This is a genomic window from Porphyrobacter sp. HT-58-2 (assembly GCF_002952215.1).
Classification (GTDB): Bacteria; Pseudomonadota; Alphaproteobacteria; order Sphingomonadales; family Sphingomonadaceae; genus Erythrobacter.
Map to the genome: position 1 here is coordinate 3,102,434 of NZ_CP022600.1, position 55,890 is coordinate 3,158,323.

52 protein-coding genes, 1 other RNA gene and 1 pseudogene (2 of these 54 only partly in view) are annotated in these 55,890 nt (G+C 64.6%); 24 read left to right on the forward strand and 30 right to left on the reverse strand.

Annotated elements, in window-relative coordinates:
* The 4 genes in view from CHX26_RS14670 to CHX26_RS14685 are tightly spaced (at most 6 nt apart) and all read left to right on the forward strand, a layout consistent with a single transcriptional unit that may run on beyond the window.
* Window positions 1–100 carry the end of an alpha-amylase family glycosyl hydrolase gene (locus CHX26_RS14670; protein ID WP_104943016.1) on the forward strand. The gene continues 1,745 nt to the left of window position 1, outside the view, so only the last 100 of its 1,845 coding nucleotides appear in the window; the start codon falls outside the window, past its left edge; the stop codon is at window positions 98–100.
* Complete coding sequence (locus CHX26_RS14675) at window positions 100–1,764, forward strand: alpha-glucosidase family protein (protein WP_104943017.1); 1,665 nt, start codon at window positions 100–102, stop codon at window positions 1,762–1,764. The genes CHX26_RS14670 and CHX26_RS14675 overlap by 1 nt, the downstream gene beginning before the upstream one ends.
* A gap of 6 nt (window positions 1,765–1,770) precedes the next feature.
* Window positions 1,771–2,802, forward strand: a complete 1,032-nt coding sequence (locus CHX26_RS14680) for a LacI family DNA-binding transcriptional regulator (protein ID WP_104943018.1) — start codon at window positions 1,771–1,773, stop codon at window positions 2,800–2,802.
* 4 nt (window positions 2,803–2,806) lie between these two features.
* The gene (locus CHX26_RS14685; protein ID WP_104943019.1) at window positions 2,807–4,330 is read left to right on the forward strand and encodes a tryptophan halogenase family protein; all 1,524 of its coding nucleotides are present in this window, start codon (window positions 2,807–2,809) and stop codon (window positions 4,328–4,330) included.
* 181 nt (window positions 4,331–4,511) lie between these two features.
* Here CHX26_RS14685 and CHX26_RS14690 read toward each other — a convergent pair whose 3' ends face one another.
* Window positions 4,512–7,325, reverse strand: coding sequence for a TonB-dependent receptor (locus CHX26_RS14690; protein WP_104943020.1), 2,814 nt, complete (start codon window positions 7,323–7,325; stop codon window positions 4,512–4,514).
* Between the two features lie 477 nt (window positions 7,326–7,802).
* Between CHX26_RS14690 and CHX26_RS14695 the strand changes: the two genes are divergently transcribed.
* Entirely contained in the window at window positions 7,803–8,435 is a 633-nt protein-coding gene (locus CHX26_RS14695; RefSeq protein WP_233997187.1) for a DUF6445 family protein, read from the forward strand.
* 19 nt (window positions 8,436–8,454) lie between these two features.
* On the forward strand, window positions 8,455–9,978 hold the full coding sequence (locus tag CHX26_RS14700) for a tryptophan halogenase family protein (protein ID WP_104943021.1): 1,524 nt from the start codon (window positions 8,455–8,457) through the stop codon (window positions 9,976–9,978).
* 108 nt (window positions 9,979–10,086) lie between these two features.
* Here the strand turns inward: CHX26_RS14700 and CHX26_RS14705 are convergent, their stop codons facing one another.
* Window positions 10,087–10,602 carry a c-type cytochrome gene (locus CHX26_RS14705; protein ID WP_233997189.1) on the reverse strand — a complete coding sequence of 172 codons (516 nt, stop codon included), beginning with the start codon at window positions 10,600–10,602 and terminating at the stop codon, window positions 10,087–10,089.
* A 236-nt stretch (window positions 10,603–10,838) separates the two neighbouring features.
* Between CHX26_RS14705 and CHX26_RS14710 the strand changes: the two genes are divergently transcribed.
* Window positions 10,839–11,651, forward strand: coding sequence for a DUF1499 domain-containing protein (locus CHX26_RS14710; protein WP_104943469.1), 813 nt, complete (start codon window positions 10,839–10,841; stop codon window positions 11,649–11,651).
* Here the strand turns inward: CHX26_RS14710 and CHX26_RS14715 are convergent.
* From CHX26_RS14715 to CHX26_RS14730, 4 genes are read right to left on the reverse strand one after another with little or no spacing between them, the layout of a single operon-like run.
* On the reverse strand, window positions 11,641–12,246 hold the full coding sequence (locus CHX26_RS14715; protein WP_104943022.1) for a CDP-alcohol phosphatidyltransferase family protein: 606 nt from the start codon (window positions 12,244–12,246) through the stop codon (window positions 11,641–11,643). The two genes, CHX26_RS14710 and CHX26_RS14715, sit on opposite strands and share 11 nt — an antisense overlap.
* Window positions 12,239–13,513 (reverse strand): NupC/NupG family nucleoside CNT transporter, encoded by a 1,275-nt coding sequence (locus CHX26_RS14720; protein WP_104943023.1) that lies wholly within the window; start codon window positions 13,511–13,513, stop codon window positions 12,239–12,241. Before CHX26_RS14720 ends, CHX26_RS14715 begins: the two co-directional genes overlap by 8 nt.
* A gap of 6 nt (window positions 13,514–13,519) precedes the next feature.
* Window positions 13,520–15,661, reverse strand: coding sequence for an FAD-dependent oxidoreductase (locus CHX26_RS14725; RefSeq protein WP_104943470.1), 2,142 nt, complete (start codon window positions 15,659–15,661; stop codon window positions 13,520–13,522).
* Between the two features lie 54 nt (window positions 15,662–15,715).
* Entirely contained in the window at window positions 15,716–16,825 is a 1,110-nt protein-coding gene (locus CHX26_RS14730) for an FAD-dependent oxidoreductase (RefSeq protein WP_233997190.1), read from the reverse strand.
* Between the two features lie 296 nt (window positions 16,826–17,121).
* On the opposite strand from CHX26_RS14730, the gene CHX26_RS14735 reads away from it, so the two are divergent.
* Genes CHX26_RS14735 through CHX26_RS14745 form a run of 3 tightly spaced genes read left to right on the forward strand, consistent with a single transcriptional unit; the run spans window position 17,122 to window position 21,403 of the window.
* Entirely contained in the window at window positions 17,122–18,867 is a 1,746-nt protein-coding gene (locus CHX26_RS14735) for an ABC transporter transmembrane domain-containing protein (RefSeq protein WP_104943025.1), read from the forward strand.
* 2 nt (window positions 18,868–18,869) lie between these two features.
* The gene (locus tag CHX26_RS14740; protein ID WP_233997192.1) at window positions 18,870–19,901 is read left to right on the forward strand and encodes an HlyD family secretion protein; all 1,032 of its coding nucleotides are present in this window, start codon (window positions 18,870–18,872) and stop codon (window positions 19,899–19,901) included.
* Window positions 19,902–19,903: 2 nt separating this feature from the next.
* Entirely contained in the window at window positions 19,904–21,403 is a 1,500-nt protein-coding gene (locus CHX26_RS14745; protein ID WP_104943026.1) for a TolC family protein, read from the forward strand.
* 6 nt (window positions 21,404–21,409) lie between these two features.
* Here the strand turns inward: CHX26_RS14745 and CHX26_RS14750 are convergent, their stop codons facing one another.
* The 9 genes from CHX26_RS14750 to rpsU form a co-directional block, all read right to left on the reverse strand.
* Window positions 21,410–21,868 (reverse strand): tRNA (cytidine(34)-2'-O)-methyltransferase, encoded by a 459-nt coding sequence (locus CHX26_RS14750; protein ID WP_104943027.1) that lies wholly within the window; start codon window positions 21,866–21,868, stop codon window positions 21,410–21,412.
* Window positions 21,869–21,881: 13 nt separating this feature from the next.
* Complete coding sequence (gatB, locus tag CHX26_RS14755; protein ID WP_104943028.1) at window positions 21,882–23,378, reverse strand: Asp-tRNA(Asn)/Glu-tRNA(Gln) amidotransferase subunit GatB; 1,497 nt, start codon at window positions 23,376–23,378, stop codon at window positions 21,882–21,884.
* A 30-nt stretch (window positions 23,379–23,408) separates the two neighbouring features.
* The gene (locus CHX26_RS14760) at window positions 23,409–24,386 is read right to left on the reverse strand and encodes a class I SAM-dependent methyltransferase (RefSeq protein WP_104943029.1); all 978 of its coding nucleotides are present in this window, start codon (window positions 24,384–24,386) and stop codon (window positions 23,409–23,411) included.
* Window positions 24,387–24,421: 35 nt separating this feature from the next.
* Window positions 24,422–24,619: a hypothetical protein gene (locus tag CHX26_RS14765; RefSeq protein ID WP_104943030.1), complete on the reverse strand. Its 198-nt coding sequence runs from the start codon at window positions 24,617–24,619 to the stop codon at window positions 24,422–24,424.
* Complete coding sequence (locus CHX26_RS14770; RefSeq protein ID WP_172449858.1) at window positions 24,619–25,569, reverse strand: class I SAM-dependent methyltransferase; 951 nt, start codon at window positions 25,567–25,569, stop codon at window positions 24,619–24,621. Before CHX26_RS14770 ends, CHX26_RS14765 begins: the two co-directional genes overlap by 1 nt.
* Window positions 25,570–25,579: 10 nt before the next feature.
* Window positions 25,580–27,061, reverse strand: coding sequence for an Asp-tRNA(Asn)/Glu-tRNA(Gln) amidotransferase subunit GatA (gene gatA, locus CHX26_RS14775; protein WP_104943032.1), 1,482 nt, complete (start codon window positions 27,059–27,061; stop codon window positions 25,580–25,582).
* Window positions 27,062–27,188: 127 nt separating this feature from the next.
* Window positions 27,189–27,491, reverse strand: coding sequence for an Asp-tRNA(Asn)/Glu-tRNA(Gln) amidotransferase subunit GatC (gatC, locus tag CHX26_RS14780; protein WP_104943033.1), 303 nt, complete (start codon window positions 27,489–27,491; stop codon window positions 27,189–27,191).
* Between the two features lie 13 nt (window positions 27,492–27,504).
* The gene (locus CHX26_RS14785; protein ID WP_104943472.1) at window positions 27,505–28,092 is read right to left on the reverse strand and encodes an FKBP-type peptidyl-prolyl cis-trans isomerase; all 588 of its coding nucleotides are present in this window, start codon (window positions 28,090–28,092) and stop codon (window positions 27,505–27,507) included.
* 137 nt (window positions 28,093–28,229) lie between these two features.
* The gene (gene rpsU / locus CHX26_RS14790) at window positions 28,230–28,436 is read right to left on the reverse strand and encodes a 30S ribosomal protein S21 (protein WP_017664771.1); all 207 of its coding nucleotides are present in this window, start codon (window positions 28,434–28,436) and stop codon (window positions 28,230–28,232) included.
* A 229-nt stretch (window positions 28,437–28,665) separates the two neighbouring features.
* Between rpsU and crcB the strand changes: the two genes are divergently transcribed.
* From crcB to CHX26_RS14820, 6 genes are read left to right on the forward strand one after another with little or no spacing between them, the layout of a single operon-like run.
* Window positions 28,666–29,079, forward strand: a complete 414-nt coding sequence (gene crcB, locus CHX26_RS14795) for a fluoride efflux transporter CrcB (RefSeq protein WP_104943034.1) — start codon at window positions 28,666–28,668, stop codon at window positions 29,077–29,079.
* Complete coding sequence (locus CHX26_RS14800; protein WP_104943035.1) at window positions 29,076–30,284, forward strand: RluA family pseudouridine synthase; 1,209 nt, start codon at window positions 29,076–29,078, stop codon at window positions 30,282–30,284. Before crcB ends, CHX26_RS14800 begins: the two co-directional genes overlap by 4 nt.
* Window positions 30,284–30,886 (forward strand): FMN-binding negative transcriptional regulator, encoded by a 603-nt coding sequence (locus CHX26_RS14805; protein WP_104943036.1) that lies wholly within the window; start codon window positions 30,284–30,286, stop codon window positions 30,884–30,886. The genes CHX26_RS14800 and CHX26_RS14805 overlap by 1 nt, the downstream gene beginning before the upstream one ends.
* On the forward strand, window positions 30,883–31,545 hold the full coding sequence (locus CHX26_RS14810) for an HAD-IA family hydrolase (RefSeq protein WP_104943037.1): 663 nt from the start codon (window positions 30,883–30,885) through the stop codon (window positions 31,543–31,545). Before CHX26_RS14805 ends, CHX26_RS14810 begins: the two co-directional genes overlap by 4 nt.
* The gene (locus tag CHX26_RS14815) at window positions 31,542–31,781 is read left to right on the forward strand and encodes a hypothetical protein (protein ID WP_104943038.1); all 240 of its coding nucleotides are present in this window, start codon (window positions 31,542–31,544) and stop codon (window positions 31,779–31,781) included. Before CHX26_RS14810 ends, CHX26_RS14815 begins: the two co-directional genes overlap by 4 nt.
* A complete protein-coding gene (locus CHX26_RS14820; RefSeq protein ID WP_442956912.1) occupies window positions 31,778–32,482 on the forward strand; it encodes an ATP12 family chaperone protein in 705 nt (234 codons plus the stop codon). The genes CHX26_RS14815 and CHX26_RS14820 overlap by 4 nt, the downstream gene beginning before the upstream one ends.
* 3 nt (window positions 32,483–32,485) lie before the next feature.
* On the opposite strand, the gene CHX26_RS14825 is transcribed toward CHX26_RS14820, so the two are convergent.
* The 4 genes from CHX26_RS14825 to CHX26_RS14840 are packed head-to-tail and all read right to left on the reverse strand — an operon-like array spanning window position 32,486 to window position 36,022.
* Window positions 32,486–33,088: an ABC-type transport auxiliary lipoprotein family protein gene (locus CHX26_RS14825; RefSeq protein WP_104943039.1), complete on the reverse strand. Its 603-nt coding sequence runs from the start codon at window positions 33,086–33,088 to the stop codon at window positions 32,486–32,488.
* Between the two features lie 14 nt (window positions 33,089–33,102).
* On the reverse strand, window positions 33,103–34,053 hold the full coding sequence (locus CHX26_RS14830; protein WP_104943040.1) for an MlaD family protein: 951 nt from the start codon (window positions 34,051–34,053) through the stop codon (window positions 33,103–33,105).
* A 50-nt stretch (window positions 34,054–34,103) separates the two neighbouring features.
* Window positions 34,104–34,910 (reverse strand): ABC transporter ATP-binding protein, encoded by an 807-nt coding sequence (locus CHX26_RS14835; protein ID WP_104943041.1) that lies wholly within the window; start codon window positions 34,908–34,910, stop codon window positions 34,104–34,106.
* On the reverse strand, window positions 34,910–36,022 hold the full coding sequence (locus CHX26_RS14840; protein WP_104943042.1) for an ABC transporter permease: 1,113 nt from the start codon (window positions 36,020–36,022) through the stop codon (window positions 34,910–34,912). The genes CHX26_RS14835 and CHX26_RS14840 overlap by 1 nt, the downstream gene beginning before the upstream one ends.
* Window positions 36,023–36,144: 122 nt before the next feature.
* Between CHX26_RS14840 and CHX26_RS14845 the strand changes: the two are divergent.
* The 4 genes and pseudogenes from CHX26_RS14845 to CHX26_RS14860 all read left to right on the forward strand — a co-directional run bounded on the left by CHX26_RS14845 (window position 36,145) and on the right by CHX26_RS14860 (window position 41,423).
* Window positions 36,145–38,942, forward strand: a pseudogene (locus CHX26_RS14845) (valine--tRNA ligase).
* Window positions 38,943–39,057: 115 nt separating this feature from the next.
* Window positions 39,058–39,708, forward strand: a complete 651-nt coding sequence (locus tag CHX26_RS15765; RefSeq protein WP_146107751.1) for a hypothetical protein — start codon at window positions 39,058–39,060, stop codon at window positions 39,706–39,708.
* A gap of 103 nt (window positions 39,709–39,811) precedes the next feature.
* On the forward strand, window positions 39,812–40,261 hold the full coding sequence (locus CHX26_RS14855) for a hypothetical protein (protein WP_146107752.1): 450 nt from the start codon (window positions 39,812–39,814) through the stop codon (window positions 40,259–40,261).
* 427 nt (window positions 40,262–40,688) lie between these two features.
* Window positions 40,689–41,423 carry a 7-carboxy-7-deazaguanine synthase QueE gene (locus CHX26_RS14860; RefSeq protein ID WP_104943045.1) on the forward strand — a complete coding sequence of 245 codons (735 nt, stop codon included), beginning with the start codon at window positions 40,689–40,691 and terminating at the stop codon, window positions 41,421–41,423.
* 132 nt (window positions 41,424–41,555) lie between these two features.
* Here the strand turns inward: CHX26_RS14860 and CHX26_RS14865 are convergent, their stop codons facing one another.
* From CHX26_RS14865 to CHX26_RS14890, 6 genes are all read right to left on the reverse strand, one after another.
* A complete protein-coding gene (locus tag CHX26_RS14865; RefSeq protein WP_104943046.1) occupies window positions 41,556–43,253 on the reverse strand; it encodes an ATP-binding protein in 1,698 nt (565 codons plus the stop codon).
* Between the two features lie 92 nt (window positions 43,254–43,345).
* On the reverse strand, window positions 43,346–44,062 hold the full coding sequence (locus tag CHX26_RS14870; protein ID WP_104943474.1) for a TIGR02186 family protein: 717 nt from the start codon (window positions 44,060–44,062) through the stop codon (window positions 43,346–43,348).
* Window positions 44,063–44,124: 62 nt separating this feature from the next.
* Entirely contained in the window at window positions 44,125–45,042 is a 918-nt protein-coding gene (locus CHX26_RS14875) for a sulfite exporter TauE/SafE family protein (RefSeq protein WP_104943047.1), read from the reverse strand.
* An 84-nt stretch (window positions 45,043–45,126) separates the two neighbouring features.
* The gene (locus CHX26_RS14880) at window positions 45,127–46,305 is read right to left on the reverse strand and encodes a hypothetical protein (RefSeq protein ID WP_146107753.1); all 1,179 of its coding nucleotides are present in this window, start codon (window positions 46,303–46,305) and stop codon (window positions 45,127–45,129) included.
* 11 nt (window positions 46,306–46,316) lie between these two features.
* A complete protein-coding gene (locus CHX26_RS14885; RefSeq protein WP_335682326.1) occupies window positions 46,317–47,732 on the reverse strand; it encodes a glycosyl transferase family protein in 1,416 nt (471 codons plus the stop codon).
* Between the two features lie 130 nt (window positions 47,733–47,862).
* The gene (locus tag CHX26_RS14890) at window positions 47,863–48,300 is read right to left on the reverse strand and encodes a VOC family protein (RefSeq protein ID WP_104943050.1); all 438 of its coding nucleotides are present in this window, start codon (window positions 48,298–48,300) and stop codon (window positions 47,863–47,865) included.
* Window positions 48,301–48,377: 77 nt separating this feature from the next.
* Here CHX26_RS14890 and CHX26_RS14895 point away from each other — a divergent pair, with 77 nt between their 5' ends.
* Entirely contained in the window at window positions 48,378–49,130 is a 753-nt protein-coding gene (locus CHX26_RS14895; protein ID WP_104943475.1) for an SIMPL domain-containing protein, read from the forward strand.
* Between the two features lie 41 nt (window positions 49,131–49,171).
* Here the strand turns inward: CHX26_RS14895 and CHX26_RS14900 are convergent, their stop codons facing one another.
* Window positions 49,172–50,092, reverse strand: coding sequence for a TorF family putative porin (locus CHX26_RS14900; protein WP_104943051.1), 921 nt, complete (start codon window positions 50,090–50,092; stop codon window positions 49,172–49,174).
* A 298-nt stretch (window positions 50,093–50,390) separates the two neighbouring features.
* On the opposite strand from CHX26_RS14900, the gene CHX26_RS14905 reads away from it, so the two are divergent.
* Window positions 50,391–51,194 (forward strand): metallophosphoesterase, encoded by an 804-nt coding sequence (locus CHX26_RS14905; RefSeq protein WP_104943476.1) that lies wholly within the window; start codon window positions 50,391–50,393, stop codon window positions 51,192–51,194.
* A gap of 57 nt (window positions 51,195–51,251) precedes the next feature.
* Window positions 51,252–52,562 (forward strand): UDP-glucose dehydrogenase family protein, encoded by a 1,311-nt coding sequence (locus CHX26_RS14910; protein ID WP_104943052.1) that lies wholly within the window; start codon window positions 51,252–51,254, stop codon window positions 52,560–52,562.
* A gap of 255 nt (window positions 52,563–52,817) precedes the next feature.
* On the opposite strand, the gene rnpB is transcribed toward CHX26_RS14910, so the two are convergent.
* From rnpB to CHX26_RS14930, 4 genes are all read right to left on the reverse strand, one after another.
* An RNA gene (gene rnpB, locus CHX26_RS14915) (RNase P RNA component class A) lies at window positions 52,818–53,239 on the reverse strand.
* Between the two features lie 36 nt (window positions 53,240–53,275).
* Window positions 53,276–53,998: an N-acetylmuramoyl-L-alanine amidase gene (locus CHX26_RS14920; protein WP_104943053.1), complete on the reverse strand. Its 723-nt coding sequence runs from the start codon at window positions 53,996–53,998 to the stop codon at window positions 53,276–53,278.
* Window positions 53,999–54,004: 6 nt separating this feature from the next.
* Window positions 54,005–54,658, reverse strand: a complete 654-nt coding sequence (locus CHX26_RS14925) for a histidine phosphotransferase family protein (protein ID WP_104943054.1) — start codon at window positions 54,656–54,658, stop codon at window positions 54,005–54,007.
* A 9-nt stretch (window positions 54,659–54,667) separates the two neighbouring features.
* Entirely contained in the window at window positions 54,668–55,081 is a 414-nt protein-coding gene (locus CHX26_RS14930) for a Mov34/MPN/PAD-1 family protein (protein ID WP_442956913.1), read from the reverse strand.
* Between CHX26_RS14930 and CHX26_RS14935 the strand changes: the two genes are divergently transcribed.
* A protein-coding gene (locus tag CHX26_RS14935) for an RluA family pseudouridine synthase (RefSeq protein WP_104943056.1) crosses the window boundary here: on the forward strand, window positions 55,069–55,890 show its 5' portion. Its footprint extends 153 nt past the window's final position; only the first 822 of its 975 coding nucleotides appear in the window; it begins with the start codon at window positions 55,069–55,071; its stop codon lies off the right edge, out of view. The two genes, CHX26_RS14930 and CHX26_RS14935, sit on opposite strands and share 13 nt — an antisense overlap.

Consider the following 55,890-nt stretch of genomic DNA (forward strand, 5'->3'; position numbering starts at 1 on the left):
ATCGCTTTCGGGCGCTTGTCCCGCTAACAGCCCCGCGCCGGGGACGTACCGGCTGACCATTCCCGCAACCGGCCATGTCGTGTGCAAGGCGGAGTATTGATGCCTGTGAGTAGCTCGCCTGTCCTGACCCGGCCCGATGCCCTTGCCACTCCGGCGCTTGCATGGTGGCGCGGCGCGGTCATCTACCAGATCTATCCACGCTCGTTCAGCGATACCAATGGCGACGGGATCGGCGACCTTGCGGGCATTGCCGCGCGGCTCGACTATATCGACGATCTCGGCGTGGACGGGATCTGGATCAGCCCCTTCTTCACCTCGCCGATGAAGGATTTCGGCTATGACGTGGCCGATTACTGCGGGATCGACCCGAGCTTCGGCACCTTCGACGATTTCGACTGCATCATCGAAAAGGCCCATAGGCTCGGGCTGAAGGTGATCATTGATCAGGTCTATTCGCACACCTCGGATGAACACGCCTGGTTTCAGGAGAGCCGGCAGGATCGCACCAATCCCAAGGCCGACTGGTATGTCTGGGCCGATCCCAAGCCCGACGGCTCGCCCCCGTCGAACTGGCAGTCGGTGTTCGGCGGTTCGGCGTGGCAGTGGGACGGGCCGCGCAAGCAGTATTACCTGCACAATTTCCTGACCTCGCAGCCTGACCTCAACGTCCATAACCGCGACGTGCAGGACGCGCTGCTGGAGGTCGCACGGTTCTGGCTGGGGCGGGGTGTGGACGGGTTCCGCCTCGATGCGCTCAACTTTGCGATGCATGATCCCGAATTGCGCGATAACCCGCCGAGCGGCGTGCCGATGGAGCAGGTCACGCGCCCGTTCGACATGCAGGTCAAGCAGTTCAACCAGTCGCACCCCGATATCACAGGCTTCCTCGAACGCATTCGGCAGACCATCGACGAGTTTCCGGGCCGCTTCACCGTCGCCGAAGTCGGCGGGCCGGAGCCACTGGCAGAGATGAAGGCCTTTACCGAAGGCAGCAAACGGCTCGATTCAGCCTATAATTTCGATTTCCTCTATGCTCCGCGCCTCACCGCACCGCTGGTGCGCGCCAGCCTTGCCCAGTGGAGCGGCGAGGAGGGCGAAGGCTGGCCATCGTGGGCCTTTTCGAACCACGATGCGCCCCGCGCCGTCACCCGCTGGACGCTGGACGGCAACATGGCCCGTGCCGCGCGATTGAACCTGCTGCTGCTGCTGGCCCTGCGTGGCAATCCGATCATCTATCAGGGCGAGGAACTGGGCCTGCCACAGGGCGAAGTCGCTTTCGAGGATCTGCAGGACCCTGAAGCCATCGCCAACTGGCCGCACACGCTGGGCCGTGATGGCGCACGCACACCGATGCCATGGCAACAGGGCGCGCCGCAGGCCGGTTTCTCCAGCGCCAACCGCACCTGGCTCAAGCTTGACCCGGCTCACACCAGCTTTGCGGTTGACCGGCAGGCGGCAGATCCGGCGTCTACCCTTGCCTATGCCCGCAATCTGCTGACAGCGCGGCGCAAACATCCAGCGCTGGTGCAAGGCGGGATCACGCTGCTGGACAGCCCGGAGCACATCCTTGCCTTTCTGCGCCATGATGATGACGAGCGCGTGCTGTGCGTCTTCAATCTCGGCGATGTGCCTGCCAGTTGGAACGCCCCGGCGGAGCTCGGCACGCTGCACCTGATCGCGACCGAAAGCATGGTCGGCAGCGGTGCATTGCCTGTGGCACTGCACCCCGGGACAGGCTATTGGGCTAGCCTTGAAGTCAGCTAGGCGCGAATGGACGACACTTCATCTTTCATTTCCCGGCGCAGTGCCACGCTGGAGGACATCGCGCGCGAGGCGGGGGTCTCGATCTCGACTGTCAGCCGTGCGCTGAACGATAGTCCCTCGGTCAAGCGGCGCACCAAGCAGCAAATCTGGCAGATTGCTCGCGCCCATGATTACGAGTTCCGCGCCTCGATGCCGAGCGGACCGATCGGTGCGGATGCCACCATCGCAGTGGTCGTCCCTGCTCCGCAGGCGCGGGACACCAGAGTGTCCGACCCGTTCTTCCTCGAACTGCTGGCGGGAATTGCCGAGGCCGCGCGGGAGCGCAACGCCGATCTGATCATCAGCCACCTTTCCCCGCGTGCTGGCGGCGATCTCGATTACGCCATGAGCACGAGCCGCGCCACCGGCGTGATCTTCATCGGCCAGAGCTCCTTGCATCACGAATTCAATGCCCTGGCTGCACGGGACAACCGTTTCGTGGTGTGGGGAGCCGAATTCCCGGATTCGCAGTACTGCACCATCGGTTCGGACAATCTGGCGGGCGGACGACGAGCAACCGCGCATCTCGCCCGGCTGGGTCGCCGCCGCATCCTGTTCCTTGGCGACACCGAAGCGCCCGAGGCCGAACAGCGTTTCCGTGGCTACCGCCAGGCGCTCGATCAGGCAGGGCTGGCGCTGGACGACAGCCTCATCCTGCCCGCCCATTTCGAAGTGCATTCCGCCGAGGCGGCCATGCGCAGCGCAATTGCCGGCGGGCTCAAGTTCGATGCGGTGTTCGCCGCCAGCGATCTTATCGCGATCGGCGCGATCCGGGCGCTCAGCCGATCGGGGATCAGCATTCCGTGTGATGTTTCGGTGGTGGGCTATGACAATATCCCCGCTGCCCGGCTGGTCACGCCGCAGCTCACCACCATCGACCAGGACGCCAATCTGGCCGGACGGATGCTGGTGTCGAAGCTGATCGACAAGGGCGATGGCCCGGCCATGCCCGAACGGCTGGAAACCAGCCTGTTGATCAGGGAAAGCTGCGGCGGGTAGGGGCATGGCAGACGGCTTGCCCGCCCCGCTCAGGCACATCGTCATCGTCGGCGGCGGCAGCGCGGGCTGGATGACGGCGGCGGCGCTGGCGGATGCTGTCGGCCAGTCCTGCGCCATCACGCTGATCGAAAGCGAGGCCATCGGCACCGTCGGCGTGGGCGAGGCAACCATCCCGCCGATCCGCCACTTCAACCAGCGCCTGCGCATCGACGAGGCAACCTTCGTGCGCGAGACGCAAGGGAGCTACAAGCTCGGGATCGAGTTCGTCGATTGGGGGCGCAAGGGCCATCGCTATTTCCACCCCTTCGGTCAGTATGGCGCTGAATTCGATAGTGTTCCTTTCTATCACCATTGGATGCGCGAGCATCTGGCGGGGCGGGTGGACGGCCCGATCGACGATTTCTCGATGTGCTGGGCGATGGCCAAAGCGGGCAGGTTCACTCACCCATCGCCCGACCGGCGGATGATCCAGTCGACCTTCGACTATGCCTATCACTTCGACGCTGGGCTCTATGCGGCCTTCCTCAGGCGCTTTGCGGAAAGCCGCGGGGTAAGGCGCCTCGAAGGCAAGGTCGTCGACGTGTCCCTGCGGGGTGAGAATGGCTTCATCGAGGCTGTGACGCTTGACGACGGCACCCGGGTCGCAGGCGAATTCTTCATTGATTGCAGCGGCTTCCGGGGCCTTCTTATCGAAGAGGCACTGGCGGCAGGCTACGATAACTGGCAGCACTGGCTCCCCTGCGACCGCGCGGTGGCGGTGCCGTGTGAGAGGGGCGAGTTCACCCCCTACACCCGTTCGACCGCGCGCGAGGCCGGGTGGCAGTGGCGCATCCCGCTCCAGCACCGCACCGGCAACGGCTATGTCCATTGCAGCGAATTCATCTCCGAAGATCAGGCCACCGCGACCCTGCTGGCGAATCTCGATGGCCAACCGCTGGCTGATCCCCGTCCCTTGCGGTTCGTCACCGGCAGGCGGCGTGAGTTCTGGAAGAGGAATTGCGTCGCGATCGGGCTTTCCGCAGGCTTCATGGAACCGCTGGAATCGACCTCGCTCCACCTGATCCAATACGCCATCCTGCGTCTTATCGCGCTCTTTCCGGACAGTGCGATGTCGCCCCTTTTATCAAGGGAGTACAACGCACAAACCGCGCGGGAATATGAGCTTATCCGCGACTTCCTGATCCTCCATTACAAGGCCAGCGAGCGGCAGGATTCCGAACTCTGGCGCTATTGCAGCGCCATGCCGATCCCCGACAGCCTGCAATACAAGATCGACCATTTCAAAGAGCACGGGATGCTGGTGGCAGACGGTCAGGAGTTGTTCGCCAACCCCAGCTGGATCGCGGTCTATCTTGGCCAGGGCATCGTGCCGCAGCGCGCTCCGGCGTTGGCGCACATGCGCGGTGCGGTGCCGGTGGCCGAACGGATGGCGCAGGTTCGCGCTGCGATGAGCGAGGCCGTCGCCGCCATGCCATCCCACAGCGAATTCATCGCCCGCCACTGCGCCGCGCCGCAAGTGGCCGCCTGACCTGTTTCACGTGAAACGCCTCTGCAAAGAGGGGGCAAGAGGGGGTCTGACCGGGGTCTGACCCGTCGCAAGCCCGCGCAAGGCCCGCACAAACCCGCTGCAAGCACCCCGCGAAAACCGAAAGGGCCCGCCATCGCTGGCGAGCCCTTCCTGCAACCCGGTGCGACCCGAGGTCTGGTCGTCAGAAATTCTTGCGCAGCGTGAAGTTGAACGTCCGGCCGTAAAGCTCGTGACGGCTCGGGAAGCTCCCGATCGCCGCGGTGCCGGCCACGTTCAGCAGATCATTCTGCGTTACGAAGGGTTCGTTGGTCAGGTTGAACACTTCCGCCAGGATCTGCACCCCGTTGAGGAAGCTGCCTTCCTTTTCGAAGGTATAGCCGATCTGCGCATCAAGGATCGTTTCCGGCTGCGCGCGCTGGCCCGAAAGCGAACCGTCGAAGTTCTGGATTTCCGACTGGAAGGCGCCGCGATAGCGGGCATTCAGACGGGCGCGGAAGCCGTTCTTTTCATAGAAGATGTCGCCCGACCAGGTAACATCCGAATAGCCCGGGATCGACACCGGCACGCCGACCTGGTTGAGCACCTCGGCATCGACATAGGTGACGCTGGCAAAGCCGCCGAACCCGTCAAGCACATCGGCGAAATCGCCGAAGTTGAGGCGCACCGTGCCTTCGACGCCGGTGATGCTGCCGTCCGAGAAGTTCACGGGGCCGCTGAAGATCCCCGTCGCTACCTGCGGATTGGCCTGCAGGAAATCACCCGAACCGAAGTTCTGGATCGACTGGGTGAGGTCGGTCACCTCGCGGAAGTCGATGATCCAGTCCGACAGGTCCTTGTGGAAACCGGCAATGATGATCGCGGTGCCGGGGGTGAAATAGCGTTCGAACGAGATGTCGAACGAGGTCGAACGATAGGGCTGCAGCGTCGGGTTGCCGCCGCCCAGCGTGAAGCACACCTGCGCCGGCGGGTTGAAGCCGGGCAGCACGGCATCGGGCCGCTGATCGCCATTATTGTCGGCGCAGGCCAGCGGGTTGAAGTTGACGTTCTGGTTCGCCGTCATCTGGTCAAGCCGCGCACGGGTCACGGTCTTGGCGGCAGCGATGCGGATGAAGGTGTCGGGCATGATCTCGAAGCTGAGGTTCATGCTCGGCAGCCAGTTGCCATAGCTTGCGCCGACCGTGTTGAGCGTCCCGTTGGGGAAGGTGCCGGTCGATTGCTGATCGGTGTCGGCATAGCGCAGACCGATATTGCCGCGCACCGGCACCGATCCCAGATCGCCGTCGATATCGGCCTGGATGTAGAAATTGTGGATCTTTTCCGACACCACCCACTGCGTGTCGAAAGTGGCCTTTTCGACCAGATAGGTGCCATCGGTGCGGAAGCGCGCCGGGTTGTAGGCGAGGATATCGTTGTTCAGGCTCTTGGTGTTGGTCGAACCCACGATCGCCCCGGTCGGGACAGCCAGCCCGTCACCGAAGGCCGCGGTCGGCCGCAGGAAGCTTTCGTTGGAATCGAAGCTCTTTTCGCGGTCGGTGTAGAGCCAGCCCGCGGTGATGCGGCTGAGGATGCCGCCATCGAATTCCCAATAGGTCTCGGCACGCAGCTGGTGCAGTTCGTCCTGGATGATCGGCTGCTTGATGAAGCCGACCTGCCCCCAGCCGCCCGGATCGGTCAGCAACACGTTGGCGGGGTTGGTGTAATCGAGCAAGCCGTCGATCGAATACTGACCATCGGGGCGGAAATTGAAGGTCATCGTGTCCTGCGCACCCGAGCGCGCACGACCGGTGCCGGCATAGCTTTCGAAGTCGATGTCGTTACGATCGAGCGTCGAATAGCCGTAATCGAGCACGAAGCCGAGATTGTCGGTCGCCTTCCATTCGGCATTCCCGCCGATGGCGAAGATTTCCGACTGGCTTCCTTCGGTGTCGGTGCGCAGGATCGGCACCACGCCCGAATAGGTCGCGCTGTCGGCGAACACGCCCGAACCGGTGACATTTTCGAGATTCGCGCCGCTCCACGAGGCGATCGGGGTTTCGGTGCCGCGGAAGATGCCCGAATCCTTGGTGTCGGTGTAGAAGCCGTCGACATTGAGGGAGAAGCTGTCCGAGGGCTCGAACTGCAGGGTGCCGGCAAGCGAGAAACGTTCGAAATTGCGGCTGACCACGCCCTGACGCGGGTTGTCCGCCGGATAGAACACGCCCTGCGGCGTGCGGCGCACCTGACCTTCAAGGACGGTGCGATCATCGCGGTTGCGGTTGTCCTGCGTCTTGAGTTCGCGGCTGATGAACTGGGTCGGGATCGATTGCAGCGTCGCACCCAGCGACCAGCCGAGTGTGCCATCGGCGTTCTGATCAATGTAGGAGGCGAAGAAGCGATAGCCGTCGCTGGCGAAATCGGGGTTCAGCGAGCCGCTGTCATTGACCGTATAGGTCGCCTGAACGGTGAGCTGGCGCTCCTTGTAATCGAGCGGCCGGATGGTGCGCAGATCGACGGCACCGGCGATGCCGATCGCGGCAAGCTGGGCATCACCGGTCTTGTAGACCACGCCGGAGCCGATCAGTTCGGAGGGGAACTGGTCGAATTCGATCCCGCGATTGTTGCCCGCCGACACGATCTCGCGGCCATTGAGCAGCGAGAGCGAGAAGTCCGGGCCAAGGCCGCGAATCGAGATCTGCTGCGAACGGCCGCGCACGCGCTGAGCGGTGACACCGGGCAGGCGGGCGAGCGTATCGGCAATCGACACGTCGGGCAGCAGGCCGATGTCTTCGGCCGAGATGACTTCGACGATCGAGGTCGCGTTGCGCTTGGCATCGAGCGACGACTGGATCGAGCTGCGGATCCCGGTGACGATGATCGCGTCACCTTCTTCGCTTTCGACGGTGGCAGGCTCCTCTGTCTCCTGCGCCATGACAGGCGCGCCGGTGACAGTCAGCGCCAGAAAGGTAGCGGCCCCGCACAGCAGACGCGCGCTTGCATTGATCCCGTAGGTTTTCATCAGAACTCCCCTCCCGCAAGCACAGTTCATGCTGCGCTTTTGCAGATTTTTTCATAGACCAACATGAACCTCAGGTAAATCGCCAATCGCCCTCCATGCCGCAGATGTGTGGTTTTATAGTTATCTTGTTGTTTTTCCGTATTTTGATGTGACGAAAGGCAGCTGATTCCGGGCGCAGGCAAGTCGGTTCTGGCGAAAATGTTGCCAGATAGTCACAGTTTTAAGCAATGCCGCAGCGCATCACCTCCCAGCCGAACGAGGCAAATCCGGGGCGCGCTTTCAGCCCGCCGAGAAATTCCATTTTTAATGTTCTATTACAATTGTTTAAGCATTTCCCTTGGACTGCCGGAAGGGATTTGATAGGCTCCCCACATGGCCACAAGCCCCGGATCGCTGCCCCATACCGCACCGCAAGGATGGGCTTTGTCCCTTGATCGGACGGAAATTGCTTCGTTTTCAGCGGATAATCATCGACTTGTGACGATCCAGCAGTTGCTGGCGAGTCCCGATGCGGTCGTTTCGATGGCCACTTTGCAAAAATTTGCAAAGATCACCCCGCAATATCCGGGGGTGCGCGCCCCGCTTGCGCCGCAGGTCTGTACGGCATGGCTGGCGCAACTCTCGCCGCTGCTCGATCAATGGTTCGGGACGGCGCCGCACGGGTGGGAGATGCAGGCCTGGTACTCGCTCGTCACCACACCGCCAGCACAGCTCGCGCCGATCCAGCGCCTGCCGCACGTCGATGGCACAGATCCTCAGCAGGTGGCGATGATGCTCTACCTGCATAGCACGGGGCATGGCGGCACTGCCTTCTTCCGCCACCGCGCCACCGGGCTGTCGTCGCTCACCGCCGAAACCTGGCCCGGTTATGCCGCTGCGGTGCAGGCCGAAGTCGCCCGCACCGGCCTGCCGCCTGCGGCCTATACCACCGACGGCGCCCCGCATTTCGAGCGCATCCATGCCGTTGATGGCGCCTTCAACTCGGCAGTGTTCTATCGCGGCAACATCCTTCACAGCGGGGTGATCGACAATGCCGCGCCGCTCGATGTCGACCCGCGCAGAGGCCGGCTGACGATCAACGCCTTCTTCCGCCCCTCGGTGGCGGACTGACATTCGCAAGGGATCCGACATGGACAGGCCTGAGGTAAGGAAGCTGGTGATCGTGGGCGGTGGCACGGCCGGTTGGATCACGGCGGCGGCCTTTGCCCGGCTGCTGGGCGAACGCCTCAGCATCGAGCTGGTCGAAAGCGAAGCGATCGGAACCGTCGGCGTCGGCGAGGCGACGATCCCGCAAATCATCCGGTTGAACGCCATTCTTGGCCTTGATGAGCACGCCTTCCTGCGCGCCACCTCCGGCACCTTCAAGCTGGGGATCGAATTCGTCGACTGGGGGAGCAAGGGCAGCCGCTATCTCCACACCTTCGGCGATACGGGGATGAACCTCGGCAATGTTGCGTTCCATCATTACTGGCGGCGCAGCGCTGGCGAGGCGCCCGACCCCAAGGGCTTGTGGCATTGGTCGCTGCATCAGCTCGCCGCCGATCAGGCGCGCTTCGGCAAGCTGGAGCGCGTGGGCAACACGGCGATGACGGGGCTGGCTTATGCCTACCACTTCGATGCCAGCCGCTATGCCCTGTTCCTGCGCGCCTATGCCGAGGGGCGCGGCGTCAAGCGCAGCGAGGGGATCGTCGAAAGCGTCCAGCGCGATGGGGAGAGCGGCGATATCACCGCGATCACCTTGAAGGACGGAAAGCAAGTCTCCGGCGATTTCTTCATCGACTGCACCGGCTTCCGTGCGTTGCTGCTGGGCGAGACGCTGGGGGTGGGATATCAGGACTGGTCAAAATGGCTCCCCTGCGACCGCGCGCTGGCGGTGCCGTCCGAACGCCTGCCCACCATCGTCCCCTATACCCGCGCCACCGCGAAGGACGCTGGCTGGCAGTGGCGCATCCCGCTCCAGCACCGCACCGGCAATGGCCATGTCTATTCGAGCGGGTTCAAATCCGACGATGACGCCGCCGACACGCTGCTGGCAGGGCTGGATACCAAGCCGCTCGGCGATCCGCGCCCGATTCGCTTCACCACTGGCCGGCGCGCGGCATTCTGGGCGCATAATTGCGCAGCGATCGGCCTGTCGAGCGGGTTTCTCGAACCGCTCGAATCGACCTCGATCCACCTGATCCAGTCGCATGTCAGCCGCCTGATCCAGCTGTTCCCGCGCACAGGCGACGCAGCGGCGGAGCGGGCCGAATACAACCGGCGCTGCGCAGCCGAATTCGCGCAGATCCGCGATTTCCTGATCCTCCACTACCACCAGACCACGCGCGAGGATTCGGAATTCTGGCGCTATTGCAAGCATATGGAGGTACCGGACAGCCTCACTCACAAGCGCGAACTGTTCGCCGCCTCGGGCCGCGTGGGGCGCGATGTCGATGACCTGTTCCGCGATGCCAGCTGGGTGCAGGTGATGCTGGGTCAAGGGATTACCCCTGCCAGCTATGATCCCATGGCCGATCAGATCGCTCCGGCACAGCTCGCCGAATTCCTTGCCAATCTGCGCACGCTCATCGCCCGCGCGGTGGCCAGCCTGCCGAACCACGAGGAGTACCTGCGCCAGCATTGCCCGGTCGATCCGGCGCTGCTGGCCGCCTGAGCGCCTCTCCTTCGGACCGAAGCCCAGCCACAGCACTTTCCGGCAAAAGAAAAGGGCGGCGCAGCAACCTGCACCGCCCTTTCATGTCCGCCCGAAGGCGAAATCCGCTTACGACTGGCTGGCGAGATAGGCCACCAGGTTCGCACGATCCTGGTCGTTCTTGATGCCCGGGAACGCCATCTTGGTGCCCGGCATGAAGCCCTTGGGATCCTTGAGGTATTCGAACAGGACGTCTTCGCTCCAGGTCACGCCGCTGTTCTTGTTGGCGTCCGAATAGGCAAAGCCGGCGACCGAACCCGACTTGCGGCCGACGATCTTGTGGAGCGACGGACCGACGCGGTTCACGCCTTCGTCGAGCACGTGGCACGAACGGCACAGCGCGAAGACCTTTTCGCCCGCCTTGGCGTCGGTCGTCATGCTGGCGAATTCCAGAGTGCCGCCAGCCGCAGCAGCAGCCGCTTCGGTGGCTTCGGCAGGGGCTTCTTCAGTCGCAGCCGGCGCTTCTGCCGGAGCAGCTGCTTCGGTGGTTTCAGCCGGAGCTTCTTCAGCCTGCTTGCCACCGCAAGCCGAAAGGGTGACGAGGCTCGCCAGCGCAGCCGCGCCCATCAGGAAATTACGCTTCATGGTGTCTTGTCCTCTGAACAACTTGTTCCTCCCGCATCCCAGCGGGCCATAAACCAGATTTTCGGGCATGGAAAGCGGGACTTCACATGAGCAAACGCCCTCCCCCTCCTGTCCGTAAATGGCTCAACGCGCCACCTGCAAAAGGGTTTCCGCGCGTGCGCGAAAGATTGGCACAGTGCCTGCGCCAGGGCAGAGCCAATATTGCCACGTGCGGCGCGCACGCTATGGTTGCGCGCATGAATACCATGCCCCGTCACACGAAGATCGTGCTCGCCCTGCTGGCCTTCCTGCCGCTCTATTTTGCCGTCGCTGCGCTCGGCACGAAATTCGGCATCTGGGGATGGCAGCTGGGGTTGATGACGCTGACCTTCTTTGGCGGGATGATCGTGCTGGCGGTCACGGCGCTTGCCGCGCTGGTATCGCTGATCATTGCCGTCAGAGCCAAGCCGCGCCGCAATGGACCGCTGGCCGCGGCGATCATCGGGCTGCTGGTGCCGGGCGCTGCGCTCGCGCTGTTCATGGCGGCGGGCAGCAAGGCGGGCGACAATCCGATCCACGATATCGCGACCGATACCGGCAATCCCCCCACCTTCTCCGAAGCGACAATGGCCGCGCGCGAGAAGGCCGGGGCCAACCCCTTGAGCGATTACCAGACCCCGCTCGGCCAGCTCGAATTCTATGGCGATCGGGTACCGCCCGAACTGGCGGTGAAATCCCACGCGCAGATCATCACTGCCCGCAGCGATCGTCCCGCCCCGCTGCCGCTGGGCGGTGCGAGCAAGGCCGAGGGCGTAGCCGCGGTCGCGGCGGCGATGGGAGCGATGGGTTTCAGCCCTGTCACCACCAATGTCGATGCCGGGACGGTCGAAGGCGTGGCGGAAACCTTCTGGTTCGGGTTCAAGGACGATGTCGTGGCGCGCGTGGGCGAACAGCAGATCGACTTCCGCTCGGTCAGCCGGGTGGGGATGAGCGATCTGGGCGCCAACACCGCGCGGATCATCGAACTGCGCAGCCGCACCGAGGCATTGCTGGGCTCGGCTAGCCGGTAAAGGCGCGGACGGCCATCGCGCTGCGCTGGATAACGGTCAGCGCGCACAGCGCGGCGTAGCCATAGGCGAGCGGGACGAACCACGCCGGGAACAGGCACATGGCGATGAACACGGCGATAGTCTCGGCCCCTTCGGCGAGGCCGGTGGAATAGAAGAAGCTTTTTTTCCCGTGGGCCTGCGTTTCCTCGCCGCGCTTGGCTGCGATCACCGCGAAAGCGAGGAAGCTCACCCCGGTCAGCACAAAGCTCGCCACCAGCACCAGCGCGGGCAGTGCGTTGGCGGGCGCGGCGATGCCGAAGCCGAGCGGCACGCTGACATAGAAGGCGAAATCCGCGACGATATCGAAATAGCCGCCAAGGTCGGAAGGCCCGCGCACTCGCGCGACCGCCCCGTCGAGCCCGTCGAGCAGCCGGTTGGCGACGATCAGCGCCAGCCCCCAGCCGATGTGGCCAAGGGCAATCGCGGCCGCCCCGGCAAGGCCGAGCGCGAGGCCGGTGAAAGTCAGAGCATTGGCGGTTACGCCCGCGCCTGCCAGCGCACGGCCCACGCGGTTGAGCGGCGGGTCGATCAGCGGGCGGAGTTTGGCGTCAAGCAAGGGTCACCAGCCCGATCCATGCGCCGGTCATGGCACTGGCTAGGTTGCCCGCGATCCAGCTTTTCATCCCCAGCCCCGCCGCCTCCGCCCGGCGTTCGGGGCAGAGCGTCCCGATAGTCGAGACCAGCAGGCCAACACTCGCAAGGTTCGCAACGCCGCACAGCGCATAGGTGACGATCAGCAAGCTGCGCGGCCCCAGCGTGCCGGGGGCCAGCGCGGCGAGCTCGAGATAGGCGACATATTCGTTGAGCACCGCCTTGGTCCCCATCAGCGCGCCTGCCGCCTGCGCCTCGCCCCACGGCACGCCGATCAACCACATCAGCGGCGCCAGCACCCAGCCGAGCAGGCGCTTCAAGGTCAGCGGCTCCCCTTCGATCAGGGGCAGCAGCGCCAGCGCCATGTCGGCCAGCGCCACCAGCGCGAACACCACGATGATCACCGCGATCACGCTGAGGAACAGCTGCATCCCGTCCATCGTGCCTTTGACGATGGCATCGATGCTGGATTCGTAGCGCAACCCCGGCTCACCCTGCTCCACCTCGGTCGCCGCGTGCGTGTCGGTTCCCGGCACCATCAGCCGCGCCACCAGCAGTGCAGCGGGGAGCGATATCAGCGAGGCGGCGATCATATGACCGACCGCATCCGGGACAGTTGCGCGCAGGGTGGTGGCATAGAGGACGAGGATCGCGCCGCTGATGGTCGCCATCGTCAGTGCCATGATCTGGAACAGCTCGCTGCGGCTGACACGGGCGAAATAGGCGCGCGTCACCAGCGGCGCCTCGACCACGCCGAGGAAGATGCTCGCCCCGCCCGACAACCCGACCACGCCCGACACGCCAAGGCTGCGGCGCAAGAGGAAGCTGAGGCCGTTCACCATCCATCGCAGCACGCCCCAGTGCCACAGCAAGGCGGCGAGCGCGGAAAAGACGATCACCAGCGGCAGGATCTGGAAGGCGATGATGAGCGGCGGCTGCGCGCCCTCCTTCAGGGCGAAAGGCAGCTCCGCCCCGCCCAGGTATCCGAACATATAGGCCGATCCCTTGAGCGTCGCCGTCTCGACTGCGCTGACCGCATCATTGACAAGGCCCACCGCCGCCCAGACGGCAGGCACCCGCAGGATCAGCACCGCCAGCACCCCCTGAAGCACCAGCGCGCCCGCGATCCAGCGCCAACCGGGATGACCGGCGCGGTTCTCGCTGATCGCCCATGCGATGCCGAGCAGCACCGCAATCCCGATCACGCCCCGCAGCTGGTCGAACAGCTCCACCGCTCCTTAACCCCGCATCCAGTCGTGATAGCGCTCGACCCATTTGAGCAGGCCTTCGGGCTTGTGCGCCTTCTTCCAGTTGCCGGCCGCGAACTTGTTGGCCTCGGCCATCGTCGGATAGGCGTGGATCGTGCCGAGGATTGTGTTGAGGCCGATGCCGTGCTTCATCGCCAGCACATATTCGGCCAGCAATTCCCCCGCCTGCGCGCCGACGATGGTCGCGCCCAACACCGTGTCCTTGCCGCCTGCGGGGGTCAGCACCTTGACGAAGCCCTTGGTCTCGCTCTCGGCAATCGCGCGGTCGAGATCGTCGAGATCGTACCGGGTGACTTCGACCGCGATGCCCTGTTCCGCCGCCTCGCGCTCGTTAAGGCCGACGCGGGCGACTTCGGGATCAAGGAAGGTGACGGCAGGAATCACGCGGTAATCCGCCCTGAACTTGCGGAACGTCCCGAACAGCGCGTTGACGCTGGCATACCATGCCTGATGGCTGGCGGTATGGGTGAACTGGAACGGCCCCGCGACGTCACCTGCGGCGAAGATATTGGGGAACTTGGTGGCGAGGAATTCGTCGGTGACGACGGTCTTGCCCACGTCAACGCCGATATCCTCCAGCCCGAAGCCGGTCAGCCGCGCCTTGCGCCCCACGGCGACGATCAGCGCATCAAACGGCACGCACACCTCCTGCCCGCCGCTTGCCGCTATCACAGCCCCACTCTCGATCCGCACAGCCGTATGACCGGTCAGCACCCGCACCCCGTCCGCCTCCAGCACCGCCTTGGCGAGCGCCGCAACATCCGCATCCTCGCGCCCCAGCAGCGTCTCGGCCATTTCGACCTGCGTCACGCCGGACCCGATCCGCGCCAATGCCTGCGACAATTCGCACCCGATCGGCCCGCCGCCAAGCACCACGACCCGAGCCGGGGCTGAGTCCATCTGCGCGAAGGCCTGCCACATCGTCTCGCTGGTGAGATAGCCGCTGCCTTCGATCCCCGGAATGGGAGGCACCACCGGCTCTGCCCCGCTGGCGATGATGATGCTGCGGGTGGTGAGGCGCTGGGTGCCGCCATCGGTCCGGGCAATCTCGACTGTCCACGGGTCGATAATCCGGGCATAGCCCTGCACCACATCAACCCCGAGGCCGGTGTAACGCTCCACGCTGTCGTGCGGCTCGATGGTCTTGATCGCCTCCATCACCCGCGCGATCACTGATTTGAACGGCACCTGCGGTTCGACGGGCGTGAGGCCGTACTTGTCGGCATGGCGCATTGTTGCTGCGACCTTGGCGCTCTTGATCAGCGCCTTTGACGGCACGCAGCCAGTGTTCAGGCAGTCGCCGCCCATGTCCTTGGCCTCGACCAGCGTCACCTTCGCCTTCACCGTCGCGGCGATATAGGCCGACACCAGCCCCGCCGCACCCGCGCCGATCACCACCATGTTGCGATCGAACGTCTTGGGCCGAGAGAACCCGGCATAGGCCTTGCGGCGCTTGACGAAGCCGATCAGCAGCTTGGCGAGCCACGGGACGATGCCGAGGAACACGAAGCTGCCGATCAACGTCGGCGAGATCAGCCCGCTTGTATCCTCGATCCGCGCCAGCTGCGTGCCGGCATTCACATAGGCAATCGTGCCAAGCAGCATCCCCAGCTGGCTCACCCAGACATAGGTGAACGTGCGGATGCGGGTGAGGCCCATCACCAGATTGACCACAAAGAACGGGAAGGCGGGGATCATCCGCAGACTGAAGAGATAGAACGCCCCGTCACGCTCAAGCCCGGCATTGATTGCCTTCAGCCGCTCGCCGAAGCGCGCCTCGATGGTGTCGCGCAGCACATAGCGCGAGGACAGGAACGCCAGTGTCGCCCCAAGCGTCGAGGCGAAGGAGACAAGGATCGTCCCCGTCACCACCCCGAACAGCGCGCCCGCCGCCAGCGTCATGATCGCAGCACCCGGCAGCGAGGCCGCCGTCACCGCGACATAGGCGAGGAAGAACCCCGCCAGCACGACGACCGGATTTTCGGCGTAGAACGCCTCCCACTCGCCCACCGCCCGCTTGATCCCGTCAAGCGTGAGATATTGCCCCAGATCGAAGAGGAAATAGGCCGCTACGACAGCGGTCAGCGCGGCAAGGATAACGAGTTTCTTCAAGGGGCCTCCCGGATTGGCTTGCGCGACCTGCTTTCGGTCAAAGCGCACCGGCGGTTACGCCGTTCCCGCCAGCTTCGCGTATTGCCTGATCCAGCGCTTGTCGATCCAGTGCTTCAGCGCCAGCACCAAAGCCCCTTCGGCAGAAAGCCGCCCATAGCTGGCAATCGCGCGCCCGTCGCCGGTGTTGATCAGATAGAGGCTGTGCCGTCGCGGATGATAGGTCGCGCGCGGTGCCTCATCAGCCAGCACGCTGCGCAGATTGGCGGCGAGCACCGGCCCTGCAAACACCGCATGAACCCCGGAATGGACAAGCGGACGGTCAGCCCGCGCACTGACATCACCTGCGGCGAAGATATGGCCGTGCGAAACGGAGCGGTGATGTTCATCGACCAGCGCGAAGCCCGTATCATCGACCGCAAGGCCGCTCTCGCGCACCCAATCGGGCGCCGCACTGCCGAGCGCGGCGATGATCAGATCGGCCGGTTCGAGCGTGGACGCGCCCGTCATCATCCTGCCGCTTTCGAGCCGCGCATCGGCAAGGTGGAGCGCGATTCCCTGCCGAACCAACGCCGTAGCGACCTGGCTACGCACCGCTTCGGCAAAGCCAGGAAGCAGCCCGGCCGCGCCCGTTGCCAGCGTCACTTCGGGGCGGGGATCGGCTCCGGCCAGATTGCGCAGGGCAAAGGCCAGCTCCACGCCCCCCGCCCCGCCGCCCGCGACCACCACGCGGCGTGGGGGCGGCATCGCGGCGATCCGTTTCACAAAGCCCTCGATCGGCCGAACGTCGAGCAGGCGCGGGTCATTGCCGAGCAGCGCCGCCCCCTGCCCCACACCGCCGCTGTCGAGCGAGGCGCAGTCGAAGGAAAGAATTGCGCCGCTGTCGGTGGTGACACTCCGGCCCACAGGATCGAGCGCGATGCAGCGCCCCTGCACCCAGTCCACCCCGGCGCGGGCCGCGAGCGCCGCCAGATCGACCAGCCCTTCGCCCTGCGCGTGCTGTCCGGCGAGCCAGCCGGGAACCATGCCGGAATAGCGCAGGTGCCGTTCTGGCGTGAGCAGCACGGTGCGCACGCCTGCGCCTGGCGGACCGCGCCTGATCCAGTCGGCCAGCACCGCGACATGGGCATGACCGCCGCCCACCAGCAACAGCACCTTGCCGCTCATGCGGTTTCCTGCGCCATGATCCCACATTCCTGTCGCTTCTTTGCCTCTGGTTCAGCTATCCGCAAGCTTTGAACGTTAACGGAGCAGCTACATGACATTGCCTCTCAATAACATCTCATAGCTTCGTATCTACAGGAAGTTGCAGCATTCTTCTCTCTGCCGGAACCGTCAGGGGGTTGAATGATTGATCGTTTGCGGAGCGACAATGTTGCAATAGATGCATTGACGTTTTCGCACGCGCCATTTCGGCCGGGCGACGGGTCGCTTGAACACAGGTTTCGCACGGAAAGGCTGCCATGGCAGGTGAAGGCCAGAGTTACGGCTCGAAAATCTCGCTGGTCAAATTCTTCAGGATCTTCTTCGATATCCTGAAACCTGAAGCGAATTTCTACTGGCTGGCCGTGGTCTACGGCATAGGCATCGGCCTGCTTTCGCTCGCCACGCCGATTTCGGTGCAGATGCTGATCAACACCATCGCCAACACAGCGATGCGCGCACCGCTGGTGATGCTGTCGCTGACGCTGTTCGGCCTGCTGCTGATTTCGAGCTTGCTCTATGCCCTGCGCATCCACCTGATGGAGATCTTCGCGCGCCGGTTCTACGCCCGGATGGTGGCGGAAATCTCTCTGATTTCAGTCTATGCCCAGAACCCCTTTTTCGGCGACGTGAAGAAAAGCTCGCTGTTCAATCGCTATTTCGATGTGATCTACGTCCAGTCGCTCGTCCCCAACCTGTTCATCGGCGGCTTTACAGTTCTGCTGCAGATCGCGGTCGGCTTTGTCCTGGTATCGCTGTATCACCCCTATTTCCTTGGTTTCACGCTGGTGATGGCCGCGCTGGTATGGATCGTCTGGGTCGTTTGGGGAAGCCGGGCGCTGCGCACTGCGATCGACGTCAGCCATGCCAAGCACACCACCGCCTACTGGCTGGAGACGATCGGCAGCTCCAACGGCTTTTTCAAGTCACAGCGCCGGATCGACTACGCGCTCGACAAGACGGATGACCACACGCGCATCTACATCAACGAGCGCAAGCGTCATTTCCGGCATCTGTTTTCCCAGACTGTGACCCTGCTCGTCACCTATGCCGGGGCCAGCGCTGCACTGCTGGGACTGGGCGGCTTTCTGGTGATCGAGAACGAGCTGACGCTTGGCCAGCTGGTTGCGGCGGAACTGGTGCTGTCGGCAGCGTTCATCGGGATCGCCCAGCTGGGCACCTATCTCGCCTATTTCTACGATCTGTTCGCTGCGGTCGAGGAAATCTCGCAGTTCTATGATGTCGAACAGGAACAGCCCAAGGGTGAAGACCCCTTCGACAGCCCGGATCACACCATCATTCTGCATGGCGTGCGCGGCATGGCCCGCCATGAGGAAGTGCGGTTCGATCTGGAAATTCCCTCGGGCGCGATCATCATGGCCTCATCAAGCCAGCACGGCGTGCAGCGTCTGTTTTCCAACCTGCTAAAACTGCACGAGCTCCCGCAAGCCGGGATCGCGACGCTCGGCGGGGTCGACATGAAGGCAATCGAAGCGCACCACCTGCGCAAGAACGTCCATGTGCTCGACCGTCCGACCATCGTCGAGATGACGATCCGCGAATATCTCGCCCTGTCCTGCCCCGATACTGCCCCGCAGCGGATGCTCGGTGCGCTTGAAACAGTGGGACTGGCCGACACCATTGCCATGCTCGAAAAGGGTCTCGACACCCCGCTTGCATCGACCGGCTACCCGCTGTCGTCGGTCGAACTGCAGCAGCTCAAGCTGGCCAACGCTCTGCTGGAGCGGCCGCGCATTCTGGTGCTGAGCCGCCTGTTCGACCTGCTCGACCCCGAACCGATCGAACGCGCCGTCGCAGAGTTGCGCCAGCAGGCCTATTCGACCGTGATCTATTTCTCCAACCGCAACACTGATCTGGGCTTCGACCGCTTCCTGTATCTCGAGCCTCGGCAGCAACGCTATTTCGACAATTTCGAAGATTTCAGGCGCGCCATGAAACAATCCGTCCCCACCCCGGGTACCCCGCTTGGCAAGGGAGGCGCATAAGCATGGCGACGCTCAAGGAAGACATGGCCCATTTCACCACGCTGGCCTCGATCAAGACGCCGCGGGTGATGAGCGCGGTGTTCATCATGCTGTTGGCCGCCATGGTCATCTCGGTCGCGTTCCTGATCTATGTGCCGTGGGTGCAAACCACCACCGGCCGCGGGGTCGTGACCACGCTCAGTCCGAACGAACGCAAGCAGGACATCAACGCACTGGTGCCAGGCCGGATCGAGGAATGGTACGTGCGTGACGGTTCTTCGGTGAAGAAGGGCGATCCCATCGTCCGCATCGCCGATATCGATCCGCAGCTGCTCGACCGTCTGCGTGCCGAACGCGGCCAGATCGAACTGCAGTTGCAGGCCGCCCAGTCGGCCCTGGCCACCGCCCAGATCGACGAACGCCGCAGCCGCGAACTGTTCGAGGCCGGCCTTGCCGCAAGGCGCGATTACGAACTGGCGCAGATCAAGGTTGCCGACATGCAGGCGCGCGTCGCAGCCAACCAGGCCGATCTCAACCGCGCCGATGTCAACATCTCGCGCCAGTCGGTGCAGATCGTGCGCGCGCCGCGCGACGGCTTCATCCAGAGCCTCAACGCAGGGGACGCCGCCACCTTCATCCGGGCCGGTGATGTGCTCGCCACCTTCGTCCCTGACGGGGCCGAGCGCGTGATCGAAATCTTCATCGACGGGCGCGATGTTGCGCTGGTGAAAAAGGGCGACAAGGCCCGTATCCAGTTCGAAGGCTGGCCTGCGGTGCAGTTTTCCGGCTGGCCCTCGGTCGCGATCGGCACCTTCGGGGGCCGGGTTATCGCGGTGGATCAGTCGGCGCAGGTCAATGGCCGGTTCCGCGTCCTGATTGCCGAGGACACCACCGAAGAATACCGCTGGCCCGAAGAACGCTATGTCCGCTTCGGCGCAGCAGTGCAGGCCTGGGTGCTGCTTGAGACGGTGCCGGTCGGCTACGAGATCTGGCGTCAGCTCAACAACTTCCCGCCTGAACTCACACCAGCCGAGAGCAGCAGGCAGACGAACTGACGATGACACGCGCATGGGCCTTGCTGCGGCAGACCGCGCTGCTCGGCACCGGCATGGCCGGGGCAATGGCGCTGGCGCTGGCTCCTGCACCGGCCTTGGCGCAGGACATTGCGCCGGTCGGCGATCCGCTTGACGTGGCACTGACCACCGGGCCGCTGCTGCCCGATGAAGTGCTGCGATCTTCGGCGCTGACCTTTCCCGCCATCCTCGAAGCCTTCGAGCGCGAGGCTGCTGCACGATCGGATCAGCTGTCGGCTGACGGGGCGTTCGACCTGATGCTGAAGGGCGAGTATTATGACCGCCTGACCGGCTTTTATTCGGGCGGGTTCGGCAAGGTCGAAGCCCGCCAGCCGCTGCGCCCCTATGGCGCGGAGGTGTTCGGCAGCTACCGCGTCTCGGACGGCATCTTTCCGACCTACGAGAACATCAACTACACCAATGCGCTGGGCGAAGCGAAGGTCGGCGCGCTGTTTTCGCTGCTCCGCAATCGCGATATCGATGCGCGCCGCTTCGCAATCGAGGATACCCGGCTGGCCGCCAGTCAGGCGCGACTTGATGTCTTGCTGGTGCAATTGAACGTCCAGCACGAGGCGCTGCGCGCCTATTGGCGCTGGGTCGGCGCGGGCGAGGAAATCCGGGTATTCGAGGAACTGCTCGAAATCGCGGAGGCACGCCAGGTCGGGCTCACCCGTGAAGTCCGGGAAGGCGCCCGCGCAAGGATCGCGCTGACCGAAAACGAACAGAACCTGCTGCGCCGCCGATCGCTGCTGGAAGAGGCAAAACGCAATTTTGCCACTGCCGCCAATTCGCTCGGGTTCTACCTGCGCAATTCGGCGGGCGAGATGATCGTGCCGACCCGCGAGATGCTGCCTGATCTCGACAAGCTCAGGGGCGTTGCGCCGATGGAAGCGCTGGTAACAGAGCCGCTGAACGAAGTGATCCGCAGTCGCCCCGAGCTTGAGACTTTCCGGCTGGCGATTGAACGCGCCAACAACCGGGTGGAACTGCGGCGCAACGATCTGCAGCCCTCGCTCAATGCCAGTGTCGAATTGTCGCGCGATTTCGGTGCGCTGGGGCCGGGCGGCCCGGGATTCGATTCGACCGATGCGGTGGTCGGCCTGACGTTCACTGTCCCGCTCCAGCGTCGCGAAGCGCGCGGACGGCTGCAACGCGCCGAGGCCGAACTGCGCGAGACCGAACTGCGTCAGCGCCGTATCGCCGATCAGATCACCACCGAAGTCGGCAATATTCTCGCCAATCTGTCGGCGGCGCTGAAACTCGCCGATCTCGCCGATGCCGAAGTCAAGCAGGCCAATCAGATGGTGCAGGCCGAACGCACCCGTTTCCGGCTGGGCGCGGGCGACTTTTTCCTCGTCAACGTGCGGGAAGAAACCGCCGCCAACGCCCAGATCAGCGCCATCCGGGCCGATGTTGCCGGACGGCTGGCCGAAGCCAGCTACAACGCAGCGACGATGAACCTTCCCGCGCTGGGGCTGGAATAAGCGGGTTCAAATCTTCCCCCGCAGCGCCTGATAGGCGGCCGCTGATACCGTGTTGGCGAGGTTCAGCGAGCGGATCAACTCAGATCGCATCGGCAGGTTGAAGAGGCGGTCTTCATGCTGCGCAATAATGCTGCGCGGTATACCTTTGGTTTCCTGACCGAATACAAGAAATGCGTCTTCGGGATAGTCCGGCTCATAGAACGAGCGCGCACCGAATTCCTCGAACAGGAACAGCTGCTCCGGCCGGGGGCTGCGCGCATCCAGAAACGCACCCCAGCTGGCATATTCGGTCAGGCGCACGTGCGGCCAGTAATCGAGGCCGGAGCGCTTCACCCGCTTGTCGCTGATCTCGAAGCCCAGCGGGTGGATCAGGATCAGCTCCATATCCAGCGCCACACAGGTGCGCCCCACCGCCCCGGTATTGCCGGGGATCTCGGGCTGGACGAGGATGATGGCGAGGCCCATCAGGCCGCTCGCATCACCCCAGCTTGTCCTTCAGCAGCTGGTTCACCACCTGCGGGTTGGCCTTGCCCTGCATCGCCTTCATCGTCTGGCCGACGAAGAAGCCGAACAGGGCCTCCTTGCCGGCGCGGTATTGTTCGACCTTGTCGGCATTGGCGGCGATGATCGCATCGACCGCGGCCTCGATGGCGCCGGTGTCGGAGACCTGCTTCAGCCCCTCGGCCTCCGCGATTTCTTGCGGATCGCGGCCGGTCTTGAGGACGATCTCGAAGATCTCCTTGGCCTGCCCGCCGCTGATCTCGCCCTTGTCGGCCATCGCGAGGATGGCGGCTTGCGCGGCCGCCGTGGCGTTGGCGGGGTCGGCGTCATCGCCCAAGGCCTTCAGCACCCCCGGCGCGACCGAGAGCGACCAGTTGGCGACCTGCGTGGCAACCTTGGCTTCATCCTTGGCCGTAGCCTTGGCGGTTTCGGCCAGCAGCGTCTCGAAGCGGGCGAAGGTCTCGACCTCGGCGGTCAATTCGCGGGCGTTGTAGGGGGTGAGGCCCAGCACCTCGACATAACGCTTTCGCTTGGCATCCGGCAGTTCGGGCAGCGAGGCGCGGCATTCGGCGAGGAAGTCGTCTTCCAGCACCAGCGGCAACAGGTCGGGATCGGGGAAGTAGCGGTAATCGTGCGCATCTTCCTTGCTGCGCATCGTGCGCGTGGTGCCGGTGCCGGGGTCGAACAGGCGGGTTTCCTGATCGACCTTGCCGCCCGCTTCCAGCACATCGACCTGCCGCATCGCCTCATGCTCGATTGCCTGCATGACGAAGCGCACCGAGTTGACGTTTTTGGTTTCGGTGCGGGTGCCGAAGGGCTCGCCCGGACGACGCACCGAGACGTTCACGTCGGCGCGCATCGAGCCTTCTTCCATGTTGCCATCGCACGAGCCGACATAGCGCAGGATCGCCCGCAGCTTCCTGAGGTAAGCCCCTGCTTCGGAAGGCGAACGCATGTCGGGCTTGGAGACGATCTCCATCAGCGCCACGCCCGAGCGGTTGAGGTCGACATAGGACATGGTCGGGTGCTGATCGTGCATCAGCTTGCCTGCGTCCTGCTCGACGTGAATGCGCTCGATGCCGATGATCTTGTCTTCGAGGATGCCAGCCTTCTCGTCCGCCTCGATCAGCAGCGAGCCTTCGCCCACAAGCGGATGATAAAGCTGGCTGATCTGGTAGCCCTGCGGCAGATCGGCGTAGAAGTAGTTCTTGCGGTCAAAACGCGACCACGCGTTGATCTGCGCTTCAATCGCCATGCCGGTGCGCACCGCCTGACGGATGCACTCGCGGTTGGGCACGGGCAGCATCCCCGGCATCGCGGCATCGACGAGGGAGACCTGCGAGTTCGGCTCCGCGCCAAACGCGGTCGCCGCGCCGGAGAACAGCTTGGCGTTGCTCGTGACCTGCGCATGGACTTCAAGGCCGATCACGACCTCCCATTCGCCCGTGGCACCCTGGATGCGATAGTTGCTCATGGAGCCGATCTAGATTGGCCTGCGCCCCAGTCAAGCTGGCTGAAGCACGAAGTAGCCCTGGTCACCCTTGTCCGCAGCATTGAGTGCCTCAGCCTCGGCCTCGAACCGGGCCATTTCCTCGGCGGTGAATGGCAAGGGGTTGGGCTTGCCGCCCACGCCGACCATAGGGATGCCCTTGCGGTAGGCCTCGCTCCAGGCGAGCGACCAGCCCATGGTGTCCGTGCCTGAGCCCACCTCGCCAAGGCCCGCGCTTGCAGCATAGGCGCGGAACGCATCCGGCGCGAACAGGTAGAGGTGGCGCGGCGGATCGAGCTGCACCCAGTCCACACCAAAGCGGGACCAGATGTCCGGTTGCAGCAGCGGAATGCGCACGAAGATCGACCCGCCCGGCGCCAGCCGCTCGCGCGCGGCAACCAGCAGCGCGCGCGGATCAGGCACGTGCTCGAGCGAGTGGTGCATGGTGATGAGATCATATTGCCCGTCATGATCGGCCAGATCGCCGCTCATCAGCCGCACGCCATTAGGGCGTGTACCGACTGCGGTTTCGGGCAGGAACATGTCGATGCCCGCCAAATCCGTGAACCCCAGCCGGGCGAGATCGTCGAGCCTTGCACCCTCCCCGCAACCAACATCGAGAATGCGCGATTGCAGCGTCAGGCCCGGAATCGTCGCTATCCACGGCTGGCAGCCGCGCCGCAGCCGGTCGATCATACCGTGCCCGCGCGGATAGCGCTGCGGCCGGCCGATGATATTGGCCGCTACCACGCGCTTCACTAGCGCCTTCAGTGGCTGTTCGCGGCGCAGGTTGTTGAAGGAATAATAGCTGTCGGACTGGTAATAGTACCCCAGATTGTCCGGCACCTCGGCGATCTGGACCGTGCCGCACTTGCCGCACTGGAAATAGTCGAAGACCTCCCCGTTGCCGAACATCCGCTCGGCCGCGGGGAACGCGCTGAGGCTCTCGCTGGCGCCGCAAACCCGGCAGATCGTGTATGTGATCGTCGTCATTGTCCGCTGTATCCCGAGCTTGCTCGCCGATGCCGTCACACCGGCATGTCGTGTTCACCGCCGTTCCCGGCCGCGTCGTCGCTCCCGCTCCCATCGCCGCGCGCCCTATCGGCGCCCGCATCGGGACTGCTCGTGTCAAACCGTGCTTCCCCGTGCTCGATCGTCCGCGACAGATAGAACGCGAAAGCAGCGATCACAATGAAAGCGATGAGGAAAATGATCGCGAACAGCATTATTCAACCACCTCGAACCAGAACGCGCTGTTGCTCCAGTAATCCTCCACGTCGCGCGAAGGGAAGGCCCGCGCCAGCAGCGGTGCGTGATGAAACGCCAACCAGTGCATCGCCAGCCGCACCCGATAACGCGGGGAGTGGGCGATCATGGCTTCCAGCAGATATTGCTCGTTCCACAGGCGCCGCTCGGCTCGCAGCCATGTTTCGGGATAATCGAAGGGCGTGAAAATGTCATGTGCATGGACGATCACGCCCTTGGCAAGGCGCGGGATCACTGCCTGATAGAGCGTCAGTACGTCGCCGAAGGGGCGGATGACGTGGCTTGAATCGATGAACAGCACATCGCCCGCCTGCAGCCGGTCGAAGAAGTCCGCGCCCAGGCTTTCCACCTTTTTGCGGATCACCTTGGCACCCACTGACTCCAGCCACGGCTTTTCATAAGGTTCGATGCAGATATGTTCGCACGCCTGGCCATCGGCTGCATTGCGGGCCAGCGCCTTGGCCGCAACCAGTGTGGAATTGCCCGACCCGACCTCGATCATCCGCGCCGGCTTCAGGTAGCGGAGCATCGCATAGAGCGCATCGGCATCCCCTGAACCATAACCGCCCGCATCATAACGAAAGGCAGGCCGGCCAGCTTCGGGCGCAGTCAGCTGCGCAAGTTCGTCCTGAAACGCGAAGGAAGCGAGAAGCTCGCGCTGCGCCGCCGTGTTCAGATCGACCCCCGGCAGATCGCGCGGCTGCGTCACATCGGCGGGCAGGTCGGCATCGCGATAGGTGGGGTGATAATAGTGGGTGGAACGCCACTGCACGCCCACCTTGTCGGCCTGCTTCAGATAGCGCGGAAAGTTTGCAGGCCAGTTCCCAACCGCTCTGAACAGGGGTGCGCCGAGCGTCACGACCATCGCCGCGACCGCATCGGCAGTCGCTCTCAGCAAGGGCGAGGCCACGCGTGCATTCCTACCACCACTTCTCCGGCTTTGCGGTGAAGCCCGCGCGGCTCTGGATCGCCAGCCCTGCATTCAGCACGCCCTGTTCGTCGAACGGCCGGCCAACCAGCTGGAGGCCGAGCGGCAGACCGTCGGCGTTGATCGTGGCGGGGACGCTCATAGCGGGGAGGCCTGCGAGGCTGGCCGGCACCGCGAAGACATCGTTCAGGTACATCGTCAGCGGGTCTTCGTTCATCGAACCCAAGGGGAACGAAGCCGTCGGCGTGGTCGGCGCGAGGATCACGTCGCACTGCTCGAAGGCGCGCTCGAAATCGCGGGCGACCAGCGCGCGGACCTTCTGGGCCTGGGTGTAATAGGCGTCGTAGAAGCCCGCCGAGAGCACATAGGTGCCGATCAGGATGCGGCGCTTGACCTCGTCCCCGAACCCGGCAGCGCGGGTGGCGGCGTACATGTCCTGCAGGCCGACACCATCGGGCAGATCGCGCAGGCCATAGCGCACCCCGTCATAGCGGGCGAGGTTGCTCGACGCTTCGGCAGGCGCGACGATGTAGTAGGCGGGCAGCGCATATTTGGTGTGCGGCAGCGAGACGTCGACGATCTCCGCGCCCGCGTCCTTGAGCCATGCCTTGCCCTGCTCCCACGAATCGAGGATCGCCTGATCGGTGCCGTCCATCCGGTATTCGCGCGGGATGCCGACCTTCTTGCCGCGCAGGTCGGCGTTGAGAGCCGCTTCCCAGTCGGGCACGGGCATGTCGAGGCTGGTCGCGTCCTTCGGATCGAATCCCGCCATCGCGCCGAGCATGATTGCGCAGTCCTCGACAGAGCGCGCCATCGGCCCGGCCTGATCGAGGCTCGAGGCGAAGGCGACGATGCCCCAGCGCGAGCAGCGGCCATAAGTGGGCTTGATGCCGCAGATGCCGGTAAAGGCGGCGGGCTGGCGGATCGAGCCGCCGGTGTCGGTCCCGGTCGCGGCAGGCGCAATGCGCGCGGCGACGGCGGCGGAAGACCCGCCCGAGGAACCGCCGGGGCTCATGGCGGCGTTGCTACCGGCCTTCTTCCACGGCGAGGTGACATTGCCGAAATAGCTCGTCTCGTTCGACGATCCCATCGCGAACTGATCGAGATTGAGCTTGCCCAGCATCCCCGCGCCTGCGTCCCACAGCTTCTGGCTGACGGTGGATTCGTAACGGGGGGTGAAGCCTTCGAGGATGTGGCTAGCCGCAGTGGTCTGGACGCCGTGGGTGGCGAACAGGTCCTTCATGCCGATCGGCACGCCCGCCATGCGGCCCAGTTGCTCGCCAGCCGCGCGCGCGGCGTCGACCTTGTCGGCGGCAGCGAGCGCATGATCGGGGGTGGTGACGATGAAGGCGTTGAGCGCCGCAGCCTCGGCCACGGCGGTGTTGAAGGCCTCGGCCACTTCGCGCGCGGTGAAGCTGCCATCGCGCACGCCGTCGCGGATTTCTTTGACACCGAGAGAGGTCAGGTCAGTCATTTCATCTCCCCTCCCGCCTGCGGGAGGGGCCGGGGGTGGGCCTGACCGCGCGCGGGGGTATGGTTGTTCGTGCCCACCCCTAACCCCTCCCGCGAGCGGGAGGGGGACAGGCGGACAAAGCGCAAATTCACTCAATCACCTTGGGAACGCCGAAGAAGCCGTGCTCGGCCGCAGGCGCGTTGGCGAGCACATCGCCCTGCTTGCCGCCGCCGGTCAGCGGATCGGCATCGATCACGTCATCGCGCAGGCGCAGCGTGTTGGGGATCACCGCCGCCATCGGCTCGATGCCGGTAACGTCGACTTCGCCCAATTGCTCGACCCATTGCAGGATCCCGTTGAGTTCCGGCACCATGCGTTCGAGCGCTTCGTCATCCATGCGGATGCGCGCCAGAGACGCGATCTTGGCAACGGTTGCCTTGTCGACCGACATATGCCCTCGCCCCTTACTGGCCCGAAGGCGCCTGAGCCGCGCCGCCGGGGGCCGCACCGTCCGGGCCACCCATCTGCTGCTGCATGGTCTGCTGCAGGATCTGGAGGTTCCGCTCGAAGGTCTGGCGGCTCATGATGTCCACCACCTCAACCTCGAAGACGAGATCGGCATTGGGCGGGATCGGCGCGCCCGGAGGCGGGGTTGCGCCGTAGGCCTTGTCGGCGGGGATGAAGAGCGAATACTTCCCGCCCTTCTGCATCTGCTGGAGCCCTTCGAAGAAGCCCGGGACGGTCGCCCCTTCCTCGATCGGGAAGGGCGTGCCTTCGGGGAACAGCCCTTCGACCGGCAGCGGAATATCACGCGATTCGTCAAACACGGTGTCATCCGAGGCGAGCTTGCCCTTGTACTTGATGAACACCACATCGCCCAGCTTGGCGACCGGACCGGTGCCGGCCACTTCGGTGTCGAGATCAACCCCGCGCGGCACGGCGGCCCAGGCCAGGCCCGCCCCTACCAGCACGGCCAGGATCACCCCGATCCACAGCTTGGTCAGCGAACCCTTGGCAACGGGCTTGATCGGAACGCGGGTAATCTCGGTCATGGTTACGGTCCTGATGAGCGGCACCTTCACGCCGCGTTGTGACGGCAAAAGGGCGCGGGGATAAGCCGCGCCCTGATGGCTGATCCGAAAGGGGTATTCAAGCGGTTCCGTCGCCGGAAACGCGCCTGACGACGGGATTATTTGCTCCCGTCACGCTCCATCCGCTTGCGCTCCATCTTGCGGGCGCGGCGCACGGCAGCAGCCTTTTCACGGGCGCGCTTTTCCGACGGCTTTTCGTAGTGGCGACGCAGCTTCATTTCGCGATAAACGCCTTCGCGCTGCAGCTTCTTCTTGAGCGCGCGCAGGGCCTGATCGACATTGTTATCGCGAACCATGATTTGCATAAACGACGACTACCTCATTCTCGATACGCCAGAGCCTTGCATGATTCTGCGCAAGGGTGAGCGGTGAATTTCCAATGAAAAGCGGGCGATTCCCATGGGGAGCCGCCCTCCAAACCGCGCCCCGATAGTCCAACAGCGACAAAATGGCAAGCCGCCAGAGTGCATTCGCGCGCTCTTGCGCGGTTCGGCCAAGCTATGCAGAGCGCCAAGGCCTCGCTAAAGGCGTGGCATGGCCGGAGAACCAACCCCCCTTTTTGCAAGCCTGACCGTCGCCGCTGGCGGCGCGGCGGGATCGGTGCTGCGTTATCATGTCGGGCGCCTCGTCAGCGGCCTTGCAGGAGCAGGCAATGATTTTCCCTGGGGGACGCTGGCGGTGAACATCGCGGGCAGCCTCGCAATGGGCGTGCTGGTCGGCTGGCTGGCGCGTGGCAGCATCAGCCCGCAGACGGCAGAGCCCTGGCGGCTGCTGATCGGTGTCGGCCTGCTGGGCGGGTTCACCACCTTCAGCGCCTTTTCCGCCGAGATGGTGACCATGCTGCACCGCGGGCAGGCGGGGCTGGCAATCGGCTATGCCGCAGCGTCGCTGATCGCCGGGATGGCGGCCATGATCATCGGCCTTGTCGCCGCACAGAGTATGCAATGACCGACAAGAGCGACAATGTCCGCCAGTTCACCATCGGCGAGGATGATAACGGCATCCGTCTTGACCGCTGGTTCAAGCGCAATCTGCCGCAGGTCGGCTTTGCCACGGTCTCGCGCTGGGCGCGCACCGGGCAGATCCGGGTCGATGGCAAGCGCGCCAAGCCGGAAGATCGGCTGAGCGAAGGGCAGGTGCTGCGCGTTCCGCCGGGCGGCGAGGATGCTCCGGGCCGCAAGCCCGCTGCCCCGCGCGCCCTCCAACTGACGCCCGAACAGATCGCCGAGGCCAAGGACATGGTGATCCGCGAGACGCCGAGCGCGATCGTGCTCAACAAGCCCCCCGGCCTTGCCACACAGGGCGGCAGCAAGACCACCAAGCACGTTGACGGACTGCTCGATGCCTTTGTCGAGGACGAACGCACCCCGCGCCCGCGGCTCGTCCACCGGCTCGACAAGGATACCAGCGGCGTCCTGCTGATCGCCCGCACGCCGGGCAGCGCGGCGAGCTTCTCCAAGCGGTTCGCCAGCCGCTCCGCGCGCAAGGTCTATTGGGCGCTGGTGGTCGGCAAGCCGCAACTGTCCGAAGGCGTGATCGACGCAGCCCTTGCCAAGCAGCCCGGCACCGGCGGCGAGAAGATGCATATCGACGAGGAAGGTGGCGCCGCGGCCAAGACCCGTTACCGCGTGGTCGACAGCGCAGGGCAGCGCGCGGCGTGGGTGGAACTGGAACCGCTTACCGGCCGCACCCATCAGCTGCGCGTCCACATGGCGGCGATCGGCCACCCGATCGTGGGCGATGGTAAATATGGCGGGCAGGACGCCTTTCTGACCGGCGCGGTCAGCCGCAAGATGCACCTGCACGCCCGCCGCCTCATCATCAGCGAGCCCAAGGCGGGGGAAGGAAGCGGCGGCAAGCTCGACGTGACGGCAGAGCTCCCGCCCCATTTTGCCGCGAGCATGGAAGTGCTGGGCTTCGATCCGGCGCTCTCCGATGCTGCACCCTTGCGCGAGGAAACGCCGGAAAAGACGGCGGAGGAAAAGAAGCAGGCCGCCCGCCGCCACTTCAAGCAGGCACGCAAGGAAGAACGCGCGCCCCGCCGCGCACGCGGGGCCGCCAAGGCGCAGGCGAAGCCCAAGGCCAAGGCCAAGGCCAGAACGGCGGGCAAGGCTCCGGCCAAGCCCGGCAAGCCCCGGAAGCCCGGCCGCTGATGCACCCCAACCCGCTCTACCGGACCAACGACCGCGCCTTGTGCGAAAGCCTGATCGACGCAATCGGCTTCGGCTTGGTCTTCGCGACCACGCCTGACGGGCCGAGGGTGGCGCACACCCCGCTGCTTTCCACCACCGACGGGGCGGTGCAATTCCACCTCGCACGCGGCAATGCCCTGACGCGGCACCTTGCCGCCGGGGCCGATGCACTGATCGTGGTCAATGGCCCGGACGCCTATGTCTCCCCGCGCTGGTATACGAACCGCGACACGGTGCCGACGTGGGACTACATCGCGCTCGAACTCGAAGGCCGGGTGCGGAGCATGGCGGACGAGGGACTGGAGGCGTTTCTCCACGCCGCCATCGCCAAGCATGAAGGGCGGCTGGACGGTGCGCCATGGCGGGCGGAGGAATCCTCCGAAAAGGTCTGGTCCGGCCTGTTTCGGGGCATCGTCGGCTTCGAACTGGAAGTGCTGGCCTGGCGCCCCACGCTGAAGCTCTCGCAGAACAAGAGCGCGGAAGACCGCACCCGGATCGCGGACGGGCTCGAAGCCGCGGGGCATGCGGCGCTCGCGCACCTGGTGCGGGAGATTGCGGCATGACCCGCCTCGCGGTGTTCGATTGCGATGGCACGCTGGTCGACGGGCAGGCCGATGTCTGCTGGGCGATGGAGCGCGCCTTCACCCGCGCCGGATTGCCCGCGCCCGATAATCAGGCGGTCCGCCGGATTGTCGGTCTCAGCCTGCCCGCGGCCGTGCGCAGCCTCGCCCCGTCTCTGTCCGAGGCACAGAACGCCGCCGTCACCGAATTCTACCGCTCAAGCTTTCGCGCCCGGCGTGAAGAAGGCCTGCTGGACGAGCCGCTTTATGACGGCATCGCCGATCTTCTGCGGACGCTGCACGCGGACGGCTGGAGCCTTGCGGTCGCCACCGGCAAGTCGGACCGGGGCCTTGCCGCCTGCCTTGCGACGCATGGTATCGCCGATCTGTTCGTGTCGCTCCAGACCGCTGACCGCCACCCGTCCAAGCCCCATCCCGCGATGCTGGAAGCCGCGCTGTTCGAAGCAGGCGCAGACCGCCACGAGGCTGTGATGATCGGCGACACCAGCTTTGACATGGCGATGGCCCGCAGCATCGGCGTGGCAGCGATCGGGGTCGACTGGGGCTACCACGGCGCGCATGAACTGCTGGCCAGCGGCGCGGCCCGCGTGGTCGAAACCGCTTCCGCCCTTGCCGCTGCCCTTGAAGAGACCCTGCCATGAGCAAGTCCCCCCGTGAAATCGCCGAGACGCGCGCACGCAACCGCTTCATCGTCATCACCGCCGTGCGGTTCGGCGGGGTGGCGATGGTGATGCTTGGCTTTGCCATCGTGCGCGGCCTGATCGACCTGCCCTACCTCGCTGGTGTGGGTCTCGCCGTGTTGGGCTTTGTCGAGTTCTTCGTCATCCCCATCGTCATTTCGCGGGCGTGGAAGGCCGGAGACGAAAAGCGCCGATGATTCGCCGGTTCTACAAGGATGTGAACCTCGCCGAGGTGGCGGGCGGTTGGCAGGTGATGCTCGACGGGCGCGGGGTCAAGACCGTCGGCGGTGCAGCTCAACTTGCCCCCACACGCGCCCTTGGCGAGGCGCTGGCGGCGGAATGGGCGCGGCAGGGCGACAAGATCGACCCCGCCAGCCTCCCTTTGCGCGACATGGCCGATTACGCCATCGACATTGTTGCTGCCAATCCGGCCAGCGTGGCGCGCGGGCTGATCGCCTATGCCGAGACCGACACGCTCTGTTACCGCGCTGACCCTGACGAGCCGCTCCACGCCCGCCAGCAAGAGGTGTGGGAGCCGTTGCTGGCCGCTTTCGAGGCGGCGCATCGGATCACCCTGACGCGGGTCAGCGGGGTGCTGCACCGCCCGCAGCCGCCTGAAACGCTTGCGGCGCTCGAGGCGAAACTGCTTTCGCTTGATCCCTTCGCGCTGGCTGGGGTGGAAGCGATGACCAAGCTCGCCGCCTCGCTGGTGACGGCGCTTGCTGCTTTCGATGCCGTGCATGAGGATGAACCGCTGGCCCTGTGGCAGGCGGTGTGCCTGGAAGAGGAATGGCAGGCCGATCTGTGGGGCCGCGACTGGGAGGCGGAGGAACGCCGACGCGTGCGCGAAGCCGATTTCCTGCGCGCTTGCGCCTTTGCACGATTGGCGCGGAAGTAAGCTCTACCCGCCCGCCACCCAATCGGCGACATCCGCTGCCACCCGGTTCGCTGCCGCATTGAGCGCCGCGCCCACGGCGCTGGCCTGGGCCGGAACACCGGTCTCGCGGGCTTCGAAGCGGCGCGTGGTCACGGCGCCATCAGCCCCGATCCTGACCGCATCAAAACGCACCACGACTGCCGATCCGCGCGCCTCATAGCCCATGTCGATCAGCGTTCCGCGCAGGCTCATGGTGGCGAGTGCCGTGGTCTCGTCGCCATCGACCACCATCGCCTGCCCCCGCGCACGGATCGTCTCGCCCACCAGCCGGCGGAACAGGCGTGCGGGCTTCTCGACCCAGAATGCCTCTTGCAGATAGGCCAGCTCGGTATCGGTCACTGCCACTGGCACGCGCAACACATCAAGCTTGGCCGGCGTGTCGATATTGAGCACCGCAATCACCGGACGCGTGTCCGAGGGGGCGACGCCCGGCCCCGCCGATGCGCGCGCCGCGGGGCTGAGCGTGAGCAGGCTTTCGGGCGGCTTTCCACCAAGGCTGATGCAGCCCGGCAGGGCCAGCAGCAGCAGCGCAAGCGCGATCGGGGACGACCGGTGGCGGATATTCATGCGATCAGTCTCCCTTACTCAGGCTTGTAGTCTGGCAGCGCCTTGCCGCCCACCAATGCGCCCGCGCCTTCGCTTTCGAGCTTTTCGGTGATCGAGCGCAGCGCCCGGCTTGTGGCGCGCAGGTCTTCCAGCGTGGCCTCGGCATTGGGCAAGGTGCTGGTGCGCAGCTGGCGGGCGGCGGGTCGGGTATCTTCCAGCGTCGCCGACAGCGAGGCGAGCGCGGCATTGGCCGATCTGAGCGTCCCGCGCAGTTCTTCGGCCAGCGGCTCGCCCTGCTTGTTCACCAGATTGTCGGTCGTCAGCACCAGCTTTTCGACCGCATCAAGCGTCTGGTTGAACTCCTCCATGGTGGTGCGGAATTCCTTGAGATTCTGGGTGAGTTCGGGGCTGGCATCGGCAAGCCCGCCGGTCAGGCGGTTGGTGTTGCGCAGGATGCCGGCGATTTCCTCCTGATTTTCCGGGCCGAGAATGGTGTTCAATTGCTCGGTCAGGGTCGCCAGCCGTTCCAGCAGCAGCGGCGCGTTGGCGACGATCTCGCCAAAGCCGCCGCGCCCGGGCGGGATCACCGGGCGGCCTTCGGGGCAGGCGGTGGTCTCGCAGGTGATCGGCGGAGCGCCCTTGCGCGCGCCATCGAGCAGGATGGTGGACACCCCGGTAAAGCTTGCCTGGATGGTCGCCTGCGTGCCGACGAGGATCGGCACATCATCTTTTACCTTGATGCGCACGCGCACGAATTCGGGATTGCCCTTGGCCAGCGCAATATCGGTAACCTGCCCCACCGGCACACCGGCGAAACTCACCTGACTGCCATTGGCAAGGCCCGAGACCGACTGACCGTAGAAGATGTCGAATTCGTCCTGCGCGCCCTGCCCCAGCCGCGCGATCCAGACAATGAACATCGCCAGCGCGGCCAGCAGCGCAAGCGTGACCGCACCGACCCACAGATGATTGGCTCTGGTTTCCATGTGCGTTCCCTATGAAGCCCGGCGGGCCGCTATGTCCAACATTCTCTGGCTCATTCCACCCTCCGCATATGCGAGGCATGGGCCGCGCGGCCGCGAGGGCCGTTGAAGTATTCCTCGATCCACGGATGCCCTGTAGCGATCAATTCGGGGATCGTCCCGACCGCGATGATCTTCCTTTCCGCGATCACCGCCACCCTGTCGCAGATCTCGTAAAGCGTATCGAGGTCATGGGTGATGAGGAACACCGTCAGCCCCAGTGTTTCCTGAAGCTCGCGGGTCAGGCGGTCGAAATTGGCCGCACCGATCGGGTCGAGCCCGGCGGTCGGTTCATCGAGGAACAGCAGTTCGGGATCCAGCGCCAGCGCCCGCGCCAGCCCTGCGCGCTTCTTCATCCCGCCGGAAAGCTCGGACGGGTATTTCTGCACCGCGTCCTCGGGCAGGCCGGTCAGCATGACCTTGTACCGCGCGATCTCGGCCCGGAATTCGGGATCGAGCTGGGGGTGGTATTTCCTGATTGGCACCTCGACATTCTCGCCCACCGTAAGGGTCGAAAACAGCGCCCCGCCCTGAAACAGCACGCCCCAGCGCCGCCGCACGCCGATGCCCTGATCCAGATCGACTTCGGTGATGGTGCGCCCCAGCACGTCGATCCGGCCTGCGGCGGGCCGCTGCAGGCCGATGATCGAGCGCATCAGCACCGATTTGCCACTGCCCGATCCGCCCACCACGCCAAGGATTTCCCCGCGCCGCACGGTCAGATCCAGCCCGTCATGCACCGTGAAATCGCCGAAACGGTTCACCAGCCCCTCGATCACGATCGGGGGGGTATCGTCGTCCAGGTGCGCGTTGACCCGCATCAGCCCCAACCCACTTCGGTGAAGAACACCGCGAAGAACGCGTCGAGCACGATCACGGCAAAGATCGCCGAAACCACCGCCATCGTCGTGCGGCGGCCGACTTCCTCGGAATTGCCGCGCACCTGCAAACCGTGAAAGCATCCCGCCAGTGCCACGATCAACCCGAACACCGGCGCCTTGATCAGGCCGACCCACAGATCATGGGTCGGCACAACCTCCTGAATACGCAGCAGGAAGGTGAAGAACGGAATGCCGAGCGCAAGGTCGCCCACCACCGCCCCGCCGATGATCGCCACCAGCGAGGCATAGAAGCCCAGCAGGATCATCATGAAAGTCGCCGCCAGAATGCGCGGGATCACCAGCACCTCGATCGGCGAGATGCCGATCGTGCGCATCGCGTCAATCTCCTCGGTCAGCTTCATCGTGCCGAGCTGCGCGGCAAAGGCGCTGCCCGAACGGCCCGCGACCATGATCGCGGTCATCAGCACGCCCAGTTCGCGCAGGGTGATGCGCCCGACGAGGTTGACCGTCAGCGCCTCCGCCCCGAATTGTTCGAGCTGCACCGAGCCCTGCTGGGCAATGACGATGCCGATCAGGAAGCTCATGAGGCCGATGATCGGAAGCGCGGTGACGCCCACCAGCTCCATCTGGTGGACCAGCGCCTTCACCGGAAAACGGCGCGGGTTGCCGATCAGGCTGGCCACGCCGATCAGGATTTCGCCAAAGAAGGCGACCACCCGGTAGACCCCGCCGCGCGCGCCATACACCTTTTCGCCCACCGCTGCGGGAACGCGTTCCCATACCGGCAGACGGGCCGCGTGCGTATCACCGCCCTCCTCGATATTGCGCACTGCCTCCAGCAGGCGCTCGGCCGCGGGGCTTTTGCCGGTAATGTCGCAATCGTGCTGGCGGGCGAGGCGGCAGACCAGCCATGCCCCGACCGTGTCGATTTCCTCGACCGCGCCCAGATCGATGCTGCGCAGCGGCCCGGCCAGGTCGCGCAGGCCGCGTTCGAGCGGGCCGATCGCAGCCAGCGTCAGATGCCCCGACAGCACCAGCCGCGAGCCATGCGCGCCTTCGTCCTCCAGCGTGTATTCGGCGGCAACCTGCATCGCTGACAGGCTATGGGGCGATTTTTGCCCCCTCGCAAGGCTCTCGCGGCGAACGGCGCCTGCCATTGCCGTTCCTTTGCACATTGCATCGCAACATGGGTGCTGGCATGGCGCGGGCCATTATGACCGAGCAATTGCCCACCACTTTCGACCCCGCCGAAATCGAGGCGCGCTGGTATCAGCACTGGGAAGCAAACGGCCTGTTCCGGCCCGAGCGTCCTGACGCGGAAGCCTTCACCATCGTCAACCCGCCGCCCAACGTGACGGGCTCGCTCCACATCGGCCACGCGCTCGACAACACGCTGCAGGATGTGGTGATCCGCTATGAACGCCTGCGCGGCAAGGACGCGCTGTGGGTGGTCGGCACCGATCACGCGGGGATCGCGACGCAGATGGTGGTCGAACGCCAGATGGAAGCGCGGCAGGACAAGCGCACCAATTACACGCGCGAGGCCTTTGTCGAGAAGGTGTGGGAATGGAAGGCCGAAAGCGGCGGCACCATCACCAACCAGCTGCGCCGCCTGGGCTGCTCGATGGACTGGAGCCGCGAGCAGTTCACCATGGACCCGCACTTTACCAAGGCGGTGATCAAGACCTTCGTCGATCTCTACAACGATGGCCTCATCTACCGCGACAAGCGGCTAGTGAACTGGGACCCCAAGCTCAAAACCGCGATTTCCGATCTGGAAGTCGAAACCCAGACCATCGCGGGCAGCTTCTGGCACTTCAAATATCCGCTGGCCGATGGCGCGCGGCTGGATGACGGGCGCGACTATCTGGAGGTCGCCACCACCCGCCCCGAAACCATGCTGGCCGACATGGCCGTGGCGGTGAACCCGGCGGACGAACGCTACGCCAGCGTCGTGGGCAAGCACGTGATCCTGCCGCTCACCGGTCGCCGCATTCCGGTGATCGCCGACGAGCACGCCGATCCCGAACTGGGGAGCGGCTGCGTCAAGATCACGCCGGGCCATGATTTCAACGACTTCGAGGTGGGCAAGCGCGCGGGAATCGCAGCGGGCGAGATGCTCAACATGCTCGACCCGCAAGCGAACGTCTGCCAGACGGCGGACGGGCTGGTGCCGGAGGAATTCCTCGGCCTGCATCGCTTCCGCCGCGACGGCGTGGATGGTGCGCGCGAGCTGGTTGTCCAGCGCATGAAGGAGCAGGGCTTCCTCATCCCGCACATCACCAAGAACAAGGACGGCGAGGAAGTGGCGCACGACGCCGAACCCCGCCAGATCGCCACCCCCTTCGGCGACCGCGGCGGCGTGGTGATCGAGCCGTGGCTGACCGACCAGTGGTATGTGAACGCCGCGGAACTCGCGAAGAAGCCGATCGAGGCCGTGCGCTCGGGCGACATCCAGATCGTGCCCAAGACGTGGGAGAAAACCTTCTTCAACTGGATGGAGAACATCCAGCCGTGGTGCGTCTCGCGCCAATTGTGGTGGGGGCACCGGATTCCGGCGTGGTTTGCCGATGACGGCCGCTGCTTCGTCGCCGAAACGGCCGAAGCGGCGCAGGCCATGGCGGGCGAGGACGTCGCTCTGACCCAGGACGAGGACGTCCTCGACACGTGGTTCTCATCCGCCCTGTGGCCCTTCGCCACGCTGGGCTGGCCTGACGCCCAATCGCCGTTCGCCCCGAGCGAAGTCGAGAGGCAAGAGAACGGTGTCTCGACTTCGCTCGACACGAACGGGAGTTTGCTCGAAAAGCACTTCCCCAACAGCCTGCTCATCTCCGGCTTCGACATCCTGTTCTTCTGGGATGCGCGGATGATGATGATGGGCTTCTACAACATGGGGCAAAAGCCCTGGGACAGGCTCTATCTCCACGGCCTCGTGCGCGCCGCCGATGGCGCGAAGATGTCGAAGTCCAAAGGCAATGTGGTCGATCCGCTGGGCCTCATCGACCAGTATGGCGCGGACGCGCTCCGCTTCTTCATGGCGGCGATGGAGAGCCAGGGCCGCGACATCAAGATGGACGAGAAGCGGGTCGAGGGATACCGCAACTTCGCCACCAAGCTGTGGAACGCGGCGCGCTTCTGCCAGTCGAACGGGATCGGGGCATCGGCGGGGTGAAGGCACCCCCTGCCCGCCTCGCCGCCAACCAGTGGATCATCGGCGAGGTTCAGCAATGCGTCGCCGAGATCGACAAGGCGATGGCCGATCTGCGTTTCGACGCGGCGGCCAATGCGATCTACCAGTTCACGTGGAGCAAGTTCTGCGACTGGTATCTGGAGCTGATCAAGCCGGTCTTCGCTGGTGACGCCGACAGCCCGCCCGCCGTCGAGACCCGTGCCGTCGCCGGATGGGCGCTCGACCAGATCCTCGTCATGCTCCACCCCTTCATGCCCTTCATCACCGAGGAGCTGTGGCACAAGCTGGGGCAGCGCGATTACGAGCTGATCGTGGCGCAGTGGCCCAAGCCCGAAGCGGAAGTCTCCAAGGAAGCGACCGACGCGATCGATTGGGTGATCGATCTCACCACCAACACACGCTCGGCCAAGAACGAGCTCGGCATTGCGCCGGGCGCCAAGCTGGCGGCATGGCTGGCGAACCCCTCGGACGTGGCGGCGCGCACCATCGAGCGCAGCAGTGCCGCCATCGAGCGTCTCGCACGCCTCACCCCCGTGCATCTGGGCGAAGCCCCCGCTGGCCCGGCGATGCAGGTGACCGCGGGCGAGGATGTGTTCATCATCCCGCTCGAAGGGATCGTCGACATCGCGGCGGAAAAGGCCCGGTTGGAAAAGGCGCTGACGGCCTCGCAGAAGGAAGCCAAATCGCTGGAAGGCCGCCTGTCGAACCCCGCCTTCGCCGAAAAGGCCAAGCCCGAAGCGGTCGAAAAGGCCCGCGCCGATCTCGCCCACCACACGGGCGAGGTCGAACGCCTGACGGCGGCACTGGCTCGGCTGGGGTAAATTCGGACCAAGGCCGCAGATAACCGGCGAAGCGTCCGTTTTCGGGAAGCTTCGGGCAAGGCAGCTATGTCTGATGATGGGTGGATTTCTGCCTTCATGAAGGTGGCGTCCAACGATGCAACTGACCTATGCCCTCAAGCTGCACAGTGGATCCGCCGGAACGTGCCGCAGCCAACCTCTGAATCTTGGCAGATTTGTATATTATCTCATGAAATCAATCTGTTCATCTATAAGCAATCTGGCTTTGCTATCGCATTGCATACGGCACTCTGAGAGCAACATCGTTGGACAAGCGGAAAGGGTGCCGATCAGGATTCAGCCTGCGTTGGAGCTTTCTATGTTTCGCCTGAATCGAACTCTATTGCCCGTCTTGACACTCTACATACTGACTGCGTGCGCAAGCCAAGGCCCTCGTCCGATCGAACAGGTCAACATCCAGTCCCCCCTCGCAAACAACCAACTGACACAGGGCAACGTCCAAATGAATCTGCGGGTCGGCGAGACCCGCAAGTCCGACGTGCTTGACGTTTTCGGTGCACCCAACGTGACTACACGTGATGGTTCAGGCGTCGAGGTGTGGTCCTATCAACGCTACGCCCGGGTTGCCCAAAGCGGAACCCGAGGCAATGCTTGGACAGTGCTGCTGGGCGGATCGGCGTCCGATCAGGCTGCCTTTTCGGAAACCATGCGGACCATGACGCTCATCATTCGATTTGACGAAAACGATGTTGTTTCTGATTTCAGGAGCCGAGCCAGTGAATTCTAGAAGGCTTTGCCAGCGGGCATCGGCGGCTTTGGCCCTAGGGGTGCTCTTGTCCTCGTGCACCACAACCGATGGCGTAGCCGCGGTCAGCCAGATGGCGGTACCCTTGGAATTGCAGGCCATTCAGGCGCGCGAATTCAACGTCCCGCGCGATCTTGCGTTCAAGTCCGTCATGTCGGTGTTGCAGGATCTGGGTTACATCCTGCAAAGCGCCGACCTGCCGAGCGGATTCATTTCGGCGGTCAGCCCATCGGTCGATACAACGCCTTTGGCAGAAAGATTGATTATCGGCAGCGAGTCCTATTCGGAAGTCGCAGTCACGGCGAGTTTTCTGCCCATGCCCAACGGGTCGACCAAGGTGCGGCTCAATTTCGTCGAACGCCGCGCAAGACTGGGGCTCATGGGAAAAAGCCGTGATGATCGCCCGGTGATCGATCCTGAAGTTTATCAGGTAGCTTGGGAAAAAGTCGACGAGACATTGTTCATGCTTACAGCAACGAACGACCTTTCGCGTCCAGTGAAGCCGGGGACAACGGAGGCCGAGCCAACAAGCTGATCGTCAGTGCAAGGTGACCGGATTGCGATCAGTCGCAGGGCGCTAACCGTTTTTCCGGGATTGAGACATTGGAGCCGCCTGCCGCGCGTAGGATTTTCTGTCTACCAATGCAGATCGGTACCATCCATGAATTGAAGTGCGCACTAGACAATGGCAGCAACGGGGTCGGTTTCTGACCGGCAGCTTTTTTCCCGGTACGCAGCAATGCGGTCGTTGCGTGTTCCGGCTGTGGCTCGCAAATTTCCTACCGGCCCTTTTCGTGCCATAGGGCGGGGATGAACCGCAGCGCCGCCCCCAAAACAAGCCCCCTCTCCCCTGTCCGTCAAGCGGGGCTAATCCTGCATAACCATCTGCAAGAAAACATTTTTTTGCGAAAGGCCGCGCTTGACAGGGTGTCAAGTTTGTCAAGCTGCGGCGGGGTGGCCCGATGAACCTCGTCCTCGCCACCGACGACACCGGCGGGCCGGAGATTTTCGCGTCCTTGCAAGGCGAGGGGCCGAGCATGGGCGTGCCGGTGGCCTTTGTGCGCCTCAGCCGCTGCAATCTTGCCTGCATGTGGTGCGACACCGCCTACACCTGGCGGTTCGAGGGCGACAACCGCCCGCACCGCGATGGCATAGCCTTTGATCGCAAGGCCAATCAGGTGACGCTCTCCCCCGCCGAAGCCGCCGCGCGGATCGCGGCGCTGGGTCAGAAGCGCCTTGTCATCACCGGAGGCGAGCCTTTGCTTCAGGCCGCAGGCCTTGCCGAAATGCTGGCACACCTGCCGGACATGGCGGTGGAGATCGAGACCAACGGCACTGTCGCTCCGCCTGCGCGGCTCGATATCCGGGTCGATCAGTACAATGTCAGCCCCAAGCTCGCCCATAGCGGCAACCCGGCCGATCTGGCGCTGATCCCCGAACGGCTCGACGCATGGGCCACCGAGCCGCGCGCCTTCCTGAAATTCGTGGTGGCGTCGCCGGAGGATGTGGACGAGGTGCAGGCGCTCCACCGTCGCTACCGCTTCCGCCCCGAGCAGGTGTTCCTGATGGCGGAAGGAACCGACAGCACCAGCTTGCGCGCGCGGCAGGCGTGGCTCAGCGCGCTATGCCTCAAGCACGGCTTCCGCATGAGCGACCGGATGCACATCCACCTTTACGGGGATACCAGAAGCACGTGATTTGTTTTGCGCCCGCCCCTCCGGACGAGCGTCCTCGGTGCGGTTTCGCGCTACGCGCGAGCACCTGCGGGCGGCCGGTCGGCCTTGCGGACCCTATGGGTCCGAACCAGAGCGAGAAGGAGACCTTACCCCTTAACCCTGACTTCTCCAGCGCATCACCACGCGCTCGACCAGTTCTTCCTCGCCGCCGTCCTTGCTCCACAGATCGACGAAGCTCGGGTCTTCCGAAGCCGGGCGCTTGTGTTCTTCGAGGTTGTCGAAGTTGACGCGGATCGGGATCGCCACGCCCTCGCCGCAGATGATGCATTCGCGGTTGCGCAGCGCGGGGATCGAATCGAGGAACCCGCGCGCGCCTTCGGGCATGGCGGCTTTCACGAAGGCCTGGTCGCGGTCATTGTTGAGACGCATCGAGATGATCGTGCCGCACTGCGACAGCACACCTTCGGCAAGGTCGGACGGACGCTGGGTAATGAGGCCCAGCGAAATCCCGTATTTCCGGCCTTCCTTGGCGATGCGGCTGAGGATCTTTCCAACCGACGAGCCATCGGCGTTCTTTTCGTTGGGGACGTAGCGGTGGGCTTCCTCACACACCAGCAGCACCGGACGAGTCTTCTCCTCGCGGCCCCAGATGGCGAAGTCGAAAACGAGACGGCTCAGTACGGCTACCACGGTCGAGGTGATGTCGGACGGCACGCCCGACACATCGATGATCGAGATCGGCTTGCCATTGCCCGGCATCCGGAAAATCTTGCTGATGAAATCGGCCATCGTGTCGCCCACCAGCATGCCTGAGAACATGAACTGATAGCGCGGATCGGCCTTGATCTCGTCAAGCTTGCCCTTGATGCGCATGAACGGCGCGGAGGAGGTTGCCTTGTCGAGCTTGCCCATCTCGTCCTGCAGGATGTTGCTGAAGTCCGACAGCAGATAGGGGATCGGCGAATCGACCGTGATCTTGCCCATCGTCTGCGCCAGCCGGTTCTTCTGCCGCGCGCCGAGCAGACACTTGGCGAGAATGTCGGCATCGACCTGGCGTTCGTTCCCGCTGCTGGTGAGCAGCACTTCGCAGTGTTCCTCGAAGTTCATCAGCCAGTAGGGCATCTGCAGGTTGGACACGTCGAGGATCTGCCCCGTCGTGCGGAACGCGGCGGAATATTCGCCGTGGGGGTCGATCATCACGATGTGCCCCTTGGGCGCGGCCTCGCAGATGCGGTGCAGGATCAGCGCGGCGCTGGTCGACTTGCCGGTGCCGGTCGAACCGAGCAAAGCAAAGTGCTTGCCCAGCATGGCGTCGATATAGAGCCCTGCGCGAATGTCCTTGGTGGGAAACACCTTGCCGATGGTGATACTGGCGCGGCCATCGCTAGCGTAGATCTGTTCCAGATCGCGGGTGGTGGCGGGATAGATCATGGCGCCGGGGATCGGATAGCGCGTGACGCCGCGCTTGAAGCCGTGAATGCGGCCCGTCAGCTTTTCCTCGCTGCCTTCGCCGAGAAAGTCGATATTGGCGATGATACCGCCTTCGGTGCGGCGGTCCTTGCGCTGGTCGCGTACGTTGGCAAGCAGCCAGGCATCGCCGACCCGGATCTTGATCTGGCTACCCACCTGCCCCGCCATCGCGATCGAGGGATCGGCATCCGCCATGCATTCATTGATGCGCTGCAGATCGAGCGCGATCTGCGAACCGGAGCCGGAAATCTCCAGCACCACACCGATCGGCAGGCGCGCATTGTTCTGCCCGCTGGTAGCGTAAGCCGCGGCGACCTCTTCCTCGCCAGCCGGGTTGGGGCCGGTGAAACGTTCGAAATCCTGCTTGCCGTGATCAGTCATCTGCGCCCTTCCCTGCGCGCCAGCGCGGTATCGCGGATGGAATAGGGTCAGTTCGGTTAAGAACGGGTCAACGATGCAGGACGCAGCCCGGATCAGGGGCGGGCGAACAGCCGTCCAGCCATCCAGCCCATCGCCAGCGACAGCGCAATCGCGCCCAGACCGTAGAAAAACGACCAGCGCTGGGCAGCGGATACGACCTGCCCCTCCAGCCCGGCCTTGACCACCTCGATCCGCGCCGTTGCGCTCGCCAGCACGCGCCCACGCGCAATCGCGAAGGTTTCGGCGGTGTAGCGGCCCGTGGTGACGTTGGACGGCAAGTCGATCCGGGCCTGATAGAGCACCTTTTCGGCGATCCGCACCCCGCCCGAATTTTCCTGATACAGCCCCTGCCGCCGCCGCAGAGCGACCAGCCCCTGCGCGAAGCGGGCCTGTTCCTCCGGCTCGATCTGGCCCGAGGGCGAAAGCTGGATGAAGTCGGTGCCAAGCTCATAGATCGCCGCCGTGCGTTCGTCGACGATGTCGCGCACGGGGCGCGATGACGCGACCGCGAAGAAGGCCGGGGCGGAGCGGAAGTCACTCGACCCGGCATTGGCCCAGATGCCCGCAATGCGCTCCTTTTCGCGGATGCGCACCGCCTCGGTCGGCCCCTTGAGCACCACGACGATGTCGTAATCCTCGCCCCGCGCGCCGGTACCACGCGGATCGATCACCGCGCCGTAAAGCAGCAACCGGGCGCCGGTGAAGCCCTGGCGCACTTCGATCCGCGACTGGCTGACGGCCGGCACCAGCAGCGGCTCCCGCTGCGCCAGCGCCGGCGCCGCAACCAGCGCCCCCCCGGCGACAAGCAGGCCGAGGCCCAGCCGGGCGAAACTCAAAGCGGCACCACGGTGTAGATCTCGTCAGGCTGCACGCCGAGGCCGTAGAGCATCCTCAGCGCGATCAGCAGCACCAGCGCGGCGAGCGCGAGGCGCAGATATTCGGGCTTGGCCTTCAGTGCGATCTGCGTCCCGAACTGCGCGCCGAGCACCGATCCCAGCAGCAGCAGCGCGGCCAGCACCAGATCGACCGCCTTGGTCGTCAGCGCATGGGTCATGGTGGTGACCATGGTCACGAACAGGATCTGGAACAGCGAGGTGCCGACCACGACATTGCCGCTCATGCCGAGGATATAGAGCATCGCAGGCACCAGCAGGAACCCGCCGCCCACCCCCATCAGCATCGTCAGAATGCCGACCAGCATCCCAAGGATCGCCGGGGCCAGCGGAGAAATATACAGGCCCGAGGCATAGAACCGCCAGCGATAGGGCAGCGATGCCACGAGCGGGTGATGACGGCGCTTCCTGACCGGCGCGCCTGCCTTGCCGAGCAGGCCGGGGCGCAGCGTGCTGATCGCCTCGCGCATCATCAGCGACCCGATCGAGCCGAGCATCAGCACATAGAGGATATTGATGACGACATCGATCTGCCCCAGCGATTGCAGCGCGCTGAACAGCGCCGCTCCGATCAGCGCGCCGATCACCCCGCCACCGACCATCACCGCGCCCATGCGGTAATCGACCCCCTTGCGGCGCGAATGGGCAAGCACGCCCGATACGCTCGCACCCGTGACCTGGGTTGCCGCCGAGGCTGCCGCCACCGTCGGGGGGATGCCGTAAAAGATCAGCAGCGGTGTCGTCAGGAAGCCGCCGCCCACGCCGAACAGGCCCGAAAGAATGCCCGTCAGCCCGCCCAGCAGCACGATATAGAGGCCGTTGACCGAGAGATTCGCGATGGGCAGGTAGACGTCCATGGCCAAGGGACTAGCCGAGGCTGCGGGGGGATAAAAGCCGCGCCGGATACTTGTTCTACGATCGCGCTTGGGTCAGCCTCGAAATCAAAACCGGGTCGACAGGGTCGCTGCCAGCCCCGATCCCGGAGAGGCATCGCCCGCGACGCGCTCGCGCCAGTCGACACTGAGGCGGGCCGGCACCTCGCCGAGGCGCAGATCAAGCCGCATCGTCGGCCCGATGTCGAACCGCTGGGCATCCTCCTGCGCCCCGCCCCAGGCACCTGCGCCGATGCTGAGACGCGGGCCTGTTCCATCGCGCGCCGTGAGACCCGGCACGTCTCTGGTCAGGGCGGCCTGACCGTCGGCAAACGCAGTCGCGCCCGACCCGCCGACCCAGCCCGCCTGACCATAGACCTCAAACCGGGTGCGAAACGGAAGCTCCACCACGGGCAGTTCCGTCATCGCGAAAGCCGCCGGACGCACGATATTGTCAAAAGCCGCATCGGTGTAGCGAACCTCGGCCGAGACGCGCACCGGCACCTTGGCCAGCGGCCGTGCCGAAGCGCCCAGCGCCAGTTCGCGCTCGCCCCTGCGCACCAGCGCCTGATAGGCGCGGGCATAGAGCCGGGGGTCGCGGTGTGCATCGGGCGCGAGGCGGTATTGCAGCACCGCACCCGCCTGGCTCGCGCCATAGATCGGCACCCGCCCCTGCGAAACCGGCGCAGCATCGGAACCCTGCCTCCCGAACACCCAGCCATCAAGCGACCAGCGATCCGCCCCAGGCTTCCCCGATCGGGGACCGGGGAGAAAGGGTGGTTGCGTGGCGGTCTGCCCGGTGGCGGCAAACATCGGCTGGGTGCCTGCCGCATCTCCCCAACCGGCTATTCCGGCTACAGGCGTGGCCCCGGCCTCGTAGGCGGCGTAAAGCAGGTAGCGGTGCCCGGCTGCGATCCGGGGATCCATTCCCCCGCTGCCGAGGACGCTGCCTTCGCCAGCGCCGGTGCGGGGCGCGCGGACAAGAGCAAAGCGCATCGGCGCACCTTCACCAGCGAGACCACGAAGGTCAGGCGCAGCGCCAAGACCGGCGCCTTTCTCAGCCAGCGCAGGAAGTCCCGCCAGCAAAGCCTCAAGCGGTGCCGCGCCCGGCGTGGCCGCCAATTGCAGGCCAGCGGGCAGATCAAGCGTGGCGAAAGGGCTCTCCCACCAGATCGCGCGGCCCGCACCCCATGCCGTCAACAGCATCACCAGCACCACCAACGGCCCGCCACGCGGCCGCACCATCATCGGCCGCGCCGTCACCGATGCGCCGCCCGCAGTGTGGAAATGATCTGGGCAGGGTGATGATCATGTTCGGTCTTGTCCCACACCGCCGCACGTCCTGCGAGGGCGGCGATATAGGTGGTCACAGCGCGGCGTCCGGCGATGATCGCAATTACATTGGCAAGCGGCACCCGCAGCACCGCCAAGAGCCCTTCGCCAAGACCATATTCGCGGGCGGTGAAGGCAAAGCGCATCACGATCCGCCACGCGAAAGCGGCGGCATTGGCGATCAGCACTGCCCTGAGCAGCGGGGTGAGCGGGGCAGGTTCCGCCATGCCGGTCACCACCGCAAGGCCCATGGCTCCGGTCAGCAGCACCAGCGCATAGCCCGCCAGCAATACCAGCGCCGTCAGCGGCCCACGACGGTCGCGCGCACGCATCCAGCATTCGGTCACGCCTCTGGTCCAGCCAACCCGATCCCAGCCGAACAGTGCAATGCCCAGCACCCAGCGGCTCTTCTGGCGCACCACGGTTTCGAACCGGTGGGGGAAAAAGGCGCGGGTGGCGATCAACCGCCCATCCTCGCCGCGCGCCCGGATAAAGCGGCACCGCCCGCCATCCGCGGCGATGCCGAGGCCGAGTTCGTAATCTTCGGTGAGCGAATCCTCCGCAAAAGGCAGGCCGTCTGCACGGCGCGCCGCCAGGCGTCCAAGCGCCTCACGCGAGGCGGCGCAGCCCACCCCCGCCCCCGGCAGGCCCACACCCAAGGCGTCGCGCACCACCATCGCCTTGCCATGCGCCTCGGCGAATTCCTCGCAGTAATGGCTGCCGATCTGGCGCGCGAGCCAGCCGCTGTGACGCACAACCAGCGGTTCGACGGGCAACTGCACGAAATCGGCGCCTTGCTCGATCGCCTCATCCAGCAGGCCCAAAGCACCGGGATCGACCATGTCCTCGGCATCGTGAAACACCGTGAAGGCAAAGCGCCGCCCCGCACGTTCCTCGTCGATCGTCATCGCGGCATAGAGGCGGTTGAGACAATCGGCCTTGGTGGTTGGCCCGTCATGGTCGAGGATCACGAGCCGTAGCCGGGGATCGCCCTGGGCCGCAGCCACGCCTGCGTCCAGGGTTGCAGGGTCATTGCGATAGCAGCCGACATAAAGCCGCAGCATCGGCTGAGGCCAGGTGTCGAGCAGGTGACGGATGGTCTGCCCGATCACCGCCGATTCCTGCCATGCGGGGATCAGCACCGCGACCGGACCCGACAGGCTGCGATGCTGAAGCAGCGACCGGCGGCGCTTGCCGGTCACGGCCTGACCTCGCGCCTTCAGCCACAACCACGCAGCGTCCACCGCCAGGTCGTCAAGCGCGCCGATGAGAAAAAACACCCCGGCAAACAGCAGGAGTTCATATTGCAGCAGGGCGAGCCACTGCCACAGATCGTATTGCACGATGGACAAGGCGACCCCTCCCCCAGTAAGTCGCCGATTTACATTGTCTTTACGTTCCTTGCAACCGCATGGGGTTGTTTTGTCGGTTTAAATGGCGTCCATTCTGGCCGGGCAGTAAAGCATCGCCGCTTCACCAGTTGCCGATGTTTTCCATGCTGACCCATGGCTCGGCCGGTTCGAGATGCCCCTCCTGCAGGAGTTCGACCGAAATCCCGTCCGGCGATTTGACGAAGGCCATATGTCCATCGCGCGGGGGGCGGTGGATGATGTGGCCGGCATCCATCAGGCGCTGGCAGGTCTCGTAGATGTTCTCGACCCGGTAGGCGAGGTGGCCGAAATTCCGCCCGCCGTCATAGGCTTCGGGCGCGCTCCCGTCTTCCGGCGGCCAGTTGTAGGTCAGTTCGACCTCGGCGATTCCCGCCTGCCCGGGCGCGGCGAGGAAAATGAGCGTAAAGCGCCCCGCCTCGACATCGAAACGACGCACTTCCTCCAGCCCGATCAGCTTGAAGAACGCCACCGTCGCGTCCGGATCGGTGACGCGGATCATCGAGTGGAGATATTTCACCATGGCTCATTCCATTCAAAAACGGTTCATCGACAGTGATGCACAACTCGTCGCACCAACTCGAACAGGGGAACAATGCGATGAGCGGCGATGATGTGCAACCGGCGAATGCAGCAGTTGGCGACTGGCGTGAGCCTGCCACCCTTCGCTGGTTCGGCACGGCGGGGATCCTTGCAATCGGGCTGATCGCGGGCGGCTATCTGCTGGGCGACGGACTGCTGCGCGCCAAGGACGCCGAGCGCGCCGTCACCGTGCGCGGGCTTGCCGAGCGCGATGTCACGGCCGATCTAGCCACGTGGACGATTTCCTATTCGGCATCCTCGACCAGCCTTGCCGAAGCGCAGGACAAGGTGCGTCGCGACACGCAGGCGATCGAGACCTTTTTCAAGGATCTGGGCTTTCCCGCACAGGCGCTCCAGCCGACCGGCGCCAATGTCTCAAGCTACACCAACGAAGGGATCACGACCTACACCGTGCGTCAGCGACTGGCCCTGCGCAGCGAGGACATCGCCCGCGCCCAGAAGGCCGTAGCGCGGCAGTTCGATCTGGTCGGGCGCGGGGTGTTTCTGGAGGAAGGTTCCGGCATGGCCTACACCTTCACCAAACTGAACGACATCAAGCCCGAAATGGTGGCCGAGGCGACCAAGGACGCGCGCGCTTCGGCGCAGCAATTCGCCGAGGATTCCGGTTCCAGCGTCGGCAAGATCCGCGAGGCGACACAAGGCTATTTCACCATCGAGGCACGCGACGGCGAGGCGGGCGGCTGGGGAATGTCGGACAGCCCCTACAAAAAGGTGCGGGTCGTCACCACGGTCAGCTTCGCGCTCGATTGACCGGGGGCAGGGGAAGGCCAGGCCTGCCCCTGCCGCACGGATCAGAAGGTCGCGCTCAAGGTTGCCACGACCGCGCTGCTGGTCGGGTTGAAGTTGCCGGTCGCCACATCTGCCTCAGCATCGACATAGGCCACGCTGGCGGTCAACGGGCCGACCAGCGGCATGCTGGCCCCGATCGACCAGTCCCAGCTCTTGCTGTCGGCCTCGAACGAAAGCGAACCGTCGGTATAGCCGAGATGCCCGGTGATCGTGACCGGGGTATCGGGAATGCCGACCCCGATATCGCTGTAAAGATAAAGATTGTCACGCGTCAGCCCGCCAAAGTCGAGACCATCCTGCTTGGGATCATAATTGACCCCGACAGTCGTCGCCGCCGGGCCGAGCGTGAACGCAAGGTTGGCAAAAACCTCGTAGTAATCGAAGTCTCCAGCAGGCGCATCGGGATAGGTATAGGCGATGAAACCCACGTCAGCTGTCAGCCCCTCACTTACCTGGCCGGTCCAGCCACCGTAGAGATCAAGTTCGATGCTGCCATATCCGACCATGTCATTATCCAGTGTCGAAGCCCAGGTGCCGGCATAGAGGCCCGATGTATGGGCGACATCGAAGCCGCCCTGAATGGCAATCTCGCTGCCGGACAGGTTGACCCCGCGAAAACGGTATTGTGTGGCAAGCGCCACATTGCCGGTGAAGGTAAAGGCTGAGCCGGATTCATCCTCGGCAATATTGCTGGCCGAACCGGATATCGGCGCAACGCTGCGCAGCTGCGACACGGATGCCAGCGTGACGCCGGAGGCCGGAGCCTCGTGTGTAGCGGGGACAAGGCTATAACTGACGGGTAACCGCCCTGCATCACCTGGTGTGGTGACGGCTGCGGGCACCTGTTCAGCCAGCACTGGAACAGTCGAAGCAAAGCAATAAGCAATGAGTGCGGCGGAGAGACCGCGAGTGGTGATCGACATGACAGCGTCCTACTCGATTGGAGTGCTGTCCCGCCTGCGAATTCGACCGCCGATGTTCTGTGACCGGCCTCGCTCGAATCTGTATCTGCAAATATTACTAGTCTTGCATATACAAGCCGAAAGATTGTCGGCTGCTGCCCGGATTTGGGCGCAAATTCGCCACCCTCTGGCACGATACCCGCGGACTTGCTTGCGATCAGACGATGCGGGAGTTAATTGGCGCGCCCCGGCTGGGGTGGACAGGCCCATGCCTGTGTGATGCCCGCGACAGTGGATGAGCAGGATCTCCAATCAAGCGATGTTCGAACGAATCCGCGCCTTTTTCAGCCCCCCGCCTCCGCCGCGCCTGCCGACGGTGCCGGATGGCAGGCGCTATTATGCGATTGGTGACATTCATGGGCGGCTTGACCTGTTCGACGCGCTGATCGCGGCGATCGAAGCTGAAATCGCTGCCGCACCGGGCCTCGACCACCGCATCATCCTGCTCGGCGACCTCGTCGATCGCGGGCCGGACAGCGCGGGTGTGATTGCGCGCACGAAAGCCTGGCAACAGACCCGCAAAGTGCGCGTGCTGGCCGGCAATCACGAAGAGATGTTCCTCGCCGCCTTCGAAAAGCCCGAGGCTTTGCGCCACTTCCTCAAGCATGGCGGGCGCGAGACGCTGCTGAGCTATGGCCTCTCCACCAAGCAGCTGGCGACGCTCGATCTGGAGGCGATCTTCGCGCGCCTGCCCAAGCTCGTCACACAGGCGACCCGCGATTACATCGCCGGGTTCGAAACCATGATCCGCGCGGGCGACTATGTCTTCGTCCATGCCGGAATCGACCCCTCATGTCCGCTGTCCGAACAGAAGCGCAGCGACCTCCTGTGGATCCGCGAGCGTTTTCTCAGTCACGAAGGCCCACTGGAGAAGGTGGTGGTCCACGGTCACACCATCTTCCAGCGCGTGATGGATTGCGGCAACCGGATTGGCATTGACACTGGCGCTTTCCGTTCGGGTGTGCTTACAGCGCTCGTGCTCGAGGGCGACCAGCGGCGCATCCTGCAAGCCCGCGCAAATGACGGGCGACCGGCGGAAGTCTTCCACGGTGACAGGGCGTAACACGGGTCGCACGTCGCAGCGCCAACCGACGTGGACTTCTCTTGAAGGCGGCATTTCATGAAGATTGCGATGGTGGGTTCGGGCTATGTCGGGCTCGTGTCTGGAGCCTGTTTTGCCGATTTCGGACATGATGTGGTCTGCATCGACAAGGATCAGGGCAAGATCGACCGGCTCCGCGCCGGGATCATGCCGATTTACGAACCGGGTCTGGATGCGCTGGTCGAAACCAATGTGAAGGCAGGCCGTCTCAGCTTCACCACCTCGCTGGCGGAAGGTATCAAGGGCGCGGATGCGATCTTCATTGCGGTCGGCACCCCCAGTCGGCGCGGCGATGGCCATGCCGACCTTACCTTCGTCTATGCCGTAGCGAAGGAAGTGGGCGAAAGCCTCGCCAATGATGCGGTGGTGGTCACCAAGTCGACCGTCCCGGTCGGCACCGGCGACGAAGTCGAGCGGATCATCCGCGAGACGGGGACGCCGCACAAATTCGCGGTCGTCTCCAACCCCGAATTCCTGCGCGAAGGCGCTGCGATCGGCGATTTCAAGCGCCCCGACCGCATCGTCATCGGCGCCGAAGACGATTTCGGCCGCGAGGTGATGCGCGAGGTGTACCGCCCGCTGTTCCTCAATGAATCGCCGATCCTGTTCACCTCGCGCCGCACCAGCGAGCTGATCAAGTACGCCGCCAACGCCTTCCTTGCGACCAAGATCACCTTCATCAACGAGATGGCCGATCTGTGCGAGAAGGTCGGTGCAAACGTGCAAGACGTGAGCCGCGGCATCGGCATGGACAACCGCATCGGTGCCAAGTTCCTGCACGCCGGGCCGGGCTATGGCGGCTCGTGCTTTCCCAAGGACACCCTCGCGCTGCTCAAGACCGCCGAGGATTATGACAGCCCAACCCGGATCGTCGAGGCGGTAGTCAAGGTCAACGACAGCCGCAAGCGGGCGATGGGCCGCAAGGTGGTCGACGCGCTCGGCGGGGCCGAGGCGGCGCGCGGCAAGAAGGCCGCGCTGCTCGGCCTGACCTTCAAGCCCAACACCGATGACATGCGCGACAGCCCTGCGATTGCGGTCGCCCAGACGCTGATGGATGCAGGCGTTGCGGTCGCGGCCTATGACCCCGAGGGCATGGAGCAGGCCCGCCCGCTGCTTCCCGAGGTCACCATGTGCGAGAACGCCTACGAGGCGATCGAAGGCGCCGACGTGGTGGTGATCGTGACCGAATGGGACGCCTTCCGCGCGCTCGACCTCAAGCGCGTCAAGGAACTCGCCAAGGCCCCCGTCATGGTCGACCTGCGCAACGTCTACAAACCCGAAGACATGCGCGCCGCCGGTTTCGCTTACACTAGCGTCGGGCGGGCGTAATCTGTTTTGCGAACGCGCCTCCGCGCGTTCGTCCTCGGTGCTGTTTCAAGCCCTGCGGGCTTGAGCACCTGCGGCTCGCGCCGTGCGCTCGCGGCCCGTCCGATGGCGGGCCGAAAATCGCCAAACCTCTCTTGTGGCTGTGGCATCGGTCGTGTCAGCGACCGCAAGGCCGAACGGCCGCCCGCAGCGATGCGACCGTCAGTTCGCGTGAGCGAGGATTTCGTAGCCCGGAGGGGCTGCGGAAAACAAAAAACATATCAGGGGGCCATCATAAGCCGGGTTCTGTCTCCTCAGGCTGTATCCCTTGCGGGACGGGCCTGCGGTGGCAGCCATTCATCTGGGCCGTCGGTTGCCCGGCGGCTCTAGCAGCCAACCCGGGTCTCTCGGCGCGAAACACGCCTGCCCTTCTTGCGAAAGGCGCGAGACCCCTATTCGGCCTTGCTCCGGGTGGGGTTTGCCATGCGGTGACTGTTGCCAGCCCCCCGGTGCGCTTTTACCGCACCCTTTCACCCTTGCCTGTGCGCCCTTGCGGGCAGCCATCGGCGGTTTGCTCTCTGTGGCACTTTCCCTTGCCCCGGACGTGATCCGGAGCCGGCGGGCGTTACCCGCCACCCTTGTTTCGTGGAGCCCGGACTTTCCTCGCATCCTTACGGACACGCGGCTGCCTCAGGCCCCCTGACGGGGATGCCAATAGGCTGCGAACTGTCGAAAAGCTAGCGAGTCCTGCCCTGATCGCGGTCGAGCAGCAATTGCCACAGGATCGCCGCCACCTCACCATCAGGGATGCCGGTAATGTGTTCAGGCCGCCAGCGGCGCTCAAAGGCCTCCACCGCCTTGGCCTGATCGGTAATGTCGTAACCAAAGCGTTCCAGCGCAAGGAAGAAGCTGCCTTCGTTGTGGAACGGATTGCCCGCTGCAAGGCTGGTCGGGCGCGGCAGGCACAGCTTGTATTGCGCCAGCCGCTCCCACGGGAACAGCTCGCCCGGATCCACTTTCCGCATCGGCGCGACATCGGAATGGCCGACAACATTGGCACGCGGGATGTCGTACTGCTTCACGATCCGCGCGAGCAAAGGGATCAGCGCATTGATCTGCGCCTCGGCGAACCCACGGTAGCCGCCGTTCTCGGGCGCGTGGCCCGGATGATCGAGCTCGATCCCGATGCTCGCCGAATTGACGTCGGGAATCCCGCGCCAGTAACTTGCCCCGGCGTGCCATGCGCGGCGATCCTCGGGAACAAGACGGATCACCTCGCCATCTTCTGTGATGCAGTAATGCGCGCTGACCGAGGCCTCAGGATCGCACATCCGCGCCAACGCGGTCTCGACCGGCTTCATCTCGGTATAGTGGAGCACCACCATCGAAATCGGCGCCGTGCGCTCACCATGATTGGGGGAGGAAACCTCGCGGTGGATCAGTTCGTCGCCCCCCTCCATCGCGTGTCAGCCGATCATGCCCTCAGGTTCGGGCAGCACCGCGCCCAACACCAGCGCCCCGTCACCCAGTTTGTACTGGAGGCCGCCTTCCATCTCCTCGGCCAGCACCGCGATCATATGCGCGGCGGCGGTGCGGGAGGTGATCTCGCCCTCGTCAAGATCGCCCTGCAGCGCGCGGCCAATGGTCTCGTCGAAGGCGATCCGGTCGCCCCGCGCCCGAGCCACGATCTCCACCGCGCCCTCGCGCCGCTCCGCGCCGATATCCAGCGTCCCGCCACGCACCAGCGCATCGAGCGCAATCTGAGCGAGGTTGAGCAGCACCTTGACCGCGGGCTTGGGCAGGCTCGGTTCGGCAATCGCCCAATTGACTTCGACCCGCTTGGCATCGGAGGCCAGCGCGTCGATCACGATCCTCGCCTCATCCACCGGGATTGCTTCGCCAAAGCCCCCCGCGGCCCCGAAAGCGAGGCGGAAGAACTTGAGCTTGTCGGTGCTGATCCGGGCCGACTGTTCAAGCAGTTCGACCACCTTGCCGCGCATTTCCGGGTCCTGCTCGTCCGCGAGCAGTTCGAGCCCGTTGGCGAGCGCGCCCACTGGCGAGAGCATATCGTGGCACAGGCGCGAACACAGCATCGCGGCAAGATCGGTCTGGGAAATCATGGGCCTTACCTAACCATCGATCAGGGATAAGGGAAGTGGGCTGAACCCTGCCTCGCCGTCGAGCCAGAAGCGCACCTCATCGCCTGCAATGATCGCCCAAACCCGTCCGTCACCGGCCGCCGAGGCGCGGTCGGTCGCGGAAGGCGCCGCCTCGCCCACGGGATGCGAGTGATAGTATCCGATCACCTGCCCCCCACCGCTGCGCGCGGCCCGGTGCGCGTCGATCAGGGCCTGGGGGTCGATCTCGAAGTGGGTAGCGGGCGTGGAGTGGACGTTGGCAGCCGGGCGTGCCGCGGTGATGCGGGCGCCATCCCCAAGCAGAATGCCGCAGGCCTCCAGCGGATGAGCCGCAGCTGCATGGGCGCGCAACTGGCTGAGGGCTTTGCTTGTCACTTCGATCAGCATCGCGCATGGCCATAGCATGTCCGCGCGCGAAATCATCACCGGCACTATCACTGCCCCCAGGTTCAGGCGCACGCCTCGACAAGGCCCTTGCCGAAGCCGCCGGCCTCAGCCGTGCGCGGGTGCAGGCGTTGATTGACGAGGGGCGGGTCGAAATTGCCGGAAAGCCTGCCACCAGTGCTTCGATGAAAGTCGCCGAAGGCACGGCGTTTCGCATCACCGTTCCCCCTGCCATCGACGCCGCGGCAGCGCCGGAGGACATTCCGCTCGCAATCGCCTTTGAAGACGCCCACCTGATCGTCGTCGACAAGCCTGCCGGGCTGGTCGTCCATCCTGCAGCCGGGAACCTCACGGGTACCCTGGTCAATGCCCTGCTGCACCATTGCCGGGGCGAGCTGAGTGGCATTGGCGGGGTCGCGCGGCCGGGGATCGTCCACCGGATCGACAAGGATACATCCGGGCTCCTCGTGGTCGCCAAGACCGACGCGGCGCATGAAGGCCTGGCCGCGCAATTCGCCGCACATAGTGTCCACCGCCGCTACGTCGCTGTGTGCGCGGGGCATCCCAGCCCGGCCGAAGGCACGATCGACGCGCGCATCGGTCGTTCGGACGCCGACCGAAAGAAAATGACGGTGCTCGCCAACAATTCCTCGCGCGGCAAATCGGCGATCACCCATTACACAGTGATCGATCGGCTGGCAGGCGCTGCCGTGATCGAATGCCGGCTGGAAACCGGGCGCACCCACCAGGTGCGCGTTCACTGTGCGTCAATCGGCCATCCTTTACTGGGAGACCCTGTCTATGGCCGCACACCCGAATCCCTGCGCCCG

What these genes read in the sequence shown, in the direction of transcription:
- CHX26_RS14675 (WP_104943017.1), top strand. Translation starts at nt 100, where the DNA reads ATGCCTGTGAGTAGCTCGCCTGTCCTGACCCGGCCCGATGCCCTTGCC.
- CHX26_RS14680 (WP_104943018.1), top strand. Translation starts at nt 1,771, where the DNA reads ATGGACGACACTTCATCTTTCATTTCCCGGCGCAGTGCCACGCTGGAG.
- CHX26_RS14685 (WP_104943019.1), top strand. Translation starts at nt 2,807, where the DNA reads ATGGCAGACGGCTTGCCCGCCCCGCTCAGGCACATCGTCATCGTCGGC.
- CHX26_RS14690 (WP_104943020.1), bottom strand. Translation starts at nt 7,325, where the DNA reads ATGAAAACCTACGGGATCAATGCAAGCGCGCGTCTGCTGTGCGGGGCC.
- CHX26_RS14700 (WP_104943021.1), top strand. Translation starts at nt 8,455, where the DNA reads ATGGACAGGCCTGAGGTAAGGAAGCTGGTGATCGTGGGCGGTGGCACG.
- CHX26_RS14705 (WP_233997189.1), bottom strand. Translation starts at nt 10,602, where the DNA reads ATGAAGCGTAATTTCCTGATGGGCGCGGCTGCGCTGGCGAGCCTCGTC.
- CHX26_RS14710 (WP_104943469.1), top strand. Translation starts at nt 10,839, where the DNA reads ATGAATACCATGCCCCGTCACACGAAGATCGTGCTCGCCCTGCTGGCC.
- CHX26_RS14730 (WP_233997190.1), bottom strand. Translation starts at nt 16,825, where the DNA reads ATGAGCGGCAAGGTGCTGTTGCTGGTGGGCGGCGGTCATGCCCATGTC.
- CHX26_RS14735 (WP_104943025.1), top strand. Translation starts at nt 17,122, where the DNA reads ATGGCAGGTGAAGGCCAGAGTTACGGCTCGAAAATCTCGCTGGTCAAA.
- CHX26_RS14740 (WP_233997192.1), top strand. Translation starts at nt 18,870, where the DNA reads ATGGCGACGCTCAAGGAAGACATGGCCCATTTCACCACGCTGGCCTCG.
- CHX26_RS14745 (WP_104943026.1), top strand. Translation starts at nt 19,904, where the DNA reads ATGACACGCGCATGGGCCTTGCTGCGGCAGACCGCGCTGCTCGGCACC.
- CHX26_RS14750 (WP_104943027.1), bottom strand. Translation starts at nt 21,868, where the DNA reads ATGGGCCTCGCCATCATCCTCGTCCAGCCCGAGATCCCCGGCAATACC.
- gatB (WP_104943028.1), bottom strand. Translation starts at nt 23,378, where the DNA reads ATGAGCAACTATCGCATCCAGGGTGCCACGGGCGAATGGGAGGTCGTG.
- CHX26_RS14760 (WP_104943029.1), bottom strand. Translation starts at nt 24,386, where the DNA reads ATGACGACGATCACATACACGATCTGCCGGGTTTGCGGCGCCAGCGAG.
- CHX26_RS14765 (WP_104943030.1), bottom strand. Translation starts at nt 24,619, where the DNA reads ATGCTGTTCGCGATCATTTTCCTCATCGCTTTCATTGTGATCGCTGCT.
- gatA (WP_104943032.1), bottom strand. Translation starts at nt 27,061, where the DNA reads ATGACTGACCTGACCTCTCTCGGTGTCAAAGAAATCCGCGACGGCGTG.
- gatC (WP_104943033.1), bottom strand. Translation starts at nt 27,491, where the DNA reads ATGTCGGTCGACAAGGCAACCGTTGCCAAGATCGCGTCTCTGGCGCGC.
- CHX26_RS14785 (WP_104943472.1), bottom strand. Translation starts at nt 28,092, where the DNA reads ATGACCGAGATTACCCGCGTTCCGATCAAGCCCGTTGCCAAGGGTTCG.
- rpsU (WP_017664771.1), bottom strand. Translation starts at nt 28,436, where the DNA reads ATGCAAATCATGGTTCGCGATAACAATGTCGATCAGGCCCTGCGCGCG.
- crcB (WP_104943034.1), top strand. Translation starts at nt 28,666, where the DNA reads ATGGCCGGAGAACCAACCCCCCTTTTTGCAAGCCTGACCGTCGCCGCT.
- CHX26_RS14800 (WP_104943035.1), top strand. Translation starts at nt 29,076, where the DNA reads ATGACCGACAAGAGCGACAATGTCCGCCAGTTCACCATCGGCGAGGAT.
- CHX26_RS14805 (WP_104943036.1), top strand. Translation starts at nt 30,284, where the DNA reads ATGCACCCCAACCCGCTCTACCGGACCAACGACCGCGCCTTGTGCGAA.
- CHX26_RS14810 (WP_104943037.1), top strand. Translation starts at nt 30,883, where the DNA reads ATGACCCGCCTCGCGGTGTTCGATTGCGATGGCACGCTGGTCGACGGG.
- CHX26_RS14815 (WP_104943038.1), top strand. Translation starts at nt 31,542, where the DNA reads ATGAGCAAGTCCCCCCGTGAAATCGCCGAGACGCGCGCACGCAACCGC.
- CHX26_RS14820 (WP_442956912.1), top strand. Translation starts at nt 31,778, where the DNA reads ATGATTCGCCGGTTCTACAAGGATGTGAACCTCGCCGAGGTGGCGGGC.
- CHX26_RS14825 (WP_104943039.1), bottom strand. Translation starts at nt 33,088, where the DNA reads ATGAATATCCGCCACCGGTCGTCCCCGATCGCGCTTGCGCTGCTGCTG.
- CHX26_RS14830 (WP_104943040.1), bottom strand. Translation starts at nt 34,053, where the DNA reads ATGGAAACCAGAGCCAATCATCTGTGGGTCGGTGCGGTCACGCTTGCG.
- CHX26_RS14835 (WP_104943041.1), bottom strand. Translation starts at nt 34,910, where the DNA reads ATGCGGGTCAACGCGCACCTGGACGACGATACCCCCCCGATCGTGATC.
- CHX26_RS14840 (WP_104943042.1), bottom strand. Translation starts at nt 36,022, where the DNA reads ATGCAGGTTGCCGCCGAATACACGCTGGAGGACGAAGGCGCGCATGGC.
- CHX26_RS15765 (WP_146107751.1), top strand. Translation starts at nt 39,058, where the DNA reads ATGCAACTGACCTATGCCCTCAAGCTGCACAGTGGATCCGCCGGAACG.
- CHX26_RS14860 (WP_104943045.1), top strand. Translation starts at nt 40,689, where the DNA reads ATGAACCTCGTCCTCGCCACCGACGACACCGGCGGGCCGGAGATTTTC.
- CHX26_RS14865 (WP_104943046.1), bottom strand. Translation starts at nt 43,253, where the DNA reads ATGACTGATCACGGCAAGCAGGATTTCGAACGTTTCACCGGCCCCAAC.
- CHX26_RS14875 (WP_104943047.1), bottom strand. Translation starts at nt 45,042, where the DNA reads ATGGACGTCTACCTGCCCATCGCGAATCTCTCGGTCAACGGCCTCTAT.
- CHX26_RS14880 (WP_146107753.1), bottom strand. Translation starts at nt 46,305, where the DNA reads ATGATGGTGCGGCCGCGTGGCGGGCCGTTGGTGGTGCTGGTGATGCTG.
- CHX26_RS14890 (WP_104943050.1), bottom strand. Translation starts at nt 48,300, where the DNA reads ATGGTGAAATATCTCCACTCGATGATCCGCGTCACCGATCCGGACGCG.
- CHX26_RS14895 (WP_104943475.1), top strand. Translation starts at nt 48,378, where the DNA reads ATGAGCGGCGATGATGTGCAACCGGCGAATGCAGCAGTTGGCGACTGG.
- CHX26_RS14900 (WP_104943051.1), bottom strand. Translation starts at nt 50,092, where the DNA reads ATGTCGATCACCACTCGCGGTCTCTCCGCCGCACTCATTGCTTATTGC.
- CHX26_RS14905 (WP_104943476.1), top strand. Translation starts at nt 50,391, where the DNA reads ATGTTCGAACGAATCCGCGCCTTTTTCAGCCCCCCGCCTCCGCCGCGC.
- CHX26_RS14910 (WP_104943052.1), top strand. Translation starts at nt 51,252, where the DNA reads ATGAAGATTGCGATGGTGGGTTCGGGCTATGTCGGGCTCGTGTCTGGA.
- CHX26_RS14920 (WP_104943053.1), bottom strand. Translation starts at nt 53,998, where the DNA reads ATGGAGGGGGGCGACGAACTGATCCACCGCGAGGTTTCCTCCCCCAAT.
- CHX26_RS14925 (WP_104943054.1), bottom strand. Translation starts at nt 54,658, where the DNA reads ATGATTTCCCAGACCGATCTTGCCGCGATGCTGTGTTCGCGCCTGTGC.
- CHX26_RS14930 (WP_442956913.1), bottom strand. Translation starts at nt 55,081, where the DNA reads ATGCTATGGCCATGCGCGATGCTGATCGAAGTGACAAGCAAAGCCCTC.